General features: G+C 61.4%; 52 protein-coding genes and 2 tRNA genes. 22 read left to right on the top strand and 32 right to left on the bottom strand.

Annotated features, from left to right (window positions below; genetic code table 11):
- The first annotated feature begins 148 nt into the window (after positions 1–148).
- The 3 genes from PQQ51_RS07645 to PQQ51_RS07635 all read left to right on the top strand — a co-directional run bounded on the left by PQQ51_RS07645 (position 149) and on the right by PQQ51_RS07635 (position 2476).
- The gene (locus tag PQQ51_RS07645; protein ID WP_408496165.1) at positions 149–1057 is read left to right on the top strand and encodes an aldose epimerase family protein; all 909 of its coding nucleotides are present in this window, start codon (positions 149–151) and stop codon (positions 1055–1057) included.
- 206 nt (positions 1058–1263) lie between these two features.
- A complete protein-coding gene (locus PQQ51_RS07640; protein ID WP_408496164.1) occupies positions 1264–1995 on the top strand; it encodes a peptidoglycan DD-metalloendopeptidase family protein in 732 nt (243 codons plus the stop codon).
- Between the two features lie 154 nt (positions 1996–2149).
- Positions 2150–2476 carry a hypothetical protein gene (locus PQQ51_RS07635; protein ID WP_408496163.1) on the top strand — a complete coding sequence of 109 codons (327 nt, stop codon included), beginning with the start codon at positions 2150–2152 and terminating at the stop codon, positions 2474–2476.
- A gap of 690 nt (positions 2477–3166) precedes the next feature.
- Here the strand turns inward: PQQ51_RS07635 and PQQ51_RS07630 are convergent.
- The gene (locus tag PQQ51_RS07630) at positions 3167–3895 is read right to left on the bottom strand and encodes a pentapeptide repeat-containing protein (protein ID WP_408496162.1); all 729 of its coding nucleotides are present in this window, start codon (positions 3893–3895) and stop codon (positions 3167–3169) included.
- Positions 3896–4004: 109 nt separating this feature from the next.
- Between PQQ51_RS07630 and PQQ51_RS07625 the strand changes: the two genes are divergently transcribed.
- The gene (locus tag PQQ51_RS07625) at positions 4005–4313 is read left to right on the top strand and encodes a DUF2288 domain-containing protein (RefSeq protein ID WP_091792620.1); all 309 of its coding nucleotides are present in this window, start codon (positions 4005–4007) and stop codon (positions 4311–4313) included.
- Complete coding sequence (locus PQQ51_RS07620; protein ID WP_408496161.1) at positions 4265–5659, top strand: MATE family efflux transporter; 1395 nt, start codon at positions 4265–4267, stop codon at positions 5657–5659. Before PQQ51_RS07625 ends, PQQ51_RS07620 begins: the two co-directional genes overlap by 49 nt.
- Before the next feature lie 42 nt (positions 5660–5701).
- Here the strand turns inward: PQQ51_RS07620 and PQQ51_RS07615 are convergent, their stop codons facing one another.
- Positions 5702–5881, bottom strand: coding sequence for a hypothetical protein (locus PQQ51_RS07615; RefSeq protein ID WP_408496160.1), 180 nt, complete (start codon positions 5879–5881; stop codon positions 5702–5704).
- Positions 5882–6053: 172 nt separating this feature from the next.
- Here PQQ51_RS07615 and PQQ51_RS07610 point away from each other — a divergent pair, with 172 nt between their 5' ends.
- The 5 genes from PQQ51_RS07610 to PQQ51_RS07590 all read left to right on the top strand — a co-directional run bounded on the left by PQQ51_RS07610 (position 6054) and on the right by PQQ51_RS07590 (position 8481).
- Complete coding sequence (locus tag PQQ51_RS07610) at positions 6054–6227, top strand: hypothetical protein (protein WP_408496159.1); 174 nt, start codon at positions 6054–6056, stop codon at positions 6225–6227.
- A 174-nt stretch (positions 6228–6401) separates the two neighbouring features.
- Positions 6402–6560: a DUF3309 family protein gene (locus tag PQQ51_RS07605; protein WP_091792618.1), complete on the top strand. Its 159-nt coding sequence runs from the start codon at positions 6402–6404 to the stop codon at positions 6558–6560.
- Between the two features lie 93 nt (positions 6561–6653).
- Positions 6654–6730 (top strand) — tRNA-Pro (locus tag PQQ51_RS07600).
- A gap of 218 nt (positions 6731–6948) precedes the next feature.
- Positions 6949–7407 carry a phosphohistidine phosphatase SixA gene (gene sixA / locus PQQ51_RS07595; RefSeq protein WP_408496158.1) on the top strand — a complete coding sequence of 153 codons (459 nt, stop codon included), beginning with the start codon at positions 6949–6951 and terminating at the stop codon, positions 7405–7407.
- Positions 7408–7665: 258 nt separating this feature from the next.
- Complete coding sequence (locus PQQ51_RS07590) at positions 7666–8481, top strand: GNAT family N-acetyltransferase (protein WP_408496157.1); 816 nt, start codon at positions 7666–7668, stop codon at positions 8479–8481.
- 165 nt (positions 8482–8646) lie between these two features.
- Here PQQ51_RS07590 and ppx read toward each other — a convergent pair whose 3' ends face one another.
- Positions 8647–10260: an exopolyphosphatase gene (gene ppx, locus PQQ51_RS07585; protein WP_408496156.1), complete on the bottom strand. Its 1614-nt coding sequence runs from the start codon at positions 10258–10260 to the stop codon at positions 8647–8649.
- 199 nt (positions 10261–10459) lie between these two features.
- Here ppx and ppk1 point away from each other — a divergent pair, with 199 nt between their 5' ends.
- A complete protein-coding gene (gene ppk1, locus PQQ51_RS07580) occupies positions 10460–12523 on the top strand; it encodes a polyphosphate kinase 1 (RefSeq protein ID WP_408496155.1) in 2064 nt (687 codons plus the stop codon).
- Between the two features lie 127 nt (positions 12524–12650).
- Here the strand turns inward: ppk1 and phoR are convergent, their stop codons facing one another.
- The 13 genes from phoR to PQQ51_RS07515 form a co-directional block, all read right to left on the bottom strand.
- The gene (phoR, locus tag PQQ51_RS07575) at positions 12651–13964 is read right to left on the bottom strand and encodes a phosphate regulon sensor histidine kinase PhoR (RefSeq protein WP_408496154.1); all 1314 of its coding nucleotides are present in this window, start codon (positions 13962–13964) and stop codon (positions 12651–12653) included.
- Positions 13965–14008: 44 nt separating this feature from the next.
- The gene (gene phoB / locus PQQ51_RS07570; protein WP_028199153.1) at positions 14009–14710 is read right to left on the bottom strand and encodes a phosphate regulon transcriptional regulator PhoB; all 702 of its coding nucleotides are present in this window, start codon (positions 14708–14710) and stop codon (positions 14009–14011) included.
- Between the two features lie 26 nt (positions 14711–14736).
- Positions 14737–15441, bottom strand: coding sequence for a phosphate signaling complex protein PhoU (gene phoU, locus PQQ51_RS07565; protein WP_408496153.1), 705 nt, complete (start codon positions 15439–15441; stop codon positions 14737–14739).
- Between the two features lie 28 nt (positions 15442–15469).
- Complete coding sequence (pstB, locus tag PQQ51_RS07560; protein WP_408496152.1) at positions 15470–16318, bottom strand: phosphate ABC transporter ATP-binding protein PstB; 849 nt, start codon at positions 16316–16318, stop codon at positions 15470–15472.
- 17 nt (positions 16319–16335) lie between these two features.
- Positions 16336–17232: a phosphate ABC transporter permease PstA gene (gene pstA / locus PQQ51_RS07555; RefSeq protein ID WP_408496151.1), complete on the bottom strand. Its 897-nt coding sequence runs from the start codon at positions 17230–17232 to the stop codon at positions 16336–16338.
- Positions 17229–18230, bottom strand: a complete 1002-nt coding sequence (gene pstC / locus PQQ51_RS07550) for a phosphate ABC transporter permease PstC (RefSeq protein ID WP_408496150.1) — start codon at positions 18228–18230, stop codon at positions 17229–17231. Before pstC ends, pstA begins: the two co-directional genes overlap by 4 nt.
- Before the next feature lie 180 nt (positions 18231–18410).
- The gene (gene pstS, locus PQQ51_RS07545) at positions 18411–19442 is read right to left on the bottom strand and encodes a phosphate ABC transporter substrate-binding protein PstS (protein ID WP_408496149.1); all 1032 of its coding nucleotides are present in this window, start codon (positions 19440–19442) and stop codon (positions 18411–18413) included.
- A 331-nt stretch (positions 19443–19773) separates the two neighbouring features.
- Positions 19774–20844, bottom strand: coding sequence for a phage tail sheath family protein (locus PQQ51_RS07540; protein WP_408496148.1), 1071 nt, complete (start codon positions 20842–20844; stop codon positions 19774–19776).
- A gap of 269 nt (positions 20845–21113) precedes the next feature.
- Complete coding sequence (locus PQQ51_RS07535; protein WP_408496147.1) at positions 21114–22184, bottom strand: phage tail sheath family protein; 1071 nt, start codon at positions 22182–22184, stop codon at positions 21114–21116.
- A gap of 382 nt (positions 22185–22566) precedes the next feature.
- Complete coding sequence (gene glmM, locus PQQ51_RS07530) at positions 22567–23925, bottom strand: phosphoglucosamine mutase (RefSeq protein ID WP_408496146.1); 1359 nt, start codon at positions 23923–23925, stop codon at positions 22567–22569.
- Positions 23926–23952: 27 nt separating this feature from the next.
- Positions 23953–24864 (bottom strand): dihydropteroate synthase, encoded by a 912-nt coding sequence (gene folP, locus PQQ51_RS07525; RefSeq protein WP_408496145.1) that lies wholly within the window; start codon positions 24862–24864, stop codon positions 23953–23955.
- Between the two features lie 81 nt (positions 24865–24945).
- Entirely contained in the window at positions 24946–26835 is a 1890-nt protein-coding gene (gene ftsH / locus PQQ51_RS07520) for an ATP-dependent zinc metalloprotease FtsH (protein WP_408496143.1), read from the bottom strand.
- A 189-nt stretch (positions 26836–27024) separates the two neighbouring features.
- Positions 27025–27687 (bottom strand): RlmE family RNA methyltransferase, encoded by a 663-nt coding sequence (locus PQQ51_RS07515; RefSeq protein ID WP_408496341.1) that lies wholly within the window; start codon positions 27685–27687, stop codon positions 27025–27027.
- A gap of 184 nt (positions 27688–27871) precedes the next feature.
- On the opposite strand from PQQ51_RS07515, the gene PQQ51_RS07510 reads away from it, so the two are divergent.
- Positions 27872–28402, top strand: a complete 531-nt coding sequence (locus PQQ51_RS07510; RefSeq protein ID WP_408496141.1) for a YhbY family RNA-binding protein — start codon at positions 27872–27874, stop codon at positions 28400–28402.
- A 165-nt stretch (positions 28403–28567) separates the two neighbouring features.
- On the opposite strand, the gene PQQ51_RS07505 is transcribed toward PQQ51_RS07510, so the two are convergent.
- The 7 genes from PQQ51_RS07505 to gloB form a co-directional block, all read right to left on the bottom strand.
- On the bottom strand, positions 28568–29074 hold the full coding sequence (locus PQQ51_RS07505) for a DUF4149 domain-containing protein (RefSeq protein ID WP_408496340.1): 507 nt from the start codon (positions 29072–29074) through the stop codon (positions 28568–28570).
- 20 nt (positions 29075–29094) lie between these two features.
- Positions 29095–29571, bottom strand: a complete 477-nt coding sequence (greA, locus tag PQQ51_RS07500) for a transcription elongation factor GreA (protein WP_408496139.1) — start codon at positions 29569–29571, stop codon at positions 29095–29097.
- A 152-nt stretch (positions 29572–29723) separates the two neighbouring features.
- Positions 29724–32978, bottom strand: a complete 3255-nt coding sequence (carB, locus tag PQQ51_RS07495) for a carbamoyl-phosphate synthase large subunit (protein WP_408496138.1) — start codon at positions 32976–32978, stop codon at positions 29724–29726.
- A 176-nt stretch (positions 32979–33154) separates the two neighbouring features.
- Positions 33155–34309 (bottom strand): glutamine-hydrolyzing carbamoyl-phosphate synthase small subunit, encoded by a 1155-nt coding sequence (carA, locus tag PQQ51_RS07490; protein WP_408496136.1) that lies wholly within the window; start codon positions 34307–34309, stop codon positions 33155–33157.
- 430 nt (positions 34310–34739) lie between these two features.
- On the bottom strand, positions 34740–35981 hold the full coding sequence (locus PQQ51_RS07485; RefSeq protein ID WP_408496339.1) for an MFS transporter: 1242 nt from the start codon (positions 35979–35981) through the stop codon (positions 34740–34742).
- A gap of 221 nt (positions 35982–36202) precedes the next feature.
- Positions 36203–37900, bottom strand: a complete 1698-nt coding sequence (locus tag PQQ51_RS07480; RefSeq protein WP_408496134.1) for a transglycosylase SLT domain-containing protein — start codon at positions 37898–37900, stop codon at positions 36203–36205.
- A gap of 157 nt (positions 37901–38057) precedes the next feature.
- Positions 38058–38849: a hydroxyacylglutathione hydrolase gene (gene gloB, locus PQQ51_RS07475; protein WP_408496132.1), complete on the bottom strand. Its 792-nt coding sequence runs from the start codon at positions 38847–38849 to the stop codon at positions 38058–38060.
- 19 nt (positions 38850–38868) lie between these two features.
- On the opposite strand from gloB, the gene PQQ51_RS07470 reads away from it, so the two are divergent.
- From PQQ51_RS07470 to PQQ51_RS07450, 5 genes are all read left to right on the top strand, one after another.
- Entirely contained in the window at positions 38869–39735 is an 867-nt protein-coding gene (locus PQQ51_RS07470; RefSeq protein ID WP_408496130.1) for a class I SAM-dependent methyltransferase, read from the top strand.
- Positions 39732–40178 carry a ribonuclease HI gene (gene rnhA, locus PQQ51_RS07465; RefSeq protein ID WP_408496128.1) on the top strand — a complete coding sequence of 149 codons (447 nt, stop codon included), beginning with the start codon at positions 39732–39734 and terminating at the stop codon, positions 40176–40178. Before PQQ51_RS07470 ends, rnhA begins: the two co-directional genes overlap by 4 nt.
- 80 nt (positions 40179–40258) lie before the next feature.
- Entirely contained in the window at positions 40259–41005 is a 747-nt protein-coding gene (gene dnaQ / locus PQQ51_RS07460) for a DNA polymerase III subunit epsilon (protein WP_408496126.1), read from the top strand.
- A gap of 48 nt (positions 41006–41053) precedes the next feature.
- A tRNA-Val gene (locus PQQ51_RS07455) sits at positions 41054–41128 on the top strand.
- Between the two features lie 673 nt (positions 41129–41801).
- Positions 41802–42044 carry a hypothetical protein gene (locus PQQ51_RS07450; RefSeq protein ID WP_408496124.1) on the top strand — a complete coding sequence of 81 codons (243 nt, stop codon included), beginning with the start codon at positions 41802–41804 and terminating at the stop codon, positions 42042–42044.
- A gap of 82 nt (positions 42045–42126) precedes the next feature.
- On the opposite strand, the gene PQQ51_RS07445 is transcribed toward PQQ51_RS07450, so the two are convergent.
- Positions 42127–42786, bottom strand: coding sequence for a S24 family peptidase (locus PQQ51_RS07445; protein ID WP_408496122.1), 660 nt, complete (start codon positions 42784–42786; stop codon positions 42127–42129).
- A 438-nt stretch (positions 42787–43224) separates the two neighbouring features.
- On the opposite strand from PQQ51_RS07445, the gene PQQ51_RS07440 reads away from it, so the two are divergent.
- Complete coding sequence (locus PQQ51_RS07440; protein WP_408496120.1) at positions 43225–45102, top strand: ABC transporter ATP-binding protein; 1878 nt, start codon at positions 43225–43227, stop codon at positions 45100–45102.
- A gap of 51 nt (positions 45103–45153) precedes the next feature.
- Here PQQ51_RS07440 and PQQ51_RS07435 read toward each other — a convergent pair whose 3' ends face one another.
- The 3 genes from PQQ51_RS07435 to PQQ51_RS07425 all read right to left on the bottom strand — a co-directional run bounded on the left by PQQ51_RS07435 (position 45154) and on the right by PQQ51_RS07425 (position 47944).
- Positions 45154–45618 carry a DUF2214 family protein gene (locus PQQ51_RS07435; protein WP_408496118.1) on the bottom strand — a complete coding sequence of 155 codons (465 nt, stop codon included), beginning with the start codon at positions 45616–45618 and terminating at the stop codon, positions 45154–45156.
- Positions 45619–45785: 167 nt separating this feature from the next.
- A complete protein-coding gene (locus PQQ51_RS07430) occupies positions 45786–46640 on the bottom strand; it encodes a hypothetical protein (RefSeq protein ID WP_408496116.1) in 855 nt (284 codons plus the stop codon).
- 239 nt (positions 46641–46879) lie between these two features.
- Positions 46880–47944, bottom strand: a complete 1065-nt coding sequence (locus PQQ51_RS07425) for a glycosyltransferase family 4 protein (protein WP_408496114.1) — start codon at positions 47942–47944, stop codon at positions 46880–46882.
- A gap of 697 nt (positions 47945–48641) precedes the next feature.
- On the opposite strand from PQQ51_RS07425, the gene PQQ51_RS07420 reads away from it, so the two are divergent.
- Positions 48642–50477: an ABC transporter ATP-binding protein gene (locus tag PQQ51_RS07420; protein ID WP_408496112.1), complete on the top strand. Its 1836-nt coding sequence runs from the start codon at positions 48642–48644 to the stop codon at positions 50475–50477.
- A 103-nt stretch (positions 50478–50580) separates the two neighbouring features.
- On the opposite strand, the gene otsA is transcribed toward PQQ51_RS07420, so the two are convergent.
- Complete coding sequence (gene otsA / locus PQQ51_RS07415; protein ID WP_408496110.1) at positions 50581–52041, bottom strand: alpha,alpha-trehalose-phosphate synthase (UDP-forming); 1461 nt, start codon at positions 52039–52041, stop codon at positions 50581–50583.
- 61 nt (positions 52042–52102) lie between these two features.
- A complete protein-coding gene (gene otsB, locus PQQ51_RS07410) occupies positions 52103–52852 on the bottom strand; it encodes a trehalose-phosphatase (protein WP_408496108.1) in 750 nt (249 codons plus the stop codon).
- 458 nt (positions 52853–53310) lie between these two features.
- On the opposite strand from otsB, the gene PQQ51_RS07405 reads away from it, so the two are divergent.
- On the top strand, positions 53311–53907 hold the full coding sequence (locus tag PQQ51_RS07405) for an SCO family protein (RefSeq protein WP_408496338.1): 597 nt from the start codon (positions 53311–53313) through the stop codon (positions 53905–53907).
- Between the two features lie 17 nt (positions 53908–53924).
- The gene (locus PQQ51_RS07400) at positions 53925–54392 is read left to right on the top strand and encodes a copper chaperone PCu(A)C (RefSeq protein ID WP_408496106.1); all 468 of its coding nucleotides are present in this window, start codon (positions 53925–53927) and stop codon (positions 54390–54392) included.
- 24 nt (positions 54393–54416) lie between these two features.
- Here the strand turns inward: PQQ51_RS07400 and PQQ51_RS07395 are convergent, their stop codons facing one another.
- From PQQ51_RS07395 to PQQ51_RS07385, 3 genes are all read right to left on the bottom strand, one after another.
- Positions 54417–54923, bottom strand: a complete 507-nt coding sequence (locus PQQ51_RS07395) for a GNAT family N-acetyltransferase (RefSeq protein WP_408496104.1) — start codon at positions 54921–54923, stop codon at positions 54417–54419.
- 324 nt (positions 54924–55247) lie between these two features.
- Positions 55248–55997 carry a TraB/GumN family protein gene (locus PQQ51_RS07390; protein WP_408496102.1) on the bottom strand — a complete coding sequence of 250 codons (750 nt, stop codon included), beginning with the start codon at positions 55995–55997 and terminating at the stop codon, positions 55248–55250.
- Between the two features lie 276 nt (positions 55998–56273).
- On the bottom strand, positions 56274–56765 hold the full coding sequence (locus PQQ51_RS07385; RefSeq protein ID WP_408496100.1) for a hypothetical protein: 492 nt from the start codon (positions 56763–56765) through the stop codon (positions 56274–56276).
- A 418-nt stretch (positions 56766–57183) separates the two neighbouring features.
- Between PQQ51_RS07385 and PQQ51_RS07380 the strand changes: the two genes are divergently transcribed.
- A partial coding sequence (locus PQQ51_RS07380; protein WP_408496098.1) for a hypothetical protein occupies positions 57184–57671 on the top strand: 488 nt, incomplete at its 3' end.

Raw genomic sequence — 57671 nt, 5'->3', positions numbered from 1 at the left:
ACGCGACACCCGCAATTTCCCCAGAAGGGTTTCCCCGTAGCGCAAAGCGGCGCAAAATCGTCGTCTCGCGTGGCGCCGCGCCGCACTTGCCCACGCGGCCCGGCACCATTGAACCTGTTCATCCACCGTCATCAACCCGCCAGCGACCATGCCCCTCTCACCGCAACAGGACATTCTCGAGATCGCCCAGGACGCCTCCGTGCTCCGCTTCGCGCCGCAAGCCGGCGGCCGTCTTCTGTCGTGGATCGTCGACGGCGAAGAAGTCGTCCATTGGCCGGAGAATCCGGACTGGAGCCAGCCCGCGCGAATTCGCGGCGGCAATCCGCTGCTGTTTCCGTTTCTCGGCCGGCATCGCGTCGACGGCAAAATCGGCTATTGGCGCGACGCCGAAGGCACGGTGCGCGAACTGCCGATGCACGGCTTCGCGCGCGACCTGCCGTTTGAAGCCCACGCCGACGTCCACGGCGCCGGCTTGCGCATGGTGCTGACCGATAGCGAGGCAACGCGCGGCGGCTACCCGTTCGGCTTCCGCTTCGAGGCGGCCTATAGCCTCGTCGACACGCATACGCTCGAGGTCACGCTGACCACAACGAATACCGGCGACGCCCCATTGCCCTACTACGCCGGCCACCACTTCTACTTCACGCTGCCGCACGCGCAGCGCGCCGCAACCTCGCTGGAACTGCCGCCCACCGAGCGGTGCTATCAGCAGGAGGACGGCTCGATCAGCGCGCTGGAACCGGGCGACGCACGCTACACGCTCGACGAAACGCGCATCCTCGACCGCTTCCATGTGCTGAAAGGCGAGCCGGACCAGCCCGTGCGTCTGATCGCGCCGGGCCTGAACCGGGTCATCACGATCGATCTGCAGCGGCCCGGCTCGCTGCCCTGGTATTCGGTGACCACGTGGACCGAAAAGCCGGAGTCGGACTTCTACTGCATCGAACCGTGGCTGGGTCTGCCGGACGCGATCCACAACGGCCGTGGCCTGCGCTGGCTGGCGCCGGGCGATACCGAGGCAGCCACGCTGCGGATCGGCGTTAGCAAGCTGCGCTGAAGACGGTTCACGGCCGTCCTTTGCGGTCGCCGCATCTCGCGCCGGTCCTACACCGGCAGCGAAATTCCCGTCCTGTTTTGCCGCAACTTCACCGCCTGCGCACCCGTTTTTCGGGTGCTGCAGCGCAAAACCGTTAGAATCGGACGCTTTTGTATCCACCTGCCACGTGATCGGGATCGGCGCGCGGCAGCGCTTTGCGAGGTCCAATGCCTGACACAACAAGAATGATGAAGCGGCTCGTTTGCGCGTCGCTGCTCGCGGTGCTCGTCGCCTGCGGGTCGGCGCCGGTGGGTCCGGGGTTTTATCGCGTCGAACGCGGCGATACGCTGTCGAAAATCGCGCGCAGCAACAGGCAGTCGGTGCAGAGCATCGTCCGCTGGAACAATCTGACCAACCCGGACAGTATCGAGGTCGGCCAGGTGCTGCGCGTCGTGCCGCCGGGCGGCTCGAGCTCGACGAGCGGCGCCGTGCGCAGCGGCGGAAACGGCGGCGGCAGTGCGTCAAGCTCGCCACGTGCCGCACCGCCCACCTCTGCGTCCGCCGATAGCGCGCCGTCCGCCGCGCCGGCATCGGCGATTTCGCTCGTGTGGCCGGCCGACGGCACGGTGATCCGGCGTTTCGACGGCAACAATTCGAAGGGCATCGACATTTCCGCGGCGGCCGGCACGCCGGTGATCGCCGCGGCGCCCGGCACCGTCGTGTACGCGGGCAATGGCTTGCGCGGTTATGGCAACCTGCTGATTCTGAAGCACAATGCCGAGTATCTGACCGCCTATGCGCACAACCGCGTGCTGCTCGTGAAGGAAGGCCAGACGGTCACGCGCGGCGAGAAGATCGCCGAGATGGGCGACACCGACACCGACCGCGTGATGCTGCACTTCGAATTGCGCTATCAGGGCCGCTCGATCGACCCGTCGCGCTCGCTGCCGCCCCGCTAGGCGGTCGATCCGATCGGTCGCCCAGGGCTGCGGCGGCATGTCAGGCACGCAGCCTGCAATCACGCCCCGGGGAACCCGGCGTGCTATAAAACGCTCAATCCGACACCGACGTGGCCGCACGCCACGTCGCCCTGTCATCTGTAAGGAACCTGCAATGAAGAGCGCATTTGCGTCGGCGGCCATGGCCGCGGCGATCGGCCTCGGCCTGCTGACGCTCGGCAGCCTCGGCGGCTGCTCGAGCACCACCACCATGACGTATCTGCCGAGCGGAGATACCGGCTTTGCGATCAACTGCAGCGGCAGCGATGCGAGCTCCAGCTGGGCCGAGTGCTACAAGCAGGCCGGCCAGGTGTGCGGCAACTACGGCTACGACGTCGTGTCGAAAGACGTCGATAACGGCGCCACGTCGGGCGGCACGGTCGCCGGCATTTTCGGCGCGAACGTGAAGAACCGCTCGATGGTGGTTCGCTGCAAACAGTAAAGGCCGAACGGCCGCGCGCGGCATCGCGTAAAAGCCGCACGTTAATTCAACCGACGTAATTCGCGTAATGCGGCGGATAAAAAAAGCCCGGCTCGAGGCCGGGCTAACGGGGGTTCGGCGCATATCGGCAAAGGACCGGTTCACCATGCGCCAGAACGGAATCTAACAACCCCGTTATTCAAGTGCAATCTATTAATTTCGCACGCAATGTGATGCGGCGCACGGAGTCCGCATTACGTGAATATAAACCCGCGCAAATACGGCTTTAAATACGGCATGCGTTACGACGCAATACGCCATAAAATGCGCCGATTAGAATCCGGCAAACCAGGCGCAGAGCCGCATAAAATCAGGCGCACGCCAAATGACCCGCAATACGCCTGAGGAAAGGCGCATGGCCGATTTTTGCTAATGCGCACAACGCTCTCCGACGTTGCTTCCGGCGGCTTTCCTTTTGTGCGCCAACGCACTATTCCGGCATTTTAATTAAATCGACCGGGCAAACAACGCACCGCTCTGCTCACATTATATTCGCGGTTAGCGAATATAAAAGCCCATTTTAAATCCCACGACAAATAGCGCCGCATAAATACGCTGACGCAATTGATTGCATCCGATGATAACGATTGCCGCCGTCACCGTAGCGCAAAACGCGCGCGCGGCTAATTCAACTGAATTGAAAACTCGCACTCACATTACCCGCAATCCCAATTCGGTCACGAGCACCGCCGCCTGCTGATGCGAAATCGTCGCCCCCTTGAAGAGCGCCGCATCGACCAGCCGCACGCCGCTCAGATCGGCCTCGCGCAAGTCCGCACCGTCGAAACGCGCGCCCTTCAGATGCGCGTCCTTCAGACTGCAGCCGTCGAACGTCGCTTCACGGAAATCGACGCCCGCCAGATCGGCGTCGGAAAAGTCGAGCTGGTGCAGCGTCGCCTTGCGAAACGACAGCCCGCGCAAATACGCGCCCACCAGCAAAGTCTCGGCGAAGCTCAAACCGAGCGCGGTACACGCTTCGAAATTCGCGCCGGTCAGCTTGCAGCCGCGAAACGACGCCGACGCAAGCTTTGCGCGCCGCCAGCTGGTGTTGTTCAGATCGCTCGACTGGAAGGCCGCGTCGACCAGATCGGCCGATGCAAAATCCGCCTCGCGCGCACGGCAACGCACCCAGCGCGTGTGCGACAGCGACGCGCCGAAAAACGACGTCTCGACGAGCGTGCAGCGATGAAACTCGACGCCGCGCAGATCGAGCCGCGACAGATCGGCGCTCTCGAAATCGCAATCGGCGAAACGGAGCGGCTCATTGCCGGCGGCGTGACTCGCGGCGATCAGGCGCTCGACGTCGGCGCGCCCCAGCGTGATATCGGCGACGGCGTGAGCTTGCGTGCCCGCGCCCGGCGCCGTTGAATCCAGTGACATGAAGGTTCAGAATCGTTTCCGGGAAACCCAAAGCGTACCGGAACGTGTGCTGCGATGGCAGTGCGCGGCGATGGTTTATAGTAACGGCCCCGTCAGAGCCCCCCTTACAATGACTTCCAACGACGCCACCCACAGCCCGCTCTACGCGAAGCTGCTCGCGGAAACCGCCAAAATCGGCTGGCCCGAACTCGAACGCTTTTTCGCCCGCGGCATGCTGCTGCGCGTCGTGCGCGACCTCGATCTGGTCAGCGTCGCAGAGGCCATTGCGAGCGACGACACCACGCAGGTCACGCAATGGCTATCCGCCGGGCTCGTCGAACGCGTGCAGGCGGAAACCGCCGCCGACTTCGCCGCGCGCGACCCCGATCTATGGGCCGTCGTGGTCTCGCCCTGGGTCTGCGTGCAGGAACGCAATTGAGTGACACCGCGGCCGCCGTGCCGGTGCGCTGGCACCGGCGCGTGCTGACGCTGGCTTTTCCGATCGTCCTCGCGAATCTGACACAACCGATTCTCGGCGCGGTCGACACCGCGGTCGCCGGGCATCTCGAGAACGCGTCCTACCTTGGCGGCGTCGCGCTCGGCGGCCTGTTCTTCAACTTCGTGTTCTGGGGCTTCGGCTTTTTGCGCATGGGCACCACGGGGCTCGCCGCGCAAGCGCATGGCGCCGGCGATCAGGCCGGCCTGCGCGACACCGTCGTGCGCGCGCTGCTGCTCGCCGCCGCGATCGGCGCAGCGGTCCTGCTGCTGCAAACCCCGTTGATCGACTACACGCTCCACGCGCTCGGCGGCAGCGACGCAGTACAGCGGCACGCGCAGATCTATTGCCGCGCGCGCATCTGGGCCGCGCCGCTTGCGCTCGGCAACTACGTGGTGCTCGGCTGGCTACTGGGTACGCAACGGGTGCGGCTCGCGTTGCTGTCGCAGGTGTTGATCAATAGCGTGAATATTGTGGCGGTGCTGCTGTACGTGTACGGATTCGATTGGGGCGTCGCGGGAATCGGCGCTGCCACCGCCACGGCGGATGCGCTCGGCTTCGTGCTCGGCGTCGTGCTGCTGTGGCGCAACTGGCCGCGTGGCTTGCCCGCGCTGAACCGCGCGGCGTTATTCGACGCCGCCGCACTCAAGCGTCTGGTGGTGTTGAACCGCGATATTTTCGTGCGCACGCTGTGCCTGCTGGCATCGTTCGGCTGGTTCGCGCATCTCGGCGCCCGTCAGGGCGACGCGACGCTCGCCGCCAACGCGCTGCTGCTCAACTTGCAGACGTTCATGGCCTATGGACTCGACGGCTTCGCGCACGCGGCCGAAGCGCTGGTCGGTGCGGCGATCGGGGCGCGCGAGCGCCATGCGTTCGTACAGGCCGTCAAGGTGAGCGCCCTGTGGTCCGGGTTCGGCGCGCTCGGCTTCACACTCGTGTACTGGGGCGCGGGCACGTGGATCGTCGAATGCCTGACCGACCAGGCCGCGGTGCGCGCCGCCGCCGAAACCTATTTGCCGTGGGCTGCGCTCTCGCCGGTGATTTCGGTGTGGGGCTTTCTGCTCGACGGCGTGTTCATCGGCGCGACGCGCACGCGGGAATTGATGACGTCGATGGTCGTATCGTTCGCGGTGTTCGTCGCGGCGTCGTGGGCGCTGCTGACGCTGTACGGCAACCACGGCTTGTGGGCCGCGATGCTGATCTTCATGGCCGCGCGCGGCCTCACGCTCGCGCGCTTTCTGCCTCGCGTGGCGCACAGCGTGCCGGCTGCGGTTGCCGTTGCAGGCTGAAGCAAACGCATGTCAAGCGGCACGTTAAGCGGCCTGATCCGCTTACTGCGACACCGGCGCCGGGACCATCGCGGGCGGACGGTCGTCGGTGGGCACGCCGTGATAGTCGGCGGGATCTTTCGGCGGCGGTCCGCCTTTGTGGCCGGAGGGATCGTTGACACAGCCGGAGAGGCTGCTAAAGCCGGCGGCAGCCAGCAATGCGATCAACAGGATGCGGTTCATAGACTCTCGAAACGGATAAATTAACTGACCGGGAAACAGCCAACGAGGAAGCGCCGAGAGTCTACCCGCAAAGCGCATTCCACCAAGGCCTGCGACGCAATTGTCGCGCTCGCATTTCATGACACGTGACCTACCATGAAGACACGGCTGCATCTCATGGAAGGAGACTGCCATGGACACTGAAACCATCGCGGGTCTGGCCGGACTCGCAATCGGTCTGCTCGTGCTGCTCGCGTTGTCGATTTTCGAATCGAGAACCTATCGGCGCGAACACGACGGCGAAGGCATGCTGCATCACTGGCTCGCTCAACAACACCGGCCGCGCTGGCTGCATCGAAAGCACTGAGCGACGCGCCGACTTTCTTCCCCTGACTCGTCACCTCCGGGCACACCGCTTGCTGTTTCAAACGCAGCAGGCGGATGCGCGCTTGCGCGTCCTGAATCGTCCCGGCATGCAGGTGCCGGACCAACCGTACTACGCGGCCCGGCTGTGTCCGAGGGCCCGACAGGGAGAACTCACATGACCATCGGAACCATTCTGCTTATCGTGCTCATCCTGCTGCTGATCGGCGCGTTGCCGAGCTGGCCGTACAGCAGCGGCTGGGGTTACCGGCCGACCGGGCTTGTCGGTGTCGTGCTGATCATCGTGATCGTTTTGTTGCTGATGGGACGGATCTAGACGCGCGGCGTTCTCGATTCCACGGCCTGTTTCACTTCTTCGCAATTCGTGATTGACTCTGGCACCCAATGCCACGTAGAATCTCGGATTCGTCGGAGCGTAGCGCAGCCTGGTAGCGCATCTGATTTGGGATCAGAGGGTCGAAGGTTCGAATCCTTTCGCTCCGACCACGAAAAGCAATACGAAACCCGCGTAGCCTTCGGCTTCGCGGGTTTTTGCTTTCTGGTCCGACTTTTTTGGTTCGACCTTTTTCTGGTCCGACCTTTTCGGTTCGACTCTCCGCCGTTCTTTTTCCGCGGCCTGTTCTGTGTTTGTCACACACCGGCTGCTAGTCTTTCTCCACCCGGCGTCACCCGGGGACCGCACAACCAGAGTCAAGGAGACACACATGGATCTGATCCTCTGGCGTCACGCCGAAGCCGAAGACATCGCCGCCACCGATCTGGCTCGCGCGCTCACCACGCGCGGCCGCAAGCAGGCGCAAACCGTCGCCAAATGGCTGCGTACCCGCCTGCCCGACGACGCCCTCGTACTCGCCAGCCCGGCCGTACGCACGATCCAGACTGCCGAGACCTTGAGCGACCAGTACCGCGTGGTGCGCGAACTGGCGCCGAACGCGAGCGTCGCCGCTGTGCTGGAAGCCGCCGGCTGGCCGAAAGGTATCGCGCAGACCGTGGTGATCGTCGGCCACCAACCCACGCTCGGTCACGTGGCCGCACGCCTGCTCGGCGATAGCAACGCCAGTTGGCCTTTGAAGAAAGCGGGCGTCTGGTGGATCGCCAGCCGCGAACGCGACGGCGACGACCAGGCCGTGCTGCGCGCGGCGATCAGCCCCGAACTGGTCTGAGATGTATTGAAGTTGAGCCGAGGTTGAGCTGAACTTGAGCTGAGCCCACCGGGCCGCGAGCCCGCGCGGCCGCTCCATTCACGCGCGCCGATTCGCGTGAAAACAACGTGTTTCCGCCAGCCTGCTACAAGATTACAAGCCACGAGCGCCGAGCTTACGTCCAGTCATCCAATCGTCACGGCATTGCCATGCGAGCGTCACCAGGCGTTACTACATTGGCGAAAAAAGAAATCTTCCTTTTTTCGACCAGGACCCCCAATGCGAGAACTGCCGACGCCCACCCTGCCCCTCGCTTCGCTCTTCTTCGAAACGCGGCGTCTGCCGCGCGCCGAGGAGACGGTCACCGCCCAGCATCGGCTGCAGGTTACGTGGGCTCGCACCGACGAAGAACTGCGCGAAGCACAGCGTCTGCGCTACCGCGTATTCGCCGATGAAATGGGCGCACGGCTCACCGGTCCTGTCGGGCTCGACGTCGATGCGTTCGACTCCTATTGCGATCATCTGCTGGTGCGCGATCTCGACACGCTGAAGGTGGTCGGCACGTATCGCGTATTGCCGCCGCATCAGGCCGCCCGCCTCGGCCGTCTGTATGCGGAAAGCGAATTCGACGTGTCGCGCCTCACGCACCTGCGCGCGAAGATGGTCGAAGTGGGCCGCTCGTGCGTGCATCCGGACTACCGCAGCGGCTCGGTGATCATGTCGCTGTGGGCGGGGCTCGCCGCCTACATGAAGCACAACAGCTACGAAACGATGCTCGGCTGCGCGAGCGTTGCGATGGTCGACGGCGGCCACTTCGCGGCGAACCTGTATTGCGCGCTGCGCGACAGTTCGCTGACCGCGCCGGAATATCGCGCGTTCCCGCATACGCCGTTGCCGGTCGACGAATTGCAGACCGGTGCCGACGTCACGCCACCGCCGCTCGTGAAGGGTTATCTGCGTCTCGGCGCGAAGATTTGCGGCGCGCCGGCATGGGATCCTGACTTCAATACCGCTGACTTTCTGACGCTGTTCCGCCTGTCGGATATCAATGCGCGTTACGCGCGGCATTTTTTAGGTGATGCGTTGCCGCGTTAAGCGAACCACGCGTGTCATCGCGCAGCGAACGCGTCGAGCGCAACGCGCGCATCGCGTGATGCAAACAATGCCCATGAAAAAAGCCCGGCGGATGTGAATTGCATCCGCCGGGCTTTGTGTTTTCAGCGCGTGCATACAGTGCAATACGCGCGATGAAACGCGTTACTAGTCCGTATAAACCACGCGATACGGAATCCCGACCTTCTCCCACTCGGCCGCTTCCTGAATCAGGCTGTAGTCGGTGAGCGGATTGTTCGCGACCCAGTCATTGGGCAGACGCACTTCATAACCGCCGTTGACCTGCGCGACCGCAATACCCGGCAAACCGACATCCGCACGCCGACGGCACAACAACGCAGCAAGCCGCAGACAGAACAGCAGCGGCCACTCCACTTCGCGTGTTTGCGACAGCTTGCCGAGCTTGCCCGCATGGCCGAGCACAAGCGCGGCGAGGCGCGCCTGATCGGTGCGCGAAAAACCCGGCATGTCGGCGTTGCTTGCGATGTACGCCGAATGCTTGTGATAAGCGCTATGCGAAATCGACAAACCGATCTCGTGCAACGCCGCGGCCCAACCGAGGAACATCCGGTTTTCCACGCGACGTTCGTCGTCGGCTTCCGCGAACTGGTTGTAAAAACTCACCGCCAGTTCGCCGATGCGACCCGCCTGCGCGCGATCCACGCCATAGCGGCGCATGAAGCCTTCCACCGTGACCGTGCGCATGTCTTCGTGCTGCGAACGGCCCAGCAGGTCGTACAGCACGCCCAGACGCAACGCGCCGTCCGTCGTATCGACATAATCGACGCCGAGTTCGTCGAACACCGCGATCATGATCGACAGACCGCCGGCGAGCACCGGAATACGATCGCCTTTCAACGCGACGAGCTTCAGACGATTGACGTTCTCCGCCTTGATCAATGCGCGCTTGAGCCGCTCGAGGCCGCCGCGCGAAATACCGTGCGTGATGCCGGGATCGTTGAAACCGTTCGCTTCGACCAGTTCGGCAAGCGCGCGCGCGGTGCCCGACGAGCCGATTGCCTGCTCCCAGCCGGTCTTTTTATAGTCGGCCGAAATGATCTGGATTTCGCGACTCGCTGCGAGCTCGGCCTGACGCATCGTGTATTCGTCGACGTTGCCGGCCGGAAAGAATGCGCGGCTATGGCTCACGCAGCCGATATACAGGCTTTCCATCTTGATCGGCGTGTAGTGCGAGCCAATGATGAATTCCGTCGACCCGCCGCCGATATCCACCACGAGCCGCTTGCCCGCGCTGGCCGGCACCGAGTGCGCGGCGCCCGCGTAAATGAGCCGCGCTTCTTCGCGCCCGGCGATCACTTCGATTGGAAAACCGAGCGCGGCTTGCGCCTCGCCGAGAAACTCGCCGGCGTTCTTGGCGATGCGTAATGTATTGGTGGCGACCGCGCGAACGTGGTCAGGATGAAAATCGCGCAGCCGTTCGCCGAAGCGCTTCAGCGCGTCCCAACCGCGTACCTGCGAGGCGCGGTCGAGCATTTTGTCGCGTGACAGACCCGCCGCGAGCCGCACGGGCTCACGCAATGCGTCGACCTGGTAGATCTGGCTGCCCGCGTCGGTTTCCTCGACCCTTCCGACAATCAGCCGGAAGCTGTTCGAGCCGAGATCGACAGCGGCGAGGAGTTGTGGCGTATTGACCATCGAGTAAGCAAACTCCATACGCGCGAGCGCGGCCGCGGTGGATGCGGAAGACGCCGAGTGGGGTTTCGACGCCTTGTGGCCGGCCGCGTGGTTCAAAGACGCCATTCTAAGCGTAGCGGGCCTCACGATGTCACCTCGCAGCAATGGGGGTTCGGCATGATCCCATACACACTGCGTCATATTGACGACACGCGACCGATACAGCGTAGAATTAAACGCCCGAATGTCATAACAACGTCATCATACTGTGAGAATTTCCGAGCGTCTTTCCGCCTCTCTTCCTGACATTCCATTCTCGCTGCCGATGTCCATCCGCTACCCCTTATTGAATCGCGAGCTGGGCATTCTGGGTTTCAACGAGCGTGTGTTGGCACAAGCTGCCGACCCCGCCGTCCCTTTGCTCGAACGTCTGCGCTTCATCTGCATCACCAGTAGCAACCTCGACGAATTCTTCGAAGTCCGCATGGCCGGATTGCAGGAGCAGATGCGCGACAACCCCGGCGCATTGTCGCCCGACGGGATGTCGCTGCAGCATGTGTACGACCTCGTGGTCGAGCGCGCGCAGAAGCTCGTGCATCGCCAGTACACGATGCTGCACGACACGGTGCTCACCGCGCTCGAAGGCGAAGGCATCTATTTTCACGGCACCGAAGCGTGGAACGAAGCGCAGACCGAATGGGCGCGCAACTATTTCTTCGACGAACTGCTGCCGGTGCTCACGCCGATCGGGCTCGATCCCGCGCATCCGTTTCCGCGCGTGCTCAACAAGAGCCTGAACTTCGTCGTCGAGCTCGAAGGTAAAGACGCGTTCGGCCGTCAGGCGATGATGGGCATTGTGCAGGCGCCGCGCGCATTGCCGCGGCTCGTGCGCATGCCGCAGGAACTGTCCGGCTATCCGCATGGTTTCGTGCTGCTGAGTTCGCTGTTGCAACGCTTTGTCGGCGAGCTGTTTCCGAATCTCGTCGTGCGCAGTTGCAACCAGTTCCGGATTACACGCAATAGCGAACTGTTCGTCGACGAAGACGAAATCACCAACCTGCGCGTCGCGTTGCAGGGCGAATTGCCCGCGCGCCATCTGGGCAATGCGGTGCGCCTCGAAGTGTCGGCGGACACCCCTGCACACGTCGTGCGGCGTCTGCTCGACGAAAGCAGTCTGACCACCAAAGATTGCTATTTCGCCAACGGCCCCGTCAATCTGGTGCGTCTGATGCAGTTGCCGGAGATGGTCGACCGGCCCGATCTGAAGTTCGTCCCGCACATTCCTGCCACGCCGTCGCAAATCGCCAACAGCGCGAGCATGTTTGACGTGATCGATCAGGGCGACGTGCTGCTGCATCATCCGTACGAAAGCTTCCAGCCGGTACTCGAACTTCTGTTGCAGGCGGCTAAAGATCCGAACGTGGTCGCGATCAAGCAGACCATCTACCGCACCGGCACCGACTCGCCGCTGATGGACGCGCTGATGCAGGCCGCGCGCAACGGCAAGGAAGTCACGGTGGTGGTGGAGCTGCTCGCGCGCTTCGACGAAGAAACCAACATCAACTGGGCGTCGCAGCTCGAAGCAGTGGGCGCGCACGTCGTGTACGGCGTGGTGGGCCACAAGTGCCACGCGAAGATGATGCTGATCGTGCGGCGCGTGTCGAGCGGCGGCAAGACCACGCTCAAGCGCTACGTGCACCTCGGCACCGGCAACTATCATCCGCGCACTGCGCGTCTTTATACCGACTTCGCGCTGATGACCGCCGATCAGCGGATCTGCGAAGACGTGCATCACGTGTTCCAGCAACTCACGGGTATCGGCGGCGAGTTGACGCTGCACGAGTTGTGGCAATCGCCGTTCACGCTGCATCCGCGGCTTGTCGAAGCGATTCGCGCCGAAGCCGACAACGCGCGTGCCGGCAGAAAAGCGCGCATCGTCGCGAAGATGAATGCGCTGCTCGAGCCGACGGTGATCGCCGAGTTGTACGAAGCGTCACAGGCCGGCGTGAAGATCGATCTGATCGTGCGCGGCGTGTGTTCGCTGCAACCGGGTGTGCCGGGGTTGTCGGAGAACATTACGGTGCGCTCGATCGTCGGGCGTTTTCTCGAACATCACCGCATCTTCTATTTCTACGACGGCGGCAAGGAGAAGGTCTATCTGTCGAGTGCGGACTGGATGGATCGCAACTTCTTCCGGCGCGTCGAAGTGGCGTTCCCGATCAATAACCGGCGCCTGAAGCGGCGGGTGATCGCCGAGGGTCTGTCGGCGTTTCTCGGCGACAATCAGTCCGCGTGGCTGATGCAAAGCGACGGCCATTATCGCCGGCGCCGGCCGGGTAAGTCGTCGCGCAATGCGCAGATGAGTTTGCTGACGAAGTTCTGCCCGTGATGCATTGACGGGCGTCGAGTGACGCGCCGGGTGCTTGCGGCGCTCACTTTCGCAAGCCAGCAAAGCAGCATGAAAAAAGCCCGCCGGGTTCACACCTCCGGCGGGCTATTTTTTGTGGCCTGTACTTTTACGCCGGCGCCGGTTGCCGCCGCGCGGTACGAAACACCGGGAAGCGCACCGTGAACGTGCTGCCACGCCCCTCTTCACTCTTCACGTCGAGTTGCGCCTCGTGCCGTTGCAGCACGTGCTTGACGATCGCGAGCCCCAGCCCCGTGCCGCCCGTATCGCGCGAACGGCTGCGATCGACACGATAGAACCGCTCGGTCAGTCGCGGAATGTCCGCGGCCGGAATGCCCAGGCCGCTATCGGTGACCGAAAACACCGCGTGTCCGCCGTGGCCCTGCCAGGTCACGCGAATCGCGCCGCCATCCGGCGTATAGCGGATCGCATTGGTCACCAGATTGCCGAACGCGCTGAGTATTTCCGTTTCGACGCCGGTGACCGTGAGCCCTTCGTCGACGTCGAACACGATCCTGTGATGGTCGCTCGACAGGCTTTGCGCATCGTCGCGCAAATGACGCAGCACCGCGCGCATATCGATCATGTGATCGCTCGGCGACTTGTTGTCGCCCTCGAGCTTTGCAAGCACCAGCAGATCGTTGACGATGTGCCGCATGCGCGACGCCTGCTGCTCCATCAGTTCGAGGTAGCGCGCGCGCTCGGCCTCGCTCAGCGGCAGCTCACGCATCGTCTCGAGAAATCCGGACAGTACCGTGAGCGGCGTCTTCAATTCGTGCGACACGTTGGCGACGAAATCGCGCCGCATCGCATCGGTGCGCTCGAGTTCGGTGATGTCTTGCGACAACACCAGCTTGCGATTTTCGCCGTACGGAAACACCTGCACAGACAGCACGTTCTGGCGCTTGTCGCCCATCCCGCGCATGATCAGCATTTCTTCGTAACTATGCGAATTCAGATAGCGGACGAAGTCCGGCTGACGTACCAGATGCGTGATGTGCTGACGCAGATCGCGCTTCGCGTCGAGGCCGAAATGCACTTCGGAGATCGCATTGCACCACTCGATCTGGTCGTGGTCGTCGAGCATCGCGACGCCGTTCGGCGATGCCTGGATCGCCTGAATGAAACGCGAATGTTGCTGTTCGACCTGACGCACCTGCGCATGCCAGCGCTTCGCGAGCTTATGCAGACGGTAATAGATTTCGCCCCAGATGCCGGGAGCACTCGGCACTTCGCCATACACCGGCGCGTCGAGCAGACGCCACAAGCGCTGCTTGTGAAACGTGCTGAAGATACTTTGCGCGAGCAGCATGAAGATCGCGAGGATCAGCCCTGCCTTGACGTTCACGAGCGTGCCGACCACCACGCACAGAACCGCCAGCAGCACGACGGACACGATGGAGCGCGCCCAGATGATGTTCATGTTCTAGCGATCGAAGAGAAAACCGCGCCAACTGCGGGTGGCAGTCAGGCGCTCTTGGCGAGCCGATAGCCGCTGCCGCGTACCGTCTCAATCATAGCATCGCACCCGGCCGGCTTCAGCGCCGCGCGTAGCCGCTTGATGTGCACGTCCACCGTACGTTCTTCGACGAACACGTGATCGCCCCACACCTGATCCAGCAATTGCGTGCGGCTGTGCACGCGCTCCGGATGCGTCATGAAGAAATGCAGCAGACGGAATTCGGTCGGACCCAGATCGAGCTTGATCTCGCTGCCCTCGGCGTGCGCGGCCACACGATGCGTCGCCGGATCGAGCTTCAGACCGTTGATCGCCACCAGGTCTTCGGTGAGCTGCGGCGCGCGGCGGCGCAACACCGCCTTGATCCGCGCCATCAGTTCTTTCGGCGAGAACGGCTTGGTCACGTAATCGTCCGCGCCGATTTCGAGGCCGAGCACCTTGTCCTGCTCATCGCCGCGCGCGGTCAGCATGATGATCGGAATGTGCTTCGTGCGCTCGTTGTTGCGCAGATCGCGAGCGAACGCGATGCCCGATTTGCCCGGCAACATCCAGTCGAGCAGGACCAGATCGGGCAACACGTCACTGATCAGGTTCTGCGCCTGCTCGGCGTTGTACGCGCGAATCGGGCAGTGACCGGCGTGCTGAAGATTGACCGAAATAAGTTCGGAAATGGCGGGCTCATCTTCAATGACGAGAATGCTGCTGGGCATCGGCACCTCTGTTCCTTATCTCTGGCTTAACTGAGTGCTTCGCGTTCGAGCGCGTCGCGCGATTTGTGGCGCACGTCCGTACCCTTGACGATGTAGATGATGAATTCGGCGATGTTCTTCGCGTGGTCGCCGATCCGCTCGATCGCCTTCGCGATGAACAGGAAATCGAGACCCACCGAAATCGAACGCGGATCTTCGGTCATGTACGAAATCAGCTTGCGCACGAACGCGCGGAATTCTTCGTCGATCGCTTTGTCGTCGCGCACGATCTGCGCGGCGGCAACCGTGTCCAGACGCGCGAATGCGTCCAGCGCACGGCGTAAAATCGATACCGCCATTTCACCCGACAATTTGATCTCGGCGATATTGATGGTGCGCGACGCGCCGTCTTCCATCAGACGCTTGGTGCGCTTCGCGATCTTTTCGGCCTCGTCGCCGGCGCGTTCGAGATTCGTAATGGTTTTCGAAATCGCGATCAGAAGGCGCAGGTCACGCGCGGCCGGCTGACGGCGCGCGATGATGTTGCTGCATTCTTCGTCGATTTCCACTTCCATCTTGTTCAGGCGATCTTCCGCGGCGATCACCTGTTCACAGATGTCGCGGTCGAATTCGTTCAGAGCCTGCATCGCATTGACGATCTGCGATTCGACGAGGCCGCCCATTTCGAGCACCTTCGAGGAAACGAGGTTCAGATCGGCGTCGAACTGGCTGGACAGGTGTTTGTCGGACATGTCGTACTCCGTTATTGTGCTCGTCGGCTCAGCCGAAGCGACCGGTGATGTAGTCTTCGGTTTCCTTGCGGACCGGCTTGATGAAGATCTTTTCCGTGTCGCCGAATTCGATCAGCTCACCAAGGTACATGTAGGCAGTGTAGTCCGAACAGCGAGCCGCCTGTTGCATGTTGTGCGTGACGATCACCACCGTGTAGTCGCTCTTCAGTTCGGCGATCAGTTCTTCGATACGGCCGGTGGAAATCGGGTCGAGCGCGGAGCACGGTTCGTCGAGCAGCAGCACTTCCGGGCGGATCGCGATACCGCGCGCGATACACAAACGTTGCTGCTGGCCGCCGGACAAACCATAGCCGCTCTGACCCAGCTTGTCCTTCACTTCGTTCCACAGCGCGGCCTTGGTCAGCGCCCATTCCACGCGGTCGTCCATTTCCGAGCGCGGCAGCGTTTCGAACATCTTCACGCCGAACGCGATGTTGTCGTAGATCGACATCGGAAACGGCGTCGGCTTCTGGAACACCATGCCGATCCGCGCGCGCAGCAGCGAAATATCGCGCTTGGACGTCAGCAGATTTTCGCCGTCCATCAGGATCTCGCCTTCCGCGCGTTGTTCCGGATAGAGCGCGTACATCTTGTTGAGCGTGCGCAGCAACGTGGACTTGCCGCAACCCGACGGGCCGATGAACGCGGTCACCTTGCCTTCGGGAATCGCCAGATTGATGTTCTTCAGCGCGTGATACTTGCCGTAGAAGAAGTTCAGATCGTTGATCTCGATCTTCGGACGCGAAGGCGCATGCGCCTGGCCGTTCGGCGCGGGTTCGAAACCAGCGGGCGCAGCGGAACGCGCGATCGGATTGATTTGGGTTTCTGCCATGTTCATCGGATTACACTCCGCCCTTACTTGTTCGAAAAGATCGTGCGCGCGAGGATGTTCAATCCCAGCACCGCGAGCGTGATCAGGAAGACGCCGGCCCACGCGAGCGATTGCCACTGCGCAAACGGGCTCATCGCGAACTTGTAGATCGTGACCGGCAGGTTCGCGACCGGCTGGTTCATGTCCATCGAGAAGAACTGATTCGACAACGCCGTGAACAGCAGCGGCGCGGTTTCGCCGGCAATCCGCGCGACGCCCAGCAGCACGCCGGTGATGATCCCCGCAATCGATGCCTTCAGCGTGATCGACAACACCATCTTCCACTTCGGCGTGCCGAGTGCGAACGCCGCTTCACGCAGCGCGTTAGGCACCAGCTTCAGCATGTTTTCGGTAGTGCGGATCACGATCGGAATCTGCAGCAGCGCGAGCGCGAAGATGCCGGCCCAGCCGCTGAAGTGACCCATCTTTGCGACCACAAGCGCATACACGAACAGACCCACGACGATCGACGGCGCCGACAACAGGATGTCGTTGATAAAGCGCGTGACGCTCGCGAGCCAGCCCTTCTGCCCGTATTCGGCGAGATAGACGCCCGCCAGAATGCCGATCGGCGTGCCGACGAACGTGGCAAGCCCAACCATCATCAGACTGCCCACGATCGCATTGGCGAGACCGCCGCCATCGGTGTTCGGCGGCGGCGTCGATTGCGTGAACAACTCGATCGACAAACCGCCGATGCCCAGACGCAGCGTCGTATAGAGAATCCACACGAGCCACAGCAGACCGAACGCCATCGCGGCGAGCGACATCGTCAGCGCGATCGCGTTCTTCAGCCGACGGCGCCCTTGCAGACGCACGCGCATCGCTTCGAGTGCGGCGACGTCGTTCGAGCCCGGCATATTCAGTGTGGACTGGTTCATTTCGCGCCCTCCCCTTTCTCGAGGCGAAGCAGCATGATCTTCGAAATCGCCAGCACGATGAAGGTAATCACAAACAGGATCAAACCCAGCTCCATCAGCGCCGACGTATGCAGGCCCGGATCGGCTTCCGCGAATTCGTTGGCGAGTGCCGACGTAATGCTGTTGCCCGGCGAAAACAGCGACACGTTATCGAGCAGATTGGTATTGCCGATCACGAAGGTCACCGCCATCGTCTCGCCGAGCGCGCGGCCGAGGCCGAGCATCACACCGCCGATCACGCCACTCTTCGTAAAGGGCAGCACGATCTTCCACATCACCTCCCACGTCGTGCAGCCGATGCCGTACGCGGATTCCTTCAGCAGAACCGGCGTGACTTCGAATACGTCGCGCATCACCGATGCGATGTACGGAATGATCATGATCGCGAGAATCACGCCTGCACACAGGATACCGATGCCGATCGGCGCGCCCTGGAACAATGCGCCCACAACCGGAATGCCGCCGAGCACGATGCCGAGCGGCTTTTCGAAATACGTCGCGAAGATCGGCGCGAACACCAGCAGACCCCACATGCCGTACACGATCGACGGAATCGCTGCCAGCAGTTCGATCGCGATGCCGAGCGGCCGGCGCAGCCACGCGGGCGCGAGTTCGGTCAGGAAAAGCGCGATGCCGAAGCTGACAGGCACCGCAATGACGAGCGCAATGATCGACGTAGCGATCGTGCCGTAGATCGGCACCAACGCGCCGAATTGCTTGCTGGGTGGATCCCAGTCGGCGGTCCACAGGAAGCTGAAGCCGAATTGCTTGATCGACGGCCACGACGCGACGATCAGCGAAACGATGATGCCGCCGAGCAGCAGCAACGTGATGATGGCGGCGAGGATCGCAAGACCGCCGAAGACGACGTCGCCGGCGCGGCTGGGCGCTTTCTGCTGCGACGTGCCGCCGGGCGGAGTCGATCTGCTCGAGCCTGACGCTAGTTGGATATCGGACATGAGAGCCTGATGGACCTGTTTCCAGTTGCCGCACGACGTGTGTCGCGCGGCGGGAATGCGGGGGTAATGCCTGAGTAATGCTTGAGCAATGCCTACGTAATGCTTTGCTGCGGGTAATGCGATTGGCCGTCCTCACACGAGGACGGCCAATGTGTTACGCGATGCGGTGTACGGACAAGCTTACTCGGCGATTGCCTTGCCCGAACCGTCCTTCACCTTCGACTTCCACTGCGTGCGGATTTCCGCCGTCACCGATTCCGGCAACGAGATGTAGTCCAGATCGTTTGCAGCTTGCGTGCCGTTCTTGAATGCCCAGTCGAAGAACTTCAGCGTTTCCGTGCCTTGCGCCGGCTTGTCCTGCGCCGTGTGCAGCAGCACGAAGGTTGCGCCGACGACCGGCCATGCGTCCTTGCCCGGCTCGTTCGTGAGGATCTGGTAGAACGACTTCGACCAGTCCGCGCCCGCTGCCGCTGCCTTGAACGTTTCCGTCTTCGGCTCGACCACGGCGCCCGTCGAGTTCTTCAGCGACGTGTACGTCATGTGGTTCTGCTTCGCGTACGCCCATTCCACGTAGCCGATTGCGCCCGGCAGACGTTGCACGAAGGCTGCGACGCCGTCGTTGCCCTTGCCGCCCGTACCCGTCGGCCAGTTGACCGTTGCGCCTTCACCGACCTTCGACTTCCAGTCGGCGTTGACCTTCGACAGATAGTTCGTCCAGATGAAGCTGGTGCCCGAACCGTCGGCGCGGCGAACCACGGCGATGTCGGTATCCGGCAGCTTGACCTTCGAATTCAGTGCGGCGATTGCCGGGTCGTTCCACTTCTTGATCTTGCCCAGGTAGATGTCGCCGAGCACTTCGCCCGACAGCGTCAGTTCACCCGCCTTCACGCCCGGCACGTTGACCACCGGCACCACGCCGCCGACCACCGTCGGGAACTGGAACAGACCTGCCTTCGCGAGTTCGTCGTCCTTCAGCGGCGCGTCCGAGCCGGCGAAATCGACCGTCTTCGCTTCGATCTGCTTGATACCGCCCGACGAGCCGATACCTTGATAGTTGACCTTGCCGCCGCCGGACTTCTGATACGCATCGGCCCACTTCGTGTAGATCGGTGCTGCGAAGGTGCTGCCCGCGCCGGTGATGTCTGCGGCTTGCGCTGTGATCACGAAAAGCGCGCCAGCGACGCCAGCGAACACGGTTTGCATCAATTTCATGAGACCTCCAAGGGGTGTGAGCGGTGTTAGCGGATAACAGGAACACCGCGAAGCTTAGGGTCTCTTTGTGACAGTAACGTGACTAACCGTGAAACGGATGTGACAAAGGGATTACGGGGTGAAAGGCGTGGAGGGAAGGGAAAAACGCGGGCTCAACCACGTTTGCGCGCCGTTCGTAAGACTAGCGCGGAAAAATGTCGGCGTGGGGAGGTGGGAAGAACGCGAGGGTGTACGCGGCAGGTCGCGCTGCGTGCGGGTCATCCTACTCTACCCATGACCGGAGCAGGACGGACCGCGAGCAAACGGGTTCAAGCGCGAACTGACAGTGGGATCAGGTTTGATTCACGGCCGACGTGAACTTGAGGAAAATAAACTCTGCAGGACGAACAGCCGCCATCCCCACCTTGGCAATCAGCTTCCCCGCATCGATGTCAGCTTGGGTCATGGTGTCCGTGCCGATGTCGACGAAATACGCTTCTGCTTCTGTTTTGCCGACCAACGCCCCACGTTGCCACAAGCCATATAGATAGTTGCTAATCGCGGCTCCGACCTTTGCCCATGTGGGCTGATAATTTGGTTGGGTAACCCAGCTATTCATGGCGGCCTGAATATCTTTCTGTGCACTATTGAAGAGACGGCGCACAGAAATATATTGCCAGTAAGCATCTGAACCTTGTAGCGTTCGCGCTCCCCACACGACAGCTCCGCGTGAATCAAGATTACGGATCATGTTGATCGCCAATCCGGTGTTGAAATGGCTTTGAAGATCGTCGCTGACTAAAAACTCAGGCTGCACGCCCCCTTTTAACGCGACATTGGCCGGCGCTTTCCACACGCCTCGAGTCCGGTCGGTGGAACAATATACGCCCGCGATTGCACCGCTCGGCGGAACAGGGTCTGTGGACCAACTTGTCAAAATCCACGGGTAATAGACCGCCGCATCGGGATTGGCGGTGTACGAAGTGCTGGGGTCGTAAGTCGAGGTAATTTGTGTTTGAGGTCCATCGAGAATGGCGAATAGACCGCTTCCGTCAACGCACAGCGTACGCACCGCTTTGGATATGTCCAAACCGGAGGCCACGAGCAAGGTAATATCAGCGAAATCTGGAACTTGTGTCGCCATGGAAGCGACGGCCACTACGTAACAAGGGCCGCCACCATTTTCGAAGTATGACCGGAGCACCTTGTCTTCAAGATAATCAAGCTTAGTTTTGTCGCCCTTCTTATTGAGCCAATCCAGCCATGAATAAATTCTGGTGGCTGTGTCAAATAAATCTTTCGTATTGCTGTCGGCGCCTCCGACCGCAAAAATGGGAACACAGGTAGCTGCCGAATTGACAGAAATGACAGCCCCGTCCTGCTCCGAAATATAAACACCCGGATATGTAGGCACTGCAGACATAATCCCCCCTTCCCTCGACGATGCGTCACCGTAAAAGATAGAAAAAATCCCCCAGGCCAACAATATTCACATGGTAATTTTTAAAAATTGCGCAAAGCTTCGGGCTTCGATAACCAGCCAGTTTCCATTCAATCGTAGCAAAGACTAAACTGGCTGACGTAGCCTTATAGCCGCGCGACGAACAAATAAAATTTTTTTCGACTGCGGAAGAAATAAAAGAGGACATTGTCTATTAAAGGTCAAAATCGGCTTCGGTAAGCAGACGAAGCTCAGGCGCCCGCCACATCCTGAGTGAACTCCAGAATAACAAACTCCGCTGGGCGAACCGCTGCCATACCTACCCTGACGATCATTTTTCCTAGGGCAACATCATCTGCAGACATCGTAGTTCCCTCGCCGATGTCGACAAAATAAGCTTGTGCTTCGGTTGCGCCGACCAGCGCGCCCCGCCGCCACAACTGATGCAGATAATTGCCAATGGCGCTTCTTACTTTTTCCCATGTAGGCGCATTGTTAGGTTCAAAGACCATAGGTCGCAGTGCTGTCTTAATGTCTTTTTCCGCACTATTGAACAAACGCCGCACGCAGATATATCGCCAGTTGTCAGAATCATCCAGTGTCCGGGCTCCCCAAACGGCCGGTCCGCGCGAATCAAGAGCGCGAATCATGTTAATCGCCATTCCTGAGTTGAATTGACCTTGCAGATCGTCAGTAACCGAATACTTCAGGACAGCCCCGCCCTGTATTGCGACATTCGCAGGCGATTTCCAGACGCCTCGAGTTCGATCCGTAGAACAATATATTCCGGCGATTGCACCGCTAGGCGGAATGTCTTTATTTGCCCAGCTGAGATTGAACCAAGGATAATATACCGCAGCATAAGGATTGGCCGCGAACGAATCGCCTGGATTATAAGCTGAAGTTATTTCGGTTTCTGGTCCATCGAGAATAGCGAAAAGACTATTCCCGTCCTGGCACAACGTGGCGACTTGCGTCGAGATGTCCTGTCCCGCGCTTGCGATCAGCGTAATATCATCGTACAGGGGAACTTGTTCCGCCAAGGTGGTGACGCTTACGACATAGCAAGGGCCTCCGCCATTCGCAAAATAAAGGTTGATCACCCCATCTTCCACATAAGTCAAGTTGTTTTTATTGCCTTTTTTGTTCAACCAGTCGGCCCATGAGTAAATTTTAGTTGCGATATTAAATAATCCTTCGGTATTAGGGCTCGTGTTATTGAGCGCAAAAATCGGAACAGCGGTCGCCACCGGATAAACCGAAAGGTTAACCCCGTCAGCCTCGGTAACATAAACACCCGGATAGGACACGTCAGTAGACATAAAATCCTCAATAGTTAGCATCAAGATTAAAAATACGTCATGCTTTGCCGACACATATAAAAATATCGATGAAACTTCACAAGTTTATCGTACAACCTACACGACGAACAAATCCAGCGAGTCTTCTTTTAATATCAGATCAATGGCGACCAATCCAGAATACATCGCAAAAAAATTCAATTCTTCCACCTGCAGAGAAATAACGTGGCGTATTGCTTCAAAAATGACGTCCTAAATAACCATCTTCGATTAAGAATAGGGTTATTAAAGGGTCGATTTACGGAAGTTTCCAGACAGGCGTCTGCGTCACGCAAAGGCGCAAGGAAGGGATCGTGCGTCGTCAGCGAGGTTACCGTCGACGCACCGCAGCCCGGGATGATGATTAAGCAGTAGCCTGCTTCACAGCCTCTGCGATCGATTCGGCATGCCGCACCGCATCATCGGCGTTCTCCGCCTCGACCATCACACGCAGTACCGGTTCAGTGCCGGACGCGCGAATCAGCACGCGGCCACGACCCTTCAAAGCCTGCTCGGCCTTGACGATCGCGCTGCGAATCAGGTCGCTGCCCTTCCAGTCGGCGTCCGGCTGCATGCGCACGTTGATCAGCTTCTGCGGGAACAGCGTGACGCCGTGCAGCAGGTCCGCCAGCGTCTTTTCGCTGCGTTTCATCGCGGCCAGCACCAGCAGCGCGGACACAATGCCGTCGCCCGTCGAATGACGATCCAGCGACAGAATGTGGCCGGAGCCTTCAGCACCCAATTGCCAGCCATGTTCGCGCAACTGCTCGAGCACATAACGGTCGCCGACCGCGGCGCGCACGAATTTCACACCGGCTTCCTGCAACGCGACTTCGACTGCCATGTTGGTCATCAGCGTGCCGACCGCGCCTTCCACCTTGTTGTCGGTGGCGATACGGTCCTTGACCAGCACATACAGCAGCTCGTCGCCGTTATACAGACGACCCGCCGCGTCGACGATCTGCAGACGGTCGGCGTCGCCGTCGAGCGCAATGCCGAGATCGGCGTGGTTCGCGCGAACCGCGCGCACCAGCGCGTCCGGCGCGGTGGCGCCGACGCCGTCGTTGATATTGAAGCCATTCGGCGCGACGCCGATCGGGATCACATCGGCACCGAGTTCGTGGAATACGTGCGGCGCGACGTCGTACGCGGCGCCATGCGCGCAGTCGACCACGAGCTTGAGCCCGCGCAGGTCGAACGCCGCCGGGAACGTGCTCTTGCAGAACTCGATGTAGCGGCCGGCGGCGTCGTCCAGACGCTTGGCTTTGCCGAGTTGTTCGGATGCCGCACAGGCGAGCGGCTGTTCCAGTTGCTCTTCGATCAGCGACTCGACTTCATCTGGCAGCTTGTTGCCGTCGGCGGAGAAAAACTTGATGCCGTTGTCGTAGTACGGATTGTGCGACGCGCTGATCACGACGCCCGCCGCGAGCCGCAGTGCACGCGTCAGATACGCGATGCCCGGCGTCGGCATCGGGCCGGCCAGCATTACGTCGACACCTGCCGCGGAGAAGCCCGCCTCGAGCGCGGCTTCAAGCATGTAACCCGACACCCGCGTGTCCTTGCCGATCAGCACCGTGGGCCGCGCCCCGGTTTTCGCCCAGCGGTCTGCGCCCGCCAGCACCTTGCCGGCGGCATAGCCGAGCCGCAAAACAAACTCCGGCGTGATCGGCCCTTCGCCGACTTTGCCTCGAATCCCATCCGTACCGAAATAACGACGTGCCATCTTTTATATTCCTCCTTGGCTTGGGGTTCAGCCACGCGCGCGGCTGTGATTCGCCGCGTCGCGCATCGCTGCCCATACTTTCAATGCATCCACTGTTTGCGCGACATCGTGTACGCGCAAAATCGCGGCGCCCCGTTCGGCCGCGCATACCGCCGCGGCAAGACTGCCCGCAATGCGCTCCGCTGCCGGGCGCCCCACCACGGCTCCCACCATCGACTTGCGCGACATGCCGGCCAGAATCGGATACGGCGGTTCGGCTCGCGGCGCGGTATCCGGCAGATGGGCGAGCAATGCGTAGTTATGCTCGACCACCGCCTTGCCGAAGCCGAAACCCGGGTCCACGCTGATCCGGGCACGAGCGATGCCCGCCTGCTTCAGCGCCGCCACACGCGCTTCGAGAAAGTCCCGAACTTCGCTCACTACATCATCATAGGCGGGCTCGCCGACTTGCATGGTCTGCGGCTCACCGAGCATATGCATCACACATAGACCACATTCGCTGTCGCGTACGGCGTCGATGGCGCCAAGCATCCGGAAACCCCAGATGTCGTTGATCAGGTCCGCTCCGGCTGCCAATGCATGACGCATTACTTCCGGCTTGTACGTATCGATCGAGAGCGGCACATTCGCGCCGAGCAATTGTTCGACGAGCGGGATCACGCGTTCGAGCTCTTCGTCGAGCGGCACAGGAGGCGCGCCGGGCCGCGTCGACTCGCCACCGATATCGATAATGTCCGCGCCGTCGAGCAGCATGCGCTCGGCCTGGCGCAGCGCGTCGCCGCGCATCGCGTATTGGCCACCGTCGGAGAAGGAATCAGGCGTGACGTTCAGGATGCCCATGACCAACGGGCGTTCAAAGCTTAGCTTGAAGCGGCCGCATTGAAGCGGTTCAGGAAGGGGAAGAGAGGGAGATTCGGCTGTCGGCACTTGACGGGACATTCAGGGACATTCGGAAAAACAGATAAATGCAAAACGGGCCGGTGTGATTCACACCGGCCCGCACTTTCTACTGATCGCCTATCAGGCCGGCGCTGTCGCGCTGCCTGGCTTGACCTCGGTACCCGGGCTGCCACCCGACGAGGCATCGCTTGCCGAAGGCGGCGAGCTCTTCGGCGAACGCGGCGCACGGCCTGCCATGATGTCGTTGATCTGATCGGCGTCGATCGTTTCCCACTCCATCAGCGCGGCGGTCATCGCTTCGACCTTGTCGCGGTTCTCGTCCAGCAGACGCTTCGCGAGGTTGTATTGCTCGTCCAGCACACGACGGATTTCCGCGTCGACCTTCTGTTGCGTCGCTTCCGAAATGGTCCGCGTGAAACCGCGGCCGAACGGCGTAGCGTCGTTTTCGTCGTCGACGTAAACCATCGGTCCGAGTGCGTCGGTCATGCCGAAACGGGCGACCATCGCGCGGGCCGTCGCCGTTGCCTTGTTGAAGTCGTCCGATGCGCCCGTGCTGATCAGGTTCAGGAACAATTCTTCAGCGACACGGCCACCGAACAGGATCGCGAGGCGGTCCAGCAGGTAGTCCTTCGAATACGTTTCGTTGTCATGCTCGGGCAATTGCCACGTGACGCCCAACGCACGGCCGCGCGGAATGATCGTGACCTTGTGCACCGGATCGGCCTTCGGCAACAGCTTGGCGATCACCGCATGACCCGACTCGTGATATGCGGTAGCCCGCTTGGACTCTTCGCGGATCACGGCCGACTTGCGCTCCGGGCCCATAAAGATCTTGTCCTTAGCGTCTTCGAAATCGTTCATTTCGACGATGCGTTTGCCGCGACGCGCTGCGAACAGCGCTGCTTCGTTCACGAGATTCGCCAGATCGGCGCCCGAGAAGCCCGGCGTGCCGCGTGCAATAACCGCTGCGTCGACGTCGTTCGAAATCGGCACCTTGCGCAGGTGAACTTTCATGATGTGTTCGCGACCGCGGATATCCGGCAGACCCACGTACACCTGACGGTCGAAGCGGCCCGGACGCAGCAGCGCCTTGTCCAGCACGTCCGAACGGTTCGTTGCGGCGATCACGATCACACCCGAGTTCGCTTCGAAACCGTCCATCTCGACCAGCATCTGGTTCAGCGTCTGTTCGCGCTCGTCGTTACCGCCGCCCATGCCGGCGCCACGATGACGCCCAACCGCGTCGATTTCGTCGATGAACACGATACACGGAGCATGCTTCTTCGCCTGCTCGAACATGTCGCGCACACGCGCCGCGCCGACACCGACGAACATTTCCACGAAGTCCGAACCCGAGATGCTAAAGAACGGCACTTTCGCTTCACCGGCGATAGCACGCGCGAGCAGCGTCTTACCGGTTCCCGGCGGGCCGACCAGCAGCACGCCGCGTGGAATGCGACCACCCAGCTTCTGGAACTTCTGCGGATCGCGCAGGAAGTCGACCAGTTCGGAGACTTCTTCCTTGGCTTCGTCGCAACCTGCGACGTCGGTGAAATTGATTGCGTTGTTGTTTTCGTCGATCAGACGTGCACGGGATTTACCGAACGAGAACGCACCGCCTTTCCCGCCTCCCTGCATCTGTCGCATCATGTAGAACCAGAAGCCGATGATCAGGATCGTCGGTCCGAGGTAATACAGCGCGGATACCAGCGCATTGGGTTCGTCATCAGCCTTGCCGCTCACCTGAACGCCGTACTTCATCAGATCGCCGACCATCCAGATGTCGCCGGGCGACACGATCTGGTACTTCTGGCCGTCTGCTGGAGTGACCGTGAGGTTCCGCCCCTGGACAATGACGTTCTTGACTTTGCCGTTTTTCGCGTCGTCCATGAACTGCGAATAGGAAACGCCTTCCTGGACACGGGGCTTGTCGAACTGCTTGAACACCGTAAACAGCACCAGTGCGATAACCAGCCACACTGCTGCTTTCGAAAACATATTGTTGTTCAAAGCACCACTCCTTCACTTAGACGGGCGCCTACATTTGCCTTGCGGCACCACTAAAGCATTCTAATCCAGTCCGCGGACCCCTGCCATAAGGTTTCACTACCGCGAAAATAGCGTAGCGGGCAGTCGCGACGCCACTTTCCGGCGCCCCAACCCCTTTATCGACAGATGCCGAACCGTCTTGCAGCGCCCTTAAGCAGGACGCTTGAGATGCTTACCCAAAATAAACGTTTCCGATGACTTGTCCCGCGACGCTTTCGGCTTGCGGGCCGCCACCACCTTGAACTGACGCTTGAACTTTTCCACAATCTGGCTATAACCGCTGCCATGAAAACATTTGACTAAAAGGGCGCCATCCGACTTCAGATGATTTTGTGAGAATTCCAGCGCGAGATCGCATAAATGCTCGATTCGCGCGGCGTCCGCCACCGCCACTCCCGACAGGTTGGGCGCCATATCCGAAATTACAAGGTCGACCTGCCGTTCTCCGACAATTTCTTCGAGTTGACCCAGTACCGAGTCTTCGCGGAAATCGCCCTGGAGGAAATGAACGTCGGCGATCGGCTCCATCGGCAGCAGATCCAGCGCGATGATCGTACCGTCGATGCCGCCTTCACGCTCCGCGTCGCGTTGCGAACCCTTCGCGAGCTTGTTGCGCGCGTATTGGCTCCAACTGCCGGGCACCGAGCCGAGGTCGACGATCACCTGGCCTGGCCGGATCAGCTTGTCCTGCTCGTCGATTTCCTTCAGCTTGTAGGCCGCGCGGGCGCGATAGCCCTCGCGTTGCGCCATTTTGACGTACGGGTCGTTGATGTGATCGTGTAACCACGCTGTGTTGAACTTGTTTTTTGCCATTAAACGTTGAAACCTTGCTGCGTTATGACGCGCTTTAGGGGATAATACGCGGTTAATTCGCGCGGCCACCGCCAAAACTGGCAGTCATCCGCGATTCTGTTGTTCTGACGCGCCGCCCTGCGCTATTGCCCCGAATCTCTCGGGAATGCAGGTGCCGCCATTTTAGTCGAGTCTCCCACTTTCCATGCCCGCCCTCAAAGTCTCTTCCGACCAACGCGCCGAGTTGCGCTCCCAGGCACATGCGCTCAAACCGGTCGTGCTCGTCGGCGCCGAAGGTTTGACCGACGCCGTGCTGTCCGAGATCAAGGTCCACCTTGGCGCCCATCAACTGATCAAGATCCGCGTGTTCGGCGACGAACGCGAAGAGCGCATCGCAATCTACGAACAGATTTGCGACAAGCTGAATGCGGCGCCGATCCAGCACATCGGCAAGCTGCTGGTGATCTGGAAGCCGGAAGCCGCAACGCAACCGGCCGTGAAAACCAGGCGCGGCGAATTGCCGAGCGCCCGCGAAGCCGCTGTCGAAGCCAAACCGGGTAAAGGCCGCGCGCCGCGTGTGGTCACGGTGGTGAAGCCCAGCGAAATTCCGATGCGCAAGCCGAAGGCAAAAGCCGTGGTGGTGCGCGGCAATGAACGCGTGACGCAAGGCGGCAACATCAAGCGCGCCAAGAAGCGTCAAACCAGCGCGAAGCGCGCGCATCAGTCGTCGAAGTAAGCGGGTGACAGGAGGTGCGGGCCGTGTCCGCACCTTTGACGTGAACCTGTTTGAACATACGGCCGGACTCAACCAGCTAAGCCGTCGCCCGAACGCCTTTTCAGGCAAGCCGGCATCGCACACAGCGCAAAACCCCAGCAGCGTAAAACCCCAACGCGCAAGAAATCAGCCTGCCACTTTCCCAGTCGCGCCGCGAGCATCCTGCTCCACCGCCACAACCGCACCGGCCGGCAGCTTCCACACCAGCGCCACGCCCAACAGGCTTTCGATCAGATAGAACAGACTCGACACGCCGTGCAGAATGCCAAAGCGCGTCGCATAAGCCGAATGGCCTACGTCGCTGCCCGCTTCGAGCGCGGCCACCCGCAGTGCGTTCATGAACGGCTGCAATGCGAAATAGCCCACCAGCACACACACCAGCATCCCGACGATCAACCAGCGAAGCCGCCGATAAGCGTCACTACCGCGTCGCACCAGCACGTTGGCAAGCCCGAGCAGCAAAATACCGCACACCGCGCCTAGCAAGCCCTCGATACGAAATAGCTGCGCGGCCACCGCGCCCGCCGAAATCCGGTCGAGCGACGTGAACAGTACCGGCGCGACCGCGTAACCGATAGTCAGCAGACTACCGACCCAGACCACCGTCAGCAGACGGAACAGCCGATGCGGCATCGAGGACACCGGAGCCGCCTTCAAACGTAGCTAACCGCGATGATTTCGTACTCGCGTACGCCGCCCGGCGCCTGCACCGAAGCAACGTCGCCTTCCGACTTGCCGATCAGCGCACGCGCGATCGGCGAGCTGATGGAGATCAGACCGTGGTCGATATCCGCTTCGTCGTCGCCGACGATCTGGTATTTGACCGAGGCGCCCGAATCCAGGTCTTCAAGTTCCACCGTCGCGCCGAACACCACGCGGCCGTCGGCTTCCACCTTGGACGGGTCGATCACCTGCGCGCCGGCCAGCTTCGATTCGATCTCGGCGATACGACCTTCGACGAAACCCTGCTTTTCCTTCGCCGCGTCGTATTCCGCGTTTTCCGACAGATCGCCCTGGGCACGCGCTTCAGCGATCGAATTGATCACCGACGGACGCTCAACCGATTTCAGGCGCTGCAATTCATCGCGCAACATTTCCGCGCCGCGCTTCGTCAATGGAACAGTGCTCATAAACAACTCTATGCAAAAAACAGCCGTAAAAAAAATCACCGCGGTTAAGTGCATTCCGCGAGGGCCAGAGCGCCGGATGAAAACCCGGGGCAAGGCACCTGTGGAACGCCGCTTAACCGCGGCACTTACATCTCGGACAGGTATTCGACGCCTTAGTTTAGGCGAGCGTGGAGGCCTTGTAAATCATAGACTTCCAGGTTCTTCAAATAGCGCAAACCTTCCACGGCGGCCCGTGCACCGGACATCGTCGTGTAATACGTGACCTTGTTCGCCTGCGCGCTCATGCGGATCGAGCGTGAATCGGCGATCGCCGCACGGGTTTCGTCGACGGTCGTGAAGACCAGCGCGATTTCGCCGTTCTTGATCATATCGACAATGTGCGGACGGCCGTCCTTCACCTTGTTGACGACCTTGACCGGCACGCCGGCCGCTTCGATCGCGGCAGCCGTGCCCTTGGTCGCGACGATCGGATAGCCGAGCTCGTGCAGCATGCGCGCGACTTCGACGGCCTTCGGCTTGTCGGCGTCCATCACGGTCAGCAGCACCGTGCCCGACTCCGGCAGACGCGAACCCGCCGCGAGTTGCGACTTGAACAGCGCTTCGCCGAACGTCTGGCCCACGCCCATCACTTCGCCCGTGGAGCGCATTTCCGGTCCGAGCACCGGATCGACCGTCGGGAACTTGACGAACGGGAACACGGCTTCCTTCACGCTGAAGTACGGCGGATCGATTTCCTTCGTCACGCCTTGCTGCGCCAGCGTTTGACCGACCATCGCGCGCGCCGCGATCTTCGCGAGCGGCAGGCTGGTCGCCTTCGACACGTACGGCACCGTGCGCGACGCGCGCGGGTTCACTTCGAGCACGTAGATGACGTCCTCCTTCGAGCCATCGGCCTGCGGCACCTGCTGGATCGCGAACTGCACGTTCATCAGGCCGACCACGTTCAGCGCTTTCGCCATCGCGCCGGTCTGGCGCTTCAGCTCAGCAATGGTTTCCTTCGACAACGAATACGGCGGCAGCGAGCAGGCCGAGTCGCCCGAGTGCACGCCCGCCTGTTCGATGTGCTCCATCACGCCGCCGATGAACACGGCCTCGCCATCCGAGATGCAATCCACGTCGCATTCGATCGCGTCGTTCAGGAAGCGGTCGAGCAGCACCGGCGAATCGTTCGACACCTTCACGGCCTCGCGCATATAGCGCTCGAGGTCGCGCGGCTCGTGGACGATTTCCATTGCGCGGCCGCCCAGCACGTAGGACGGACGCACCACCAGCGGATAGCCGATTTCGTCGGCGAGCTTCAATGCTTCGTCTTCGGCGCGCGCGGTGCGGTTCGGCGGTTGACGCAAGCCGAGGTCCTGCAACAGCTTCTGGAAACGCTCGCGGTCTTCGGCGGCGTCGATCATGTCCGGCGACGTGCCGACGATCGGCACACCGTTCGCTTCGAGATCGAGCGCGAGCTTCAGCGGCGTCTGGCCGCCGTATTGCACGATCACGCCGACCGGCTTTTCCTTGTCGACGATTTCGAGCACGTCTTCGAGCGTCAGCGATTCGAAGTACAGACGGTCGGACGTGTCGTAGTCGGTCGAAACGGTTTCAGGGTTGCAGTTGACCATGATCGTTTCGTAGCCGTCTTCGCGCATCGCGAGCGCGGCGTGCACGCAGCAGTAGTCGAACTCGATGCCCTGGCCGATCCGGTTCGGGCCGCCGCCCAGCACCATGATCTTCTTGTTGTTCGTAGGGTTCGCTTCGCACTCTTCCTCGTAGGTCGAGTACAGGTATGCGGTGTTCGTTGCGAACTCGGCCGCGCAGGTATCGACGCGCTTGTACACCGGGCGCACGTTCAGCTCAATACGGCGTTGGCGCACTTCAGCCGGCTTCGCGCCGAGCAGCTTCGCGAGACGCCGGTCCGAGAAACCGCTCTGCTTCAGATACTTGAGTTCTTCTTTCGACAGGCTCGCCAGCGTACGGCCGCCCAGCGCCTTTTCCTTCAGCACGATCTGTTCGATCTGCGCGAGGAACCACGGATCGATGGAGGTTTCTTCGAAGATCTCTGCGGCTGTCATGCCGATACGGAACGCGTCGCCCACGTACCAGATGCGATCCGGACCGGCTTCGCCGATCTCGCGGATGATCTCGTCGCGGTTGTCGGTCTTTTCGTCCAGACCGTCCACGCCGACTTCGAGACCGCGCAGCGCCTTCTGGAACGACTCCTGGAACGTGCGGCCAATCGCCATCACTTCGCCGACCGACTTCATCTGCGTGGTCAGGCGCGAATCGGCTTCGCGGAATTTCTCGAACGCGAAGCGCGGGATCTTGGTGACGACGTAGTCGATCGTCGGTTCGAACGACGCCGGGGTCTGGCCGCCGGTGATTTCGTTCTTCAACTCGTCCAGCGTGTAGCCGCACGCGAGCTTGGCCGCGACCTTCGCGATCGGGAAGCCGGTAGCCTTCGAAGCCAGCGCCGACGAACGCGACACACGTGGGTTCATTTCGATCACGATCATCCGGCCGTCTTTCGGATTGATCGAGAACTGCACGTTCGAACCGCCCGTGTCCACGCCGATTTCGCGCAGCACCGCGAGCGATGCGTTACGCAGGATCTGATATTCCTTGTCGGTGAGCGTTTGCGCCGGCGCGACGGTGATCGAGTCGCCGGTGTGGATGCCCATCGGGTCGAGGTTTTCGATCGAGCACACGATGATGCAGTTGTCCGCCTTGTCGCGAACCACTTCCATCTCGTACTCTTTCCAGCCGAGCAGCGACTCTTCGATCAGCAGTTCGCGCGTGGGCGACAGGTCGAGGCCACGCTTGCAGATCTCTTCGAATTCGTCGCGGTTGTACGCGATACCGCCGCCCGAACCGCCCAGCGTGAACGACGGACGGATCACCACCGGATAGCCGCCGCTGCCCGTTTGCGTAGCGATTTCAGCTTGCACCTGCAACGCTTCTTCCATCGAATGCGCGGTGCCCGACTTGGCCGAACCGAGACCGATCTTGGTCATCGCGTCCTTGAACTTCTGGCGGTCTTCTGCCTTGTCGATCGCTTCCGGCGACGCGCCGATCAGCTCGACCTTGTACTTCTCCAGCACGCCGTGCGCGTGAAGATCCAGTGCGCAGTTCAGCGCGGTCTGGCCGCCCATCGTCGGCAGGATCGCGTCGGGGCGCTCCTTGGCGATGATGCGCTCCACCACTTCCCACGTGATCGGCTCGATGTAGGTGACGTCGGCCGTGTTCGGGTCGGTCATGATCGTCGCCGGATTGCTGTTGACGAGAATGACCTTGTAGCCTTCCTCACGCAGCGCCTTGCACGCCTGCGCGCCCGAGTAGTCGAACTCGCACGCCTGGCCGATGATGATCGGACCCGCGCCGATGATGAGGATGCTCTTGATGTCTGTCCGCTTGGGCATAACGCTCTCGCTAAATATTCCTGAATTCTTTCCGTCGGCGCGTCGCTGCTGCGTTGCGCGCGCTCTGCTCTGTGTTTGTGCGGCTCGCCGTGCTTTGCGCGGGTTGTGTCGATTGCGCCGATTGTGCCGTTTGCGTGGCGAGCCGCGCGCCGCTAAGGCGCGTCACAAGCTATTTTTTATGCCGCCGCGCTCTTGCCGGCCTTCTTCGTGTCCATCAACGCGGTGAAGCGGTCGAACAGATAGGCAATGTCGTGCGGACCGGGCGACGCTTCCGGGTGACCCTGGAAGCAGAACGCCGGTTTGTCGGTCAATGCGAAGCCTTGCAGCGTGCCGTCGAACAGCGACACGTGCGTAACCTTGGCGTTGGCCGGCAACGTGTCGGCATCGACCGCGAAGCCGTGGTTCTGCGACGTAATGACCACGCGGCCGTCGTCCAGATCCTTCACCGGATGGTTCGCGCCGTGGTGACCCGTTTTCATCTTGATCGTTTTCGCGCCGACCGCGAGGCCCATGATCTGGTGACCGAGGCAGATGCCGAAAGTCGGGATGCCGCGCTCGATCAACTCCTGGGTGGCCTTGATCGCGTAGTCGCACGGTTCCGGATCGCCCGGGCCGTTCGACAGAAAGATGCCATCAGGATTGAGCGCGAGCGCGTCAGCCGCGGAAGCTTGCGCGGGCAGCACCGTGACGTGGCAGCCGCGTTCGGCCAGCATGCGCAGGATGTTGTACTTCACGCCGTAATCGAATGCGACGACGCGGTACTTCGGTGCGTTCTGCTTGCCGTAGCCGCTTTCCAGACGCCATTCGGTCTGGGTCCACTCGTAGGTTTCCTTCGTCGACACGACCTTGGCGAGATCCATGCCCGACAAACCCGGGAACGAGCGCGCGAGTTCGATGGCCTTTGCTTCGTCGTCCGAGCCGGCGAGAATAGCGCCGTTTTGCGCGCCCTTGTCGCGCAGCACGCGGGTCAACATACGCGTATCGAGACCCGCGATCGCGACGACGCCTTCGTCCTTCAGATATTGCGGGAGCGTGCGCTCCATGCGGAAGTTCGACGCGAGAACCGGCAGATCGCGAATGATCAGGCCGGCGGCATGGACTTTCGTAGCTTCGACGTCTTCGGCGTTCACGCCGACGTTACCGATATGCGGATACGTGAGGGTCACGATCTGGCGCGCGTAGCTCGGGTCGGTCAGGATTTCCTGATAGCCGGTGATAGCGGTGTTGAACACGACTTCGCCGATCGTATGGCCTGGGGCGCCGATCGAGTAACCACGAAAGACCGTGCCGTCGGCGAGCGCGAGCAGAGCGGGAGAAAATGACGGCAACACGGGAGACTCCTTGGGGAACACCCTGTTGCCGACCTGTCTATCCGACTGCGAGCCGCAGCGAAACGCATCCGCAGGATGCGCGCGCAGACTCGCTCGCGTACTGCCGCTAACGTCGCAAGGGGCGCGATGGGTCCATTGTGTGGACGAATCGGCTGGGGTGCGGGGCGTCAGCAGCGCGCGGCGGATGAACGGTTTGGGAGAGGTAGGCGCTAGGGTGCGGGTTGATAAGCTCAAACCTTGAAATTATAGCGTGAAAGCACCCTTGCCGCCAAATCCGAGATAGCGTTCCGCCCGGGAAAAGGCTCCCCCGGACGGCGTCAAAGCCTTACTGGGCCTGACTCAGAAGGCTTTGACAGAATTTACACGGCCCTCATTCGGAGTAACAGCGGGTCGATACGGCGCCGGCCTGAAGCACCGTCGTCGGACGACTTCAACTACGCTGCCCGACGGGAGCCTGCGTCGGCTGAACGCGCGTCCGGCTGGGTAGCACGTACCAGATCGCGCTCAACACCTGCAGTGCCACGAGAATGCCCCACGCAGTCAGATGGGCGATCGCCGGATACTGACCGCCGCTGGCTGGCCAATGCGACAGCACCGCGCCGACGCCGATCTGGAAGCCGAAAATCAGCAGAAAAATGATCAGCGTGAGCGACGTGTTTACGCGGCCGGTCATCTGCGCAGGAAAATGCCGCGCCATGATCGCGTAGCTGAGAATGCCCGTGCCGCCGAACACGCCATAAGCCGCCCACAGCAGGCCGGCGGGCAGCGGCGCGCCGAACATGATCAGCAGTTGGGTAACGACGAACAGCGTCATACCGATACCGCAAAACACATACAGCGACACGCCACGTCGTTCGAGACTGCGCGCCGCCGCACCGAAACCGAGGCAGCCGGCCATCATCGCAAAGCCGAGTGTCGACACCAGCGACGCGGCTTCACGCGGCGCGAAACCCTGCACGTCGCGCAACCATGCGCCGACCCACAACGACTGCATCGCGTAAAACACACCTTGCGTAACGACGGAAAACGAGCCGATCTTCCAGAACGCGGCGCTTCTGAGGATATGCAGCGTACCTTTGAACTGCGTGCCGAGGCTCGCCTGGTGACGAGTCTCTTTTGCGTCGGGCGTGAGCGTCCAGAGCGCGGCCGACACCACCACCGTCAGCAACCCAAGGCCGACGCAGACCGCGCGCCAGCTTGCAAACCCCAGCACCCACGTCAGCGGCGAGCCGACCACCACGCCGCCGAAGCCGCCGATCGCCATCACGAGTCCGTTCATCAGCGGCAGGCGCGCCGCGTCGAAATGCTGTGCCAATGCCTTGAAAGCCGCGCCGAGACAGACCGACACCCCGACGCCGATCAGCAGACGCCCGAGCATCATCATGCCGACGCCATGCGCCGCGCCGAATATCCCTATCCCGAGCGCGGCGAACAGGATCGTGACCGCGGTCACCCGGCGCGCGCCGAAATGGTCGAGCAACACGCCGGCCGGAATTTGCGCGCCCGCAAAGCCTAGAAAGTACAGACTGGTGAGCACCCCGAGGTCGGCGGCCGACAATCCGAGGTCGTGCGTGATGAGCGGCGCAAAGCCCAGATTCACGCCGCGAAACACGTACGAAACGAAATAACCGGCGGAGAAAAGAAGGAAAACGCGAAGCTGCGTGGATGACAAAGGCGACATGGACGACATGAGAGAAAAATAAGATCCTGCGTGGCCGGGTACGAACAATAAAGGAAATTGGCCGGGTTTGCGCTGAAGGCAGGCGGAGCGCACATGAAAAACGCCGTCACCACAGGTGACGGCGCTGGAAGAAACACGGTGCGTGATCGGAGCGCAATTCATGCGCTGCCCCCGCAACGCATGTGGTCACTACCGTGAGAGCCGCTGTTGGTTTACTTACCCTTCTTCGCGCTGGCCGCGGTCTTCGGGCGGCTGTCCGCCGTGGCCTTCGACGCCTTGCCGGGCGTGGATGCCGACACCTTCGTCACCTTGCCTTTGGCGGCGGCGGAGGCAGTCGGCTTGCTGACCTTGCCCACCGGTTCGGATACTTTCACCACGGCGGCGGAGCGGCCACGACCCTTCTTTCTATCGTAGCGCGAATCGCTGCGAGTGTCCGCGACGTGGGTGCCGATCTTCTCGACGCCGCCGCCTTGCACGTCGGTCGCAATACGCTCCGGACCCGGCTCGCTCGGCATGGCCTTGCCGACCGGCACATGCAGCACGATCACCTGCCCGCGCGACACCTGATCGCGATGGGTACGATTCCACGCCTTCAATTGTCCGATTGAAACGCCGTAGCGCACCGCAATCGCCGCCATCGACTGATTGCGGCGCACGCGGATCAGCATCTTGCGAGTGTCGGGGACGTCGGGCTCCATCGCCAGCACCGCGCTTTCCGCGACGTCCGCGCTGATGTCTTCGTCGTCGTCCGAACCGCGCGGCACGACGATCGTCGAACCCGGCTTCAGACGCATGCCGACCGGAATCTTGTTCACTTCCATCAACGTATCCGCGTCGACGCCGATCTTTTGCGCGATCGCTGCCGGCGCCGAGCGCTCGGTGACCGTATAGGTGGTCCACGACGACAGCGAACCGGAGTAGGACTTCAGATTGCGCTCAAAGGCGCTCGCGTTGTCGAACGGCAGCAGGATTTGCGGCTGCGTCGCGCCGAGAATCACGGGTTTTCTGAACGAAGGGTTGAGCGAACGGAATTCGTCGAGCGACAGATTCGCGAGCTTCGCCGCCATGTCCACGTCGATGTCGTGCGACGTGGTGACGGTCACGAAATACGGGTGGTTTGGAATCGACGGCAGCGTGAGCCCGTACATCTGCGGGTTCATCACGATGTTTTTCACCGCCTGCAGCTTCGGCACGTAGTTGCGCGTTTCGTTCGGCATGCGCAGGCTGAGGTAGTCGGTGGGCAGACCCGCCGCCTCGTTGCGCGCGATCGCACGCTGCACGTTGCCCTCGCCCCAGTTGTACGCGGCGAGCGCGAGCTGCCAGTCGCCGAACATGTCATGCAGGCGCGACAGATAGTCGAGCGCGGCACTGGTGGACGCGAGCACGTCGCGGCGCTCGTCCTGCCACATGTTCTGCTTGAGGTTGTAAGTGCGGCCCGTGCCCGGCATGAACTGCCACATGCCGGCCGCCTTCGCCACCGACAACGCCTGCGGGCTATACGCGGACTCGATGAACGGCAGCAGCGCGAGCTCGGTCGGCATATGCCGTGCCTCGAGTTCCTCGACGATGTGATACAGGTATTTTTGCGAGCGCTCGGTCATGCGCTGCACGTAGTCGGGACGCTGCGCATACCAGTTGACCTGCATGTCGACGAGGTCGGTCTGCAGGTCCGGCATTTGAAAACCACGGCGAATACGGCCCCACAGATCGGCGTCAGCACTCGTCAACTGATTGACGGAACCCTGGTCGACGTTGATCGTTTCTTTGGCGGTGGCTGTCTTGCGAAGGGCGTCGGCTACTGCTTGCTGACTGGCGGGATCGGATGCGGTGGTGGAGCTGTTCGTTGTCGGTCCCTGGCTCGCGCATGCGGCAAGCGTCAGGACCAATAACGCACTAAAGATAAATCTCATGAACGTCTCGGCTTCCACAAGGGCTGGAATTTGCAGCCGATAGTACGAAACGGCAACGTTTACGTCAATCGAAAAATAGCGAAAAAAATCAAGGAAATCTAAGGCTTGGCGAATTTTTGCGATTCATCGCCTGAAGAATACCCTGATGACTGTCGGGTCACCGGAAACGGTTTTTCCATTCGCGCATCAACGTAAATGCCGTCAATCGATCCGGCACTTTTTCGTGCAGTTGCTCTTGCAGGGTTGCCTGAACGGCGGGATTGCCGGCGCGCAAAAACGGATTCACCGCGCGTTCGTGGGCGATGGTGGTGGGCAAAGTGGGCACGTGGCGCGCCCGCAGGTCGACCGCCTCGTCACGCCAGGCTTGCAGTTGGGCGTTGTCCGGCTCGCAAGCGAGCGCGAAACGGATGTTCGACAACGTGTACTCATGCGCGCAATGCACCTGAGTCGCGCCCGGCAGCGCGGCGAGCGAATCCAGCGACGCCAGCATCTGTGCAGGCGTGCCTTCGAAGAGCCGGCCGCAACCGCACGCGAACAGCGTATCGCCGCAAAACACATGGGGCGTGCCGCCCGGATCCGCGGCCTGAAAATAAGCGATGTGCCCGCGCGTATGACCCGGCACGTCGAGCACGCTGAATTCGAGCGCGGGCGCCGCAATCGTCACGCGATCGCCATTTTCGAGACGCTGCGTGAGATGCTCGATCGCTTCACCAGCGGGGCCGTACACGGGCACGGCCTGGCCGTTCAGCAGATCGGCCACCCCGCCGACGTGGTCTTGATGATGGTGCGTGAGTAAAATAGCGCTCAGCCGCCAACCGCGTTTCGCCAGATAGTCGCGAACGGGCGCGGCCTCACCCGGATCGACGACCACCGCGTGGTGCCCGTCGGAAACGACCCAGATGTAATTGTCTTCAAACGCCGGGACCGGTACGTACTCGAGCGCATTCATAGGCGACGCATTCTCAGATATGACTGATCGAGCGATTATAGACTGGCCCGCGTGGACCGATTCGCCGCCCGGCCGCTACGTGCTCGACTGGGAACAGACCCAGCTCGACCGCGTGGTGTCGGACGTGTTCGGCTACCATGCGCTGCAACTCGGCCTGCCGCAGCTCGATGCCCTGCGCGAAAACCGCATGCCGTGCCGCGGGCTGGTGCTCGACGCCGCGAGCGGTGCCAGCGCGCCGTACGCGTTTCCTCGCCAGGTGAGCGGCGCGAACGGTTTTGGCTCCGGCAAGGTGGGGCCGCAAGGGTTGTCCGCGGGCTTGCCTGCGGGCTTGCCTGCACCTGCCGGCCGCAGCGCGGTCTGGTGCGATCTGCTCGATCTGCCGTTCGAGGCGCAAAGCGTCGATCTGATCGTGATGCCGCACACGCTCGAATTCACGAGCGATCCGCACCGGCTGCTGCGCGAAGCGGAGCGCGTGCTGATGCCCGAAGGCCAGTTGATCATTCTCGGCTTCAACTCGTTGTCGCTGTGGGGCGCGCGGCAATCGGTCGGCAAGGTGACCGGCCGGCCGTTCGTGCCGTCGGCGGTCGACCTGATCGCGTTCACGCGCCTGAAAGACTGGATCAAGCTGCTCGGTTTCGACCTTGAACGCGGGCGCTTCGGCTGCTATCGTCCGCCGCTCGGCAGCGAACAATGGCTGTCCCGCTATCAATTCATGGAAGCCGCCGGCGACCGCTGGTGGCCGATTTTCGGCGCCACCTACATGATCAAGGCGATCAAGCGCGTGCGCGGCATGCGCCTCGTCGGTCCGCTGAAAGTGAAGAAACCCGTACTCGCCGCGGGCCTCGCGCCCGCCGCCACTCCGAACACACGCAATCACACCCAATGACCACCGACATCATCGACATTTACACCGACGGCGCCTGCAAGGGCAATCCCGGCCCCGGCGGCTGGGGCGCGCTGCTGCGCTTCGGCGACCAGGAAAAAGAACTGTTCGGCGGCGAAGCCAACACCACCAACAACCGGATGGAACTGATGGGCGTAATCGCCGCGCTCGAGGCGTTGAAGCGGCCATGCAAAGCGGTCGTTCATACCGACTCGCAGTACGTGCAGAAAGGCATCAGCGAGTGGATTCACGGCTGGAAGAAGAAAGGCTGGATTACGGCGGCGAAGCAACCCGTGAAGAATGCGGATCTGTGGAAAAGGCTCGACGCACTCGTCGCGCAGCACCAACTCGAATGGCGCTGGGTGCGCGGCCATAACGGCCATCCGGAAAACGAGCGCGCGGATCAACTGGCCAATCGCGGCGTCGCTTCGCTCGCCGAAATGTGATGCGCGGCATTCCGAGCGCCATCACAGTCGCGCAAGCGCCTTTCTTCTTCGCTGACAATTTCTGAGCAGGCTAATCCGACATGCGTCAACTCATCCTCGATACCGAAACCACCGGCCTGAATGCCCGCACCGGCGACCGGATTCTCGAACTCGGTTGCGTCGAAATGGTGAACCGCCGGCTGACGGGCAACAACCTGCACTTCTATATCAATCCGGAACGCGACAGCGATCCGGGCGCGCTCGCGGTGCACGGACTCACCACCGAATTCCTGCGCGACAAGCCGAAGTTCGCGGAGATCGCCGATCAATTCCGCGACTTCATTCAGGACGCGGAATTGATCATCCACAACGCACCATTCGACATCGGCTTTCTCGATGCCGAATTCGCGTTGCTAGGGCTACCGCCGGTCAGCACGTACTGCGGCGAGATCATCGATACGCTCGCGCGCGCCAAGCAGATGTTCCCGGGCAAGCGCAATTCGCTCGACGCGTTGTGCGATCGCTTCGGCGTCAGCAACGCGCACCGTACGCTGCACGGCGCGCTGCTCGACTCGGAGTTGCTCGCCGAAGTCTATCTGGCGATGACGCGCGGCCAGGAAAGCCTCGTCATCGATATGCTCGGCGACTCGCACGGCGGCGGCGATACCCACGCGCCGCGCGTGTCGCTCGATTCGCTTGAACTGATCGTGATCTCCGCCAGCGCGGACGAGCTCGTCGAGCACCAGAGCGTACTCGACGGTCTCGACAAGGCGATCAAAGGCACCAGCGTTTGGCGTCTCGAACCGGTACCGGCAGCAGCACCAGCGGCGGATGAGCAAACCGCTTAAAAAGGACTAGACGAGTCGAAAAATCCCTGACATAATTCGGCTCTCTTCGGGTGGTTAGCTCAGCGGTAGAGCACTGCCTTCACACGGCAGGGGTCACAGGTTCAATCCCTGTACCACCCACCAGTACATCAGTAACGCGTTAATCGCAGTTGCTTTAAAAAACCCCGGATCCGAAAGGATTGCGGGGTTTTTTATTGCCCACGTTTGATCGCACCGCCCTGCTCTGTTGCAAGTGGCCGAAGCACGCAGATAATCCCTGATCGATTTTAGTCAGCACTACTCCACGTCGTCGGCGACGGCGGGTATCACCGTTCCGGAATCGACAATGGAAAACGACGAGTCAATCGCCCGTATCCAGCCGCAGATTCAGAGTTTTCTCACATTTCATGCCTGAGATAGCGCTTATCTTGCAAGAGCTAAATAACTCGGAGATGGAATGAAGAAAAGCACGCCCAAGCGCGCCTCGATGTGTGCGTCGATTCGGCATCGAATTGGAAGGAGCTGCGACGCGAGAGGCAGCGAAACGACACCCGATCTCGTCGTGACGACCGGACGCGAACTGCGCGGCTATCTGCTCGTGCCAATCGATGTCACATGCGTCGGCCAACCGCAAATCGAATCCGCCGCACTCGATCGCGATAGACGGCGATCACACAGTCGACTTCGAAGACGAACCTGCGCAATCCGCAGCGAAAGACCCAATACTCAGAGAAAAGCCCACCACGCCGTCGCGGCAACAAACGGGAGCTTAAGCAGGACCATCAGCCCACTTGTACGCAGAGGCAGAAAGGCCGCGATGAGCGCTATCGAGATATCGGTTTCGTTAATCAGTTGGGAGCGGGAACGCGGTAAAGCTGCTCGCGGCCTGTCCGCTCATCATCTGCATGTGCTCGCGCTAGCAGACATGGCCCTGACGCAGAACGAACTACGCCGGGCGTACGCTTGCGCGGTGGCCGATCGCTTGAACACGAACGATCTGCTGCCGGTCAATGCTGGCGTCGTGAGAAAGTTTGCGATCAAGCACCGCAACTCGCTTTAACCAAGGCCTCTCCAGCGCCGAACACCGCAGCCATGATCAAAGTATAGATATCCAAACCATTCAAGTCAAGGTATCTATACTTTTACTCAGGCCGCCACATAGAATCCTTAACAATCGCCGCGACGTAGTGCAGGAGTTCGATCTCCTCGTCCGCAAACGCGATCGGCACATGGTCGTCGTTCACCGACATGAAATGCTTGCGACCGTCGCGCGAATAGAGATAGATCTTGATCATCACGCGCCCATCCGTTGCACGGATAAGCACTTCGTCACCCGGCTCGACCGCATGCTCGGGCTCGATAACCACGAACTCGCCGTCCCGGATACGCGGCTGCATGGAATCGCCCTTGCAGCGCAGCCCGTACGCCTTATTCCTGGACGGAAGCTCCAGATAACCGCCGCCCACCGAGGAATCAATTTCGGCCCAGAAGCCGTCGTTACCAAGCTGTGCCATGCCCTCTACCGGAATGCGCCGCCTCATGGACGACGAGGTCGAGTCGAGTTCGTTCCGATGCTCCGCATCGGTCGCCTTCGGCTCCCCTTCTCCCATGATCAGCCAATCCACCCGGTAGCCAAACCTCTTTTCGATTCTGACCGCGTACTCATGCTTCAGCGACTTGATGGCGCCTGACAACCATTGGTTGACCGCGCCTTTGCTGACTTCAGCGATTCTCGCCAGCTCGACCTGATCGACGCCGGTCTCGCCCAGGACAATCTGGATACGTTCGGGAAGGGTGTTCATGAAACAGGAATCTAAACTATACACGGTTTAGATATCTTTTTATTTTAGTTTAGTTTTCTTCACCAAAAAATAACATTCGTGTCCGTTCCCCCGTCCAATGACCGTCGATTCCGAAACTTCGTATGATTGCGAGTACGAAATACTGCTGATATAGTGGGCGTTCGGGCACTCGCCCCGATTCGTTTTTCTTCAACTACTCATCGACTTCAGGGAGGCGTCACATGTTCGCAGTGCACATCGCCTTCCCAGGTATGGTCTCGCGGCCATCCTCGCGATCTTAAGTCGTCGCAATCACGGTTCGGCCTGAACAGGCGTTCCGTACCATCCCCAGACAGTTCGTGGTTCCCTGGCCGGCAATGTCCAGCGCCGAGCAACTGTCTTTTGCTTTCGCTTCTGACTGGAACCCGGCTGCGTCGATGCGCCACCGGGTCGTGGCAAATGACCATTAAAAAACCCGATTTTCGCGGACAAGCCTTCAAGGACGTCCTCGGTTTCACCTTCCGTCACTGGACACAGCAGCCGTGGCGCATATTCGTCATCACGGCGCTGGCCCTGCTCGCGGCAATCGCCGACGTCCTCACGCCGATGTACGCCGGCCGCCTCGTCGATGCGATCGCGTCGGGCGCCGCCAGCGACGGCGCGGCCTGGCATGCGGCGGTCGCGGCATTCTGCGTGCTGGCCGGACTCGGCCTCGGCGCCACGCTGCTTCGGCAGTGCGTGTTCTTCAACATCATCAGACTCACGCTGAAGATGATGAGCGAGATCGCGGCCCATGCGTTTCATCGCGTGCAGCGCTTTTCCACCGACTGGCACGCCAACAGTTTCGCCGGCTCCACGGTGCGCAAGATCACGCGCGGCATGTGGGCGCTCGACCTGCTCAACGACACGCTGCTGATCGCGTTGCTTCCTTCGCTAGTCATGCTGGCCGGCGCGACCGGCCTGCTCGGCTGGCGCTGGCCGTTGATGGGGATGGTGGTCGGCATCGGTTCGGTGATCTATATCGCCGTGACGGTGGCGATGTCGCTCGGCTTCGTCGCGCCCGCGGCGCGGCTCGCGAACGCGTGGGACACGCGCATGGGCGGCGCCCTCGCCGACGCGGTCAGTTGCAACGGCGTCGTAAAGGCATTCGGCGCGGAAGAGCGCGAAGAAGCGCTGCTCGCGCGCGTGATCGACAAGTGGCGTCATCGCACGCGCCGCACGTGGATGCGCGGCACGCTCAACGGCGGCTTGCAAGGCGCGATGCTAGTGGCGATTCAGGCCGCGATTCTCGGTGCGGCGCTGCTGTTGTGGGCGCGCGGCGAGGCGAGTGTCGGCGACATCACGTTCGCGTTGACGATGTTCTTCATGCTGCAGGGTTATCTGCGCGACGTGGGCATGCACATCCGCAACCTGCAGCGCTCGGTCAACGACATGGAGGAACTGGTGTCGCTCGAAAGTCAGCCGCTCGGCATCGAGGACCGCGCCGGCGCCGGCCCGATCGCGATCGGTCAGGGCGAGATCCGCTTCGAGCACGTCACCTTCCACTACGGCTCGAACGCGAAACCGCTCTACGAAAACTTCTCGGTGCGCATCGCGCCGGGAGAGCGCGTCGGGTTGGTCGGGCATTCGGGCTCGGGAAAAACGACCTTCATCAAGCTGATCCAGCGTCTGTACGACATCTCGGGCGGTCGCATCACGATCGACGGCCAGGACATCGCGCAAGTTCGGCAAGCTTCGCTGCGCGGTCAGATCGCGATCGTTCAGCAGGAGCCGGTGCTGTTTCACCGCTCGCTCGCCGAGAACATTGCGTATGCGAAGCCCGGCGCGAGCCGCGTCGAGATCGAACGCGCGGCGCGACTCGCCAGCGCGCACGACTTCATCGCGGCGCTGCCCGACGGCTATGACACGCTGGTAGGCGAGCGCGGGATCAAACTGTCGGGCGGCGAGCGTCAGCGGGTAGCGATTGCGCGCGCGTTTCTCGCCGACGCACCGATCCTGATCCTCGACGAAGCCACCTCGAGCCTCGACAGTGAAAGCGAAATGCTGATCCAGCAGGCAATGGAAAGGCTGATGACGGGACGCACGACGCTGGTGGTCGCGCACCGTCTGTCGACCGTGCGTGCGCTCGACCGGTTGCTGGTGCTGGACAAGGGCAAGGTGATCGAGGAAGGCAGTCACGAGGCCTTGATCAAGCTCGAGAACGGTCTGTATCGGCGCCTGTTCGAACGTCAGGCGCTGGAACTGATCAAGGGTTTGAACGATCCGGAGGTCGTGCCCAAAACCTCTGCCGTCAAGACGAGCAGGACCGACGATTCGAGCCTGCTGGTAGAGAAGTAACGAGCAACATGGCCTGGTCCGCGCACGCGCTCTTCACGAGTTCGTGCGCGATTACACCACGCCGGACGGCAGTCCGATGCCACGCGCCATGCCGGTTGCCGCGAACACCATCAGTACCAGCAGCACGGTCTGGATCACGCTGTAGCGAGCGTAGGCTCGCGCGCGCCGCAGATCCGGCGCGTCCTTTCTTCTCAGCGCGCCGCGCCAGCGCATCAGCGCCAGCATGGACGGCATTTCGAGAACGAAGATCAGCACGAGCAGCGTCATCTTCGCGTGAAAGAGCGGCTCGTGCAGGTAGTAGTCGGCGCCCTTCTCATAGCCGCCGAAAGCGCGCATCAATCCGGTGACGATCAATACCAGAGCCGAGAGACCCCACGCAGTATCGGCGCGAAATACCGACCTCAGGGCAGCGGGCACGGTGGCCCGACGCAGCGCCCAGGTCCGCCGCAAAATCGACGCGAGCGCAAAACCGTAAGCAAGCAGATGAATGGCGGCAAGCAACCAGCGAACCAGCATGACGACTCCTGCGCAAGAACCAGCACGAAGCAACACGATCGATGTATGTCCCGCTCGCCGCCGCTGAAGCAGCGCACGGCTTTTCACCCACGGCGACGACAAACCACGCTCCACTTTACGACGCCAGGCGAGTCCACGGGCGTAGCCGAGCGTTCAATACAGCCGAGTCAGACTTGCCGCAATGACGTATCGAGCGCCCGCGCGGCGACCCGATCGCCTTCGGTGGTCAGCGCGGTGCGGAATACGGTCTGCCGGTTATGACCCGCGGCAGCCGGCGAATCCCATAGCAATTCGATTTTCGGCCGACGCCCGAAGCCGCGCGCGACAACCGGCGCTGTGACTGCGCCGGCCGGCGTCGACGACGCGCCTGCATCCGCGCCCGCCACGCCGTAAGCCACAGCAGGCGTGGGCGTCGGCGTCGAGGTGGCGGACGGGCCGGCGGCCCAGCGCACGGACAACTCGCGCGCGTCGTACTGACCGACCTTGCGACGCTCGGCCCACACGATCACCGTGCGCGTAGCCGGATCGAGTGCCACCGCATAGCGGCCGATCGCAAAGCGCCGCGCGGCGATATTGGTGCGCCACAGCGCGCGCGGACGGCAAATCCACATCACCGCGGCGTACAGCGCGGGCGCGGCCAGCAACCAGCCATTGGTGGCCGCGACCGCCTGTACCGCGCGACGCCAGCCGGCGCTCGCCGCGAATGCACCGACCGACCAGACAGCAAACAGAAAACCCAGGAAAGCAAACAGCCGCAGCGCCTGCCGCAGCCATTGCGGCAGCGGATGAAACGGACGCTCGGCCACGGCGCGCGCGCCGGGCAGGAAAATCAGCAGGAACAGGAACACGAGGTTGATGCAGGCCCACGGCGACGACACCATCGCGGACAACGACGCGCCGAGATCCATTTGCGCCATCGAAAACAGCCAGCGAGCGATGAGCACGAGACCGATGGCGCGCAACGCGAAAATCGTTCCGGCGCCGGGCGCGGCATTCGCACGCGTCTCTTTCGTTCTCGGCAAAGCATCCTCCTGTCGTCGGGGGCGCCGCAGCCCAATTTGCGGCACGGCCATTATAGGGATAATACGAAGACGGCTCATACTTGCCGCCCGCAAAACGATACTTTCTGACGCTCACACGCAAAAACGCGGCGCGCATGCAACAACGCCCCGCGGTCAAAAGCCCGCGGGGCGTTGCTGAAGGCTGCCGGGATCCGTCAAGCGACCCCGAACAACCCGTGTACTGCTTTATCTATGCCGCATTAGCTTGCGTTGACTTCGCGCAGCACCGTGCGATGCTTCTGACGCAGCAGCTCTTCATAGGTTGCGACGTAATTCTGCGCCATCACCTTCGACGAGAAACGCGATTCAAACGCGGCACGCACCTTGGCGCGCGGCAGCGTGTGCAGACGCTTGACGGCGGCAACCGCGCTGATTTCATCTTCGACGACAAAGCCCGACACGCCGTTTTCGATCACTTCCGGCACCGAACCACGGTTGAACGCGACGACCGGCGTGCCGCAAGCCATCGCTTCGATCATCACCAGACCGAACGGCTCCGGCCAGTCGATCGGGAACACCAGTGCATGCGCGTTGCCGAGAAACTCACGCTTTTGGGCTTCGCCGATTTCGCCGATGTATTCGACGTGCGGCAGCGCCATCAACGGCTTGATCACTTCTTCGTAATAGGCACGGTCGGCCTTGTCGATCTTGGCGGCGACCTTGAGCTTCATGCCTGCCTGGCCGGCGATGCGGATCGCGCGGTCGAGACCCTTCTCCGGCGAGACGCGGCCGAGGAATGCGAGGTAGCCCGGCTCGACGTTCTTGATGGGCGTGAGCACGTTTTCCGGCAGACCGTGATAAACGGTTTGCAGCCAGTTCGCCTGTTGCAGCGGGATACGCTGGTTGTCCGAAATCGACACCACCGGCACGTCGCTGAACGTATTGAAGATCGGTTGCAGTTCCGGCAGATCGAGACGGCCGTGCAGCGTGGTCAGGAACGGCACCGGCTGACGCGCGAACAGCGAGAACGGGTAGTAATCGATATGGAAATGCAGCACGTCGAATTCGTCCGCGCGGCGGCGCACTTCTTCGAGCAGCAGCATGTGCGGCGCCATCACGTCGCGAATGGTAGGGTCGAGGCGCAGCGCCTGCGGCCAGAAAGCTTCGAGTTTCGCCGAGGTTTGCGAATCGCCGCTCGCGAAGAGCGTGACGTCATGACCCAGTTCGACCAGCGCTTCGGTCAGGTTGGACACCACGCGTTCCGTACCGCCATACAGCTTGGGAGGAACCGCCTCGTGTAACGGAGCGATTTGAGCGATTCGCATAATGAAAAACTCCTCGTAAAAAATCAGGCAAAGGTACTGCGTTTGGAAAAGCGACTCGCTTGCTCGCCAGGGCAGTCTGGCCGGTCGTGCCGGCGCGGGCCTGATTCTTTCGAGAAATCCTGCGATGGATCGCTTGGGTAAAGAGCCCAGACCGATGTCGTCACAGTCTGCGCTTGTGCCGGTAAACGCACACATGGCACCTACGTTGACAAACTGTCAGATATTTCGCTGAGCCAACCGGGATGCATTATCAGTGCCGGATATTGTGCTGCGGCACAACATTTCAAAGTCTTTACGTTGTTACAAAGGGGAAACACTTTGCAAACCCTTGTTTTATAAGACAGTTCTACAGTAGCAACTGGCTTGCAACGCGAAACTTGATGGCGGCGTCTGTAAGCCTCTGCATCAACCTTGCAGGCAAGCGTTGAAGAAATGCCCGGTCTACGCTGTATGCAACTTGTAATTGTATCCCGAATTTGTTCGCGAACCGCGTGAACCACAGGCCCGTTGCGGGGCCGAGCCACAGCAGGTCGCGGCGCCCTATCGCGAAATCAGTCGCGTCATCGCCCGGATTACCCAGGGCGCAATCGCTTTTGCGTGTTTACAATGCGAAGCATCGGCTTCGCGGCGAACTTGCTTTCGCCGTGGCCCGTGCTTTGCATGCACAATCCGACACACACTCCGGCCACACGATCAATTGGAACATTTAACCATCGCCCAGCGTAACGCCCTGAACGCAAAGCTCGCGAGCTACGCGCACAGGCCGCTTGCGTTTCTCTTCCGCTTTATCCGCCGCCACCCGCTCGCCCATGCGATCGTTTTGTGCAGCGTGTTTGCGGCCGTGGGCTGTGCGCTCGCTTCGCAATACGCAATCAAGCATCTGATCGACGTGCTTGGCGAAGGCCGCCATCATCCCGGTCCGCTGTGGGGCGCGTTCGCCATCCTGGTCGGCCTGATCGCCGCCGACAACCTGCTGTGGCGGGTCGGCGGCTGGGTCGCCGCGCATACGTTCGTCGCCGTCACCGGCGACTTGCGGCGCGACCTGTTCTCGTATCTGTCCGGCCACTCGCCTTCCTATTACTCGGAGAAGCAGCCGGGTATGCTCGCGAGCCGCATCACGGCTACCTCGAACGCGGTCTACACCGCCGAAAACACTACCGCGTGGAACGTGCTGCCGCCGTGCATCGCGGTGCTCGGTGCGATCGTGATGATCACCGCGGTGAATCCGCTGATGGCCTGCGGTTTGATGCTGTGCTCGGCCATTTTGTCGGTCGTCCTTTACAAACTTGCCGGGCGCGGTTCGGCGCGTCATCACCATTTCGCGACCAAAGCGGCTTCGGTGGACGGCGAACTGGTCGACGTGATCAGCAACATGGGCCTCGTGCGCGCGTTCGGCATGACCTTCCGCGAGCAGCAGCGCTTCGGCGCCACGGTCAAGGCGGAAATGGACGCCCGCCAGCAAAGCCTGCTGTATCTGGAAAAGCTGCGCCTGCTGCACGCGGTGATCACTGCGCTGCTGTCCGCCGGCCTGTTGGGTTGGGCGTTGTGGCTGTGGGATCAAGGCAAGGCGACCTCCGGCGACATCGTGCTGGTCAGCTCGCTCGGCTTCACGATTCTGCACGGCACCCGCGATCTGGCCGTGGCACTAGTCGACGTGACGCAGCACGTTGCGCGGCTCGCCGAAGCGGTGCGCACACTGCTCGAACCGCATGGCATGCCCGACCGCAACGACGCAACCGAACTCGTGCCGCAAGGCGGGCGCATCGATTTCGAATCGGTCACGTTTGCGTACCCGCGCCGCCGGCCGATTCTCGATCACTTCGATCTGCATATCGAACCGGGGCAGCGTGTCGGCCTGATCGGTAAGTCGGGCGCGGGCAAGTCGACCGTGCTGGCTTTGCTGCAACGGTTCTACGAGACCCAGGGCGGCGCGATCAGGATCGACGGTCAGGACATCGCCGCCATCACGCAGGACAGCCTGCGCCACGCGATCGCGCTGGTTCCGCAGGACATCTCGCTGTTCCACCGCTCGGTGTACGAGAACATTGCGTACGGCCGGCCGGAAGCGAGCCGCGACGAAGTGCTGGCCGCGGCGCGTGAAGCCCGTTGCGCCGACTTCATCGAAGCGATGCCGGAAGGCTACGACACGATCGTCGGCGACCGCGGCGTGAAGCTGTCCGGCGGTCAACGCCAGCGGATCGCGATTGCTCGCGCGATCCTGAAAAACGCGCCGATCCTGCTGCTCGACGAAGCGACGTCGGCGCTCGACAGCTCGTCGGAAGAAGCAATCCAGAAGGCGCTCGACCGGTTGATGGTCGGCCGCACCGTCGTGGCGATCGCGCACCGCCTGTCGACGCTGAACAACTTCGACCGGATCATCGTGATGAGCGCCGGCAAGGTGATCGACGACGGCAGTCCCGAAGAGCTGCGCCAGCGTCCGGGCCTGTACCGCGATCTGCTGTCGAAGCAGTATGGCAAGGGCGCGACGCTGCATATCGGCGGCAATAAGGTCGACGAACAGCACGTGGTCTGAGTTATACGAGCGAGCGCCTTGAACGCTCGCATGCAAAAAAAGCCGCTCAAGTTCAACTGAGCGGCTTTTTTTCGTCCAATACCGGATAACGCGTCGACACGCGCTACCCGGCCGCAGTCTCGCGCGCCGTCTTCTTCCCCGATCCCGCGCGCACCTTCACGGTCCTGGTGCTCTTTGCACCATGCATGCTCTGCAAGTCGCGCATGAAGTTGTCGCGCCACACCGACACATTGTTCTCGCGCAGTTGCGCCATCATGTCGCGATGCCGCGCCTGACGCTCCGCGAGCGGCATCTCCAGCGCCTTCGCGAGCGCCTCGGCCATCCCGTCGATATCGACCGGATTGACGATCAGCGCACCGTCCAGTTCCTGCGCCGCGCCGGCAAATCGCGACAGCACCAGCACGCCGGGATTCTCGGGATCCTGCGCGGACACATACTCCTTCGCGACGAGGTTCATCCCATCGCGCAACGGCGTCACATAGCCGACATGCGCGGTGCGAAACAGCGCGGCCAGCACCGAGCGCTCGTACTGCTTGTGGATGTACAGAATCGGCGTCCAGTCCAGCTCGGCGAAACGACCGTTGATGCGCCCCGACTCGCCTTCCAGTTGCAGGCGGATGTCCTGATACGCGTGCATGTCGGCCCGCGTGGGCGGCGCAATCTGCAGGAACGAGACCTTGTTGCGCTGCGCGGTCCAATGCTCGAGCAGCCGTTCGAACGCACGAAAACGCTCGACGAGACCCTTCGAATAATCAAGCCGGTCGACGCTCATGATCAGCTTGCGTGAGTGCAGCGTCGCTTTCATCGTGCGCACCGGCTTGCCGCGCTCGCCCGCTTTCGCGAGTTCGGCGATCTCGTCCGGATAGACGCCGATCGGATACGCGGCCGCGCGCAGCGTGCGGCCGAATGCGTGGACCGTCAGCGGCCCGCTGGCCGACACGTCGACCGACCCGTTACCCTCATTGACGATGTAGTCGCAGAACGCGCGCAAATCGGGCGCAGTCTGGAAACCGAGCAGATCGAACGAGCACAGCGCTTCGACCAGTTCGCGATGCGGCGGCACCGCGAGCAACACCTGCGAGGCCGGAAACGGAATGTGCAGAAAGAAGCCGATGCGATTCTTCACGCCCGCCGCGCGCAACGCTTGCGCGAACGGAATCAGGTGATAGTCGTGGACCCAGATCACATCGTCTTCGCGCAACAGCGGCACGAGTTGCTGCGCGAGCCATGCGTTGACGCGGCAGTAGCCTTCGAAGTCGTGCCGGTCGTATTGCAGCAGATCCGCGCGATAGTGGAAGGCCGGCCAGAGCGTCGCATTCGAAAAACCACGGTAGTACTGATCGTAGTCGCGCCGCATCAGCGCGATGGTCGCGAACGTGACCGGCCCGCGTTCTTCGAGCTTGATCTGCGGCTGGCCGGAGGTGAGCACGTCGCCGCTCCAGCCGAACCACATGCCGCCGGTTTCCTTCAGCGCGTCGTACACGCCGACCGCGAGACCGCCCGCCGCCGGGCCGCCCTCGGAAATCGGCGCCACCCGGTTCGATACGATGATGAGTCGACTCATGAAACGCGCGCCCCGATCCAATACGACGTTATGTACGTTAAGCGATATGCCGGCACGCTCATCATGCTCCGCGCGCCGCCGCGACGATCGACTCCAGCCAGTCGAGCAACGCCGTGACCGACTCGACGCGCGTCTGCGCGAGCGTGTCGCCCGCGCCGACCTTGATCGACAAACCGCCGCGTTCGTTGACGACGGCAAAGCCTTTCTCGTCGGTGAGATCGTCGCCGGCAAATACCGGGCGGCGACCGACGAACGGCGGTTCGTCGAGAAACGCGCGCACCGCGCGGCCTTTGTCGACGTCCTTCGGTTTAATTTCGTAGACCATCTTGCCGGGCTGCAACACGTACGAGCCGGCGTAATCGGCCACTAGCCGCTCGGTCGCCTTACGCGCCAGCGCTTCGCGATCGGGCGCGTTGCGATAGTGCAAGGCCAGCGCCGCGCCCTTGATTTCGAGCAGCATGCCGGGGTTTTCGTTGACGACCTGCGCGAGCACCTGCTCCATGCGCAACAGGCGTTCGTCGTGAAAACCGATGCGCTGCGTATCGCCGTTCGAATCGCGCCGCTCGGCGCCATGCAAGCCGGCGATCGGCAGATCGGGCATCGCGAGGAAACCGTCGATGCTGTCGATGCCGCGGCCGGACACCACCGCGACCGCGCCGTTCGTCAGGCGCCGCAGTTCGGCGAGCAGATCGATGACGCGCGGTTCCACCCGCACGCCGTCCGGCGTGGACGCGAGTTCGACGAGCGTGCCGTCGAAGTCGAAGAAAAATGCGGTCTCGCCTGGAGACAGAACAGCCGGAAGTGCTTGCATCGGTTAGTTTTGCCTTTCAGCCTCGTGCGGCCGGAAAAGTGTGCGCATCTTACCGCGCATCGATCAATTTTTCGAGAAAGTAAGCTGGGACTCAAGCCCGGCCTGGCGGCGCAGACCGATGACGTCCGACATAGCGCGCAACAACCGGGGCGTCCGGTCTGCTCGCGCTTTTAGCGATCTGCGTCATATTGCCCCGCAAACCGCGCGCCCAGCGGTCCAAACGCGACGTAGACGGCGCTTTTGCGATACAGTCGCTGCCACGCGGACCATTCCGGTCAGGAGCATGTTTGCACACGCCGGCGGCCGCGCGCTTCGTGCGAAAGGCGCGGCGTTCGTTCCTAAGCAACGCCGCGTGCCGCTCCTCAATCGAGTCATTGATACCTGCTTTGTTCCCCGAACGCCTATCCCGACGCCGGCAGCCGAACTTCGCAACGCTCCGCAACGGGCGCGCCGCGCGCATGGTCGAGCGGATGGCGCTGGGAGCCGTGCTGAGCGCACTGGCAATGCTGGCGGGCTGCACGCATCGAACCGAGTCCTGGCAGTTGACCGACGTCACCGGCCACCTCCCCGACCTCGACTTCAAACTGACCGCCGACGACGGCCGACCAGTGACCGGCGACACCTTCAAGGGCCGCACATCGCTCGTCTACTTCGGCTACACGCATTGCCCGGATGTCTGCCCCGAAACCATGGGCAGACTGATGCAGGTGCTCGCCAAGCTCGGCCCGGACGCACAGAAGGTGCGCATCCTGTTCATTACCGTCGACCCGGCGCGCGACACGCCACAGGCACTGCACGAGTATGTCGGCGCATTCGACGCGGAACACGCCGAAGGCCTGAGCGGCACTGACCGGCAGATCGAGTCGCTCGCGAGGCGCTATCGCGTCGCCTATCAGATGGAAAAGCGCGACCCGCGCGGCAACTACGAAGTCACGCACAGCTCCGCCGTCTACGTGTTCGATCAGCAAGGTCACGCACGCCTGATGGCCACCGATCGCGACACCCCCGATACGATCGCGCAAGACCTGCGTCGTATCATCAACGACCCTTCCTGACCTACCCTGGCCTACACATGTCGATCAAAACCAGAACGTTCGCTGCACTGAGCTCCGCCGTTGCCCTCTCGTTTTCGTTTGCACTCGCGTCGCCTGCGCACGCCGCCGACGCCAAGGCGATCAGCGTCAAGGACGCATGGGTGCGCTGGCTGCCGGGCAACCTGCCGGCCGCCGGTTACGTCACGTTAGTGAACGCCGGCGACAAGCCGGTCGATCTCGTCGATATTTCGAGCAAGGACTATGGCGATGCGATGCTGCATCAAACCGTGTCGAGCGGATCGTCGCAGAAGATGGTGATGGTCGACAAACTGACCGTGCCCGCGCATGGCCAGGTCGCGATCGCGCCGGGCGGCTATCACGTGATGCTCGAAGACGCGAAGCACAAGATCGCGCCAGGCGACACTGTGCATCTGACGCTGAAGTTCTCCGACGGCGAGACGCTCGACGCGCCGTTCGCCGTCAAGCCGCCCGCTCAGACCAAGTAACGCGCGGCACTGCGGACCAGGAAGTCAGGCCGAACGCATCCATACATGCGGAATGCCGTCTTCTTCGTGAATTTCCGAGACAGGCGCGAAGCCGAACGCGCCGTAGAAGCGTTGCAGATGGGCTTGCGCATGCAGACGGATCGGCGTGCCGGGCCACTGCGCGCGGATGTGCTCGAGCGAACGTTCGAGCATCGTGTTACCCAGACCGAAGCCGCGAAACTCCACGGTGGTCAGCACGCGGCCGATGCGGATATCGGTGTCGTCCGTATCCGGCAGCAGCACGCGCAGATAGCCCGCGAGCGGCGCGTGCTTGCCGCTTGAATCGGTTCGAGGACCCAAGGCGAGCAGATGCCAGGCGTCGAGGTCGAGCCCGTCGATATCGCCATACACGCAATTCTGTTCGACGACGAACACCGCGCTGCGCGCGGCCAGCATTGCATAGACTTCGGTGGGGGTGAGGTCGTCGAAGGCTTTCCAACGCCATTCGAGTTGGGCCAGCCGCGGGGCGGCCGTGTGCTGCGTTTCAGTCATGAGGGAGCTTCTAAAGAGGCGCGCCTGTTTGAACGGCGGCGATGCGGAATTATGCCGCATCCGCCATGCTCGACAGTGCTAAACGCCATGCACGCCGCGCGCCTTCGACGCCTGCTTGTGGCGGTCGAAGCGCTCTTCCGCTGAGGTGTCGAGGATATTCAGCGCACGCAATGTGTGGAGACGGGCGCTTTCGTTACTGGGCGTCGGTGGGATTCAGCCCTTTGCATGGAGTTCCGCTGCGATCGTGTCCCGGCAGCCGCGTCAGGAAAGCGTTTCAAGCTGAACACACGCCGTGCGCGTGTTCAGGCAAAATCCGCCAGACGCTTACACAACCGGCTCGACGCTCGCCCCGAGGCAATCGATCAGATTCTCCGGCCCACACAAATGCAACGCGCCGACAACGACCAGCGTCCGCTCCGGCCGTACGAGCAACGCCTTCAGGCGCGCCGCCCATGCGCGGTTGCGCGCGTCGAGGATTGCGGTGCGGATGCCGGGCAGATTGAACATCGGCGATTCGACGGCGATCCGGTGTACCGCTTGCAGATCGCCCAGCAGCCAGGCGTCGTGCATCCGTTCGAGCGTGCGCTGCGGCTCGCTGGTATCCGACATCAGCAATGCGAGCGCGGCGCTAACGGCTTCGAGCGGAATCGACTCCAGCGAGTCCGCCACGTGCTGCGCGGTTTCCAGATACTGAAACGGTTTGCCCTGTGCGAGCGCCGAGCGCATGAGACGCGGCTCGACGCCTTCGACAACCTGCTGGAAGAGCGTCGGCGCGACGATCAGCGCGGCCCACGGGCGTAGTGCAGATAGCGGCGCTAATGGGCCGTCTGTCGGCCACACGGTTTGCAGCCGCTGCCACGCATCGGCGGAAAGCAACGAAGACAGCGGCTCGGCCGTCTTTGCCGATTGCGTTTTCAGAAACGGCAGGATTGTCGGCGGATCGGATTCGAAGACCAACGCTTCGGCCCAGTCGTAGGCTTCGGCGATCCAGGGCGGTGTTCGGCGGCTCGTCGCCGGGAACAGATGCATCGAGCCGAGCAGGCGAACCTGCGTGCCGGTGAGTTGTAGATACATGCGGCCTCGGTGTGGGCATTGACCCGCGCATTGTGCCGCACGCGCGTCACGATGACGGCGGCGCATAAAAGAAAAGCCCCGACGAATCGGGGCTTTTCTTTACATCAACTTCTGGAGGCGCGAGCCGGAGTCGAACCGGCCTAAACGGCTTTGCAGGCCGTCGATATTCATTTTAAATCAATAATATACTTATATTAACCACACGATCCAACCACTCTGGCACATGCGGCCAACCGTGTTGAACACCCGGTGTCGCACCGTGAACGATGCTTGACGTCAGCGTGGTCCGAACGACTTCGCGATAACGGCGATCGCCTTGGCGCGCAGGACGTCTGCCGATAGATCTTCCAAGCTGTAATCCCCGCCATCTGGACCACTTTGCATCCCGCCCCCAGGAAAGGTGATGACGGAATGAAACTTTACCTTGCGGCTGTAAGGATCGGCATTGACGGTGAACTGCGGGTGATCGGATCGTGCCCCGTGACGCCCTCCAGTGCCGGCCGGATACACGTGCAACGTAATTCCGATCCGTGTGCGAGAAGCATCGGTCGGCGGATCGTTCATCACGACCTCAAACTCATGTCCGCGCTGGTGCAGCCGGTTACCGATTTCCTCAAACACCGGATGAGCAGTGATCGAACGGAAATTTGAAAACTCGGCAATAAAAGCATCCTCCTCCGCCTGCCTCTGTTCTGCCGCTGACCGAACCTTGACTTGCCGGTCATCGTAAGCGTCCAAAGCGGCATCGAGTTGTTCGAATGGGTCCACGTGCTTGCTCCTAGCGATTTGTCGGACGGATGCATGTAGCGTATCTTATTTTCTCAGCACCCCGCCATAATCAAAGTACGAAAAACTCGTTCGACCAAAATACTGTATGTCTAGACAGTGTTTTGCCGAGATGCAGTATGGAGCTTCCCACCTTTCAATACCATAGTTCAGGGCGTGGAATGACGGCGAGGCCCGTCATATATGGATTGTTACCATTGCTGTAGCAAATCTGTAGCACACGAAAATTCCCCTCTTAGCTCATTGCGCAGACTATCGAGCAGCCTCGGCTCGCACGCACTCATCCGGCGCCCCGCTGTTTGCGAAAACATACATTCACGAGCTTCAGCAGCTGTTCGCTTTGGGGCTTGTTTTCCAGCGCAGTATGATTGCCACTAAATAATTGATCTGGGGTGCCGGCGTGAATACAAAGGGCTCGTTCTGGGGATCCCCAAAGTGGAATGGCGTCGCTGCAATAGCGACCTTGATTGGCCTTGTGATCGCAGCAGTAGCTCTTTGGGTCAGCGTTCAGCAAACCACGCCGACAGTTTCCACGGGAGTTGTCAAGATCCAGCGGATTCTCGCGTCAAGTGCCTTGCCACCTGAATATTTTTCTGGCGCCGACGGTCCATCGGCCACGTTATCGATCGGTGGTATATCAGCGGCCCCAGGACACCTGCAACTCAGGTTCTATACAGTTCAAAACCTCTCGGGGCGGCATATCACTGCATCCGACTTCGATGCCCCGATAACAGTGCGAGCCTTGGGTGGAAGGAAAATAGCCAAGGTCGAGGTTACACCCCCCGCTAACAGGCCGCCGATAATTGTGCAACTGAACGCGGATGCCGCAGTGATCCCGCCCATGCTGCTAAATGTGGGCGAAACAACACTCATCCGAGTGCTTTTACA

Source organism: Paraburkholderia xenovorans, from assembly GCF_046030735.1.
GTDB classification, from domain to species: Bacteria; Pseudomonadota; Gammaproteobacteria; order Burkholderiales; family Burkholderiaceae; genus Paraburkholderia; species Paraburkholderia xenovorans_A.
The sequence above is the reverse complement of the archived record's forward strand: the minus strand, read 5'-3'. Positions and strand labels throughout refer to the sequence as shown.

Bases quoted from the DNA above. Each gene is read 5' to 3' on its own strand.
- PQQ51_RS07645 (WP_408496165.1), top strand. From the start codon at position 149: ATGCCCCTCTCACCGCAACAGGACATTCTCGAGATCGCCCAGGACGCC.
- PQQ51_RS07640 (WP_408496164.1), top strand. From the start codon at position 1,264: ATGCCTGACACAACAAGAATGATGAAGCGGCTCGTTTGCGCGTCGCTG.
- PQQ51_RS07635 (WP_408496163.1), top strand. From the start codon at position 2,150: ATGAAGAGCGCATTTGCGTCGGCGGCCATGGCCGCGGCGATCGGCCTC.
- PQQ51_RS07630 (WP_408496162.1), bottom strand. From the start codon at position 3,895: ATGTCACTGGATTCAACGGCGCCGGGCGCGGGCACGCAAGCTCACGCC.
- PQQ51_RS07625 (WP_091792620.1), top strand. From the start codon at position 4,005: ATGACTTCCAACGACGCCACCCACAGCCCGCTCTACGCGAAGCTGCTC.
- PQQ51_RS07620 (WP_408496161.1), top strand. From the start codon at position 4,265: ATGGGCCGTCGTGGTCTCGCCCTGGGTCTGCGTGCAGGAACGCAATTG.
- PQQ51_RS07615 (WP_408496160.1), bottom strand. From the start codon at position 5,881: ATGAACCGCATCCTGTTGATCGCATTGCTGGCTGCCGCCGGCTTTAGC.
- PQQ51_RS07610 (WP_408496159.1), top strand. From the start codon at position 6,054: ATGGACACTGAAACCATCGCGGGTCTGGCCGGACTCGCAATCGGTCTG.
- PQQ51_RS07605 (WP_091792618.1), top strand. From the start codon at position 6,402: ATGACCATCGGAACCATTCTGCTTATCGTGCTCATCCTGCTGCTGATC.
- sixA (WP_408496158.1), top strand. From the start codon at position 6,949: ATGGATCTGATCCTCTGGCGTCACGCCGAAGCCGAAGACATCGCCGCC.
- PQQ51_RS07590 (WP_408496157.1), top strand. From the start codon at position 7,666: ATGCGAGAACTGCCGACGCCCACCCTGCCCCTCGCTTCGCTCTTCTTC.
- ppx (WP_408496156.1), bottom strand. From the start codon at position 10,260: ATGGCGTCTTTGAACCACGCGGCCGGCCACAAGGCGTCGAAACCCCAC.
- ppk1 (WP_408496155.1), top strand. From the start codon at position 10,460: ATGTCCATCCGCTACCCCTTATTGAATCGCGAGCTGGGCATTCTGGGT.
- phoR (WP_408496154.1), bottom strand. From the start codon at position 13,964: ATGAACATCATCTGGGCGCGCTCCATCGTGTCCGTCGTGCTGCTGGCG.
- phoB (WP_028199153.1), bottom strand. From the start codon at position 14,710: ATGCCCAGCAGCATTCTCGTCATTGAAGATGAGCCCGCCATTTCCGAA.
- phoU (WP_408496153.1), bottom strand. From the start codon at position 15,441: ATGTCCGACAAACACCTGTCCAGCCAGTTCGACGCCGATCTGAACCTC.
- pstB (WP_408496152.1), bottom strand. From the start codon at position 16,318: ATGAACATGGCAGAAACCCAAATCAATCCGATCGCGCGTTCCGCTGCG.
- pstA (WP_408496151.1), bottom strand. From the start codon at position 17,232: ATGAACCAGTCCACACTGAATATGCCGGGCTCGAACGACGTCGCCGCA.
- pstC (WP_408496150.1), bottom strand. From the start codon at position 18,230: ATGTCCGATATCCAACTAGCGTCAGGCTCGAGCAGATCGACTCCGCCC.
- pstS (WP_408496149.1), bottom strand. From the start codon at position 19,442: ATGAAATTGATGCAAACCGTGTTCGCTGGCGTCGCTGGCGCGCTTTTC.
- PQQ51_RS07540 (WP_408496148.1), bottom strand. From the start codon at position 20,844: ATGTCTGCAGTGCCTACATATCCGGGTGTTTATATTTCGGAGCAGGAC.
- PQQ51_RS07535 (WP_408496147.1), bottom strand. From the start codon at position 22,184: ATGTCTACTGACGTGTCCTATCCGGGTGTTTATGTTACCGAGGCTGAC.
- glmM (WP_408496146.1), bottom strand. From the start codon at position 23,925: ATGGCACGTCGTTATTTCGGTACGGATGGGATTCGAGGCAAAGTCGGC.
- folP (WP_408496145.1), bottom strand. From the start codon at position 24,864: ATGTCCCGTCAAGTGCCGACAGCCGAATCTCCCTCTCTTCCCCTTCCT.
- PQQ51_RS07515 (WP_408496341.1), bottom strand. From the start codon at position 27,687: ATGGCAAAAAACAAGTTCAACACAGCGTGGTTACACGATCACATCAAC.
- PQQ51_RS07510 (WP_408496141.1), top strand. From the start codon at position 27,872: ATGCCCGCCCTCAAAGTCTCTTCCGACCAACGCGCCGAGTTGCGCTCC.
- PQQ51_RS07505 (WP_408496340.1), bottom strand. From the start codon at position 29,074: ATGCCGCATCGGCTGTTCCGTCTGCTGACGGTGGTCTGGGTCGGTAGT.
- greA (WP_408496139.1), bottom strand. From the start codon at position 29,571: ATGAGCACTGTTCCATTGACGAAGCGCGGCGCGGAAATGTTGCGCGAT.
- carB (WP_408496138.1), bottom strand. From the start codon at position 32,978: ATGCCCAAGCGGACAGACATCAAGAGCATCCTCATCATCGGCGCGGGT.
- PQQ51_RS07480 (WP_408496134.1), bottom strand. From the start codon at position 37,900: ATGAGATTTATCTTTAGTGCGTTATTGGTCCTGACGCTTGCCGCATGC.
- gloB (WP_408496132.1), bottom strand. From the start codon at position 38,849: ATGAATGCGCTCGAGTACGTACCGGTCCCGGCGTTTGAAGACAATTAC.
- PQQ51_RS07470 (WP_408496130.1), top strand. From the start codon at position 38,869: ATGACTGATCGAGCGATTATAGACTGGCCCGCGTGGACCGATTCGCCG.
- rnhA (WP_408496128.1), top strand. From the start codon at position 39,732: ATGACCACCGACATCATCGACATTTACACCGACGGCGCCTGCAAGGGC.
- dnaQ (WP_408496126.1), top strand. From the start codon at position 40,259: ATGCGTCAACTCATCCTCGATACCGAAACCACCGGCCTGAATGCCCGC.
- PQQ51_RS07450 (WP_408496124.1), top strand. From the start codon at position 41,802: ATGAGCGCTATCGAGATATCGGTTTCGTTAATCAGTTGGGAGCGGGAA.
- PQQ51_RS07445 (WP_408496122.1), bottom strand. From the start codon at position 42,786: ATGAACACCCTTCCCGAACGTATCCAGATTGTCCTGGGCGAGACCGGC.
- PQQ51_RS07440 (WP_408496120.1), top strand. From the start codon at position 43,225: ATGACCATTAAAAAACCCGATTTTCGCGGACAAGCCTTCAAGGACGTC.
- PQQ51_RS07435 (WP_408496118.1), bottom strand. From the start codon at position 45,618: ATGCTGGTTCGCTGGTTGCTTGCCGCCATTCATCTGCTTGCTTACGGT.
- PQQ51_RS07425 (WP_408496114.1), bottom strand. From the start codon at position 47,944: ATGCGAATCGCTCAAATCGCTCCGTTACACGAGGCGGTTCCTCCCAAG.
- otsA (WP_408496110.1), bottom strand. From the start codon at position 52,041: ATGAGTCGACTCATCATCGTATCGAACCGGGTGGCGCCGATTTCCGAG.
- otsB (WP_408496108.1), bottom strand. From the start codon at position 52,852: ATGCAAGCACTTCCGGCTGTTCTGTCTCCAGGCGAGACCGCATTTTTC.
- PQQ51_RS07405 (WP_408496338.1), top strand. From the start codon at position 53,311: ATGGTCGAGCGGATGGCGCTGGGAGCCGTGCTGAGCGCACTGGCAATG.
- PQQ51_RS07400 (WP_408496106.1), top strand. From the start codon at position 53,925: ATGTCGATCAAAACCAGAACGTTCGCTGCACTGAGCTCCGCCGTTGCC.
- PQQ51_RS07395 (WP_408496104.1), bottom strand. From the start codon at position 54,923: ATGACTGAAACGCAGCACACGGCCGCCCCGCGGCTGGCCCAACTCGAA.
- PQQ51_RS07390 (WP_408496102.1), bottom strand. From the start codon at position 55,997: ATGTATCTACAACTCACCGGCACGCAGGTTCGCCTGCTCGGCTCGATG.